The sequence below is a fragment of the Trinickia terrae genome (assembly GCF_005144415.1).
In the GTDB taxonomy this organism is placed as follows: domain Bacteria; phylum Pseudomonadota; class Gammaproteobacteria; order Burkholderiales; family Burkholderiaceae; genus Trinickia_A; species Trinickia_A terrae.
Map to the genome: position 1 here is coordinate 57,114 of NZ_SWJE01000004.1, position 53,893 is coordinate 111,006.

At 65.0% G+C, this 53,893-nt stretch carries 61 protein-coding genes and 2 tRNA genes (2 of these 63 only partly in view); 44 read left to right on the plus strand and 19 right to left on the minus strand.

All coding sequences use genetic code 11. The features are described 5' to 3' along the window. The 5 genes from FAZ69_RS07990 to FAZ69_RS08010 all read right to left on the minus strand — a co-directional run. Nucleotides 1-647, minus strand: partial view of a quinone-dependent dihydroorotate dehydrogenase gene (locus FAZ69_RS07990; RefSeq protein WP_136893414.1) — the 5' portion only. Its footprint begins 388 nt before the window's first position; the window shows 647 of its 1,035 coding nt (coding positions 1-647); its start codon is at nt 645-647; the stop codon falls past the left edge of the window. 159 nt (nt 648-806) lie between these two features. After that, complete coding sequence (locus FAZ69_RS07995) at nt 807-1,637, minus strand: arginyltransferase (RefSeq protein ID WP_136893415.1); 831 nt, start codon at nt 1,635-1,637, stop codon at nt 807-809. 231 nt (nt 1,638-1,868) lie between these two features. Next, complete coding sequence (gene aat, locus FAZ69_RS08000) at nt 1,869-2,618, minus strand: leucyl/phenylalanyl-tRNA--protein transferase (protein WP_136893416.1); 750 nt, start codon at nt 2,616-2,618, stop codon at nt 1,869-1,871. 16 nt (nt 2,619-2,634) lie between these two features. Then, nucleotides 2,635-3,180 carry an NUDIX hydrolase gene (locus FAZ69_RS08005; RefSeq protein WP_136893417.1) on the minus strand — a complete coding sequence of 182 codons (546 nt, stop codon included), beginning with the start codon at nt 3,178-3,180 and terminating at the stop codon, nt 2,635-2,637. A gap of 190 nt (nt 3,181-3,370) precedes the next feature. After that, nucleotides 3,371-3,447: transfer RNA gene (locus FAZ69_RS08010), tRNA-Met, on the minus strand. Nucleotides 3,448-3,708: 261 nt separating this feature from the next. On the opposite strand from FAZ69_RS08010, the gene FAZ69_RS08015 reads away from it, so the two are divergent. Then, nucleotides 3,709-4,206, plus strand: coding sequence for a heme-degrading domain-containing protein (locus FAZ69_RS08015; RefSeq protein WP_136893418.1), 498 nt, complete (start codon nt 3,709-3,711; stop codon nt 4,204-4,206). 4 nt (nt 4,207-4,210) lie between these two features. Then, nucleotides 4,211-4,543 carry a DMT family transporter gene (locus FAZ69_RS08020; RefSeq protein WP_136893419.1) on the plus strand — a complete coding sequence of 111 codons (333 nt, stop codon included), beginning with the start codon at nt 4,211-4,213 and terminating at the stop codon, nt 4,541-4,543. Between the two features lie 37 nt (nt 4,544-4,580). Here FAZ69_RS08020 and FAZ69_RS08025 read toward each other — a convergent pair whose 3' ends face one another. Both FAZ69_RS08025 and FAZ69_RS08030 read right to left on the minus strand, forming a co-directional pair. Continuing rightward, nucleotides 4,581-4,775, minus strand: coding sequence for a hypothetical protein (locus tag FAZ69_RS08025; RefSeq protein ID WP_136893420.1), 195 nt, complete (start codon nt 4,773-4,775; stop codon nt 4,581-4,583). A 105-nt stretch (nt 4,776-4,880) separates the two neighbouring features. Continuing rightward, nucleotides 4,881-5,870 carry an NAD-dependent epimerase/dehydratase family protein gene (locus FAZ69_RS08030; RefSeq protein ID WP_136893421.1) on the minus strand — a complete coding sequence of 330 codons (990 nt, stop codon included), beginning with the start codon at nt 5,868-5,870 and terminating at the stop codon, nt 4,881-4,883. Between the two features lie 122 nt (nt 5,871-5,992). Here FAZ69_RS08030 and FAZ69_RS08035 point away from each other — a divergent pair, with 122 nt between their 5' ends. Next, nucleotides 5,993-6,664 (plus strand): TetR/AcrR family transcriptional regulator, encoded by a 672-nt coding sequence (locus FAZ69_RS08035; RefSeq protein WP_136893422.1) that lies wholly within the window; start codon nt 5,993-5,995, stop codon nt 6,662-6,664. A 43-nt stretch (nt 6,665-6,707) separates the two neighbouring features. Continuing rightward, nucleotides 6,708-7,844, plus strand: coding sequence for an enoyl-CoA hydratase/isomerase family protein (locus tag FAZ69_RS08040; protein WP_136893423.1), 1,137 nt, complete (start codon nt 6,708-6,710; stop codon nt 7,842-7,844). 13 nt (nt 7,845-7,857) lie between these two features. Here the strand turns inward: FAZ69_RS08040 and FAZ69_RS08045 are convergent, their stop codons facing one another. Next, entirely contained in the window at nt 7,858-8,283 is a 426-nt protein-coding gene (locus FAZ69_RS08045; RefSeq protein ID WP_136893424.1) for a hypothetical protein, read from the minus strand. A gap of 232 nt (nt 8,284-8,515) precedes the next feature. Here FAZ69_RS08045 and ssuD point away from each other — a divergent pair, with 232 nt between their 5' ends. The 6 genes from ssuD (at nt 8,516) to FAZ69_RS08075 (ending at nt 12,362) form a co-directional block, all read left to right on the plus strand. Next, complete coding sequence (ssuD, locus tag FAZ69_RS08050; protein ID WP_136893425.1) at nt 8,516-9,673, plus strand: FMNH2-dependent alkanesulfonate monooxygenase; 1,158 nt, start codon at nt 8,516-8,518, stop codon at nt 9,671-9,673. Nucleotides 9,674-9,708: 35 nt separating this feature from the next. After that, nucleotides 9,709-10,509, plus strand: a complete 801-nt coding sequence (gene ssuC, locus FAZ69_RS08055) for an aliphatic sulfonate ABC transporter permease SsuC (protein ID WP_136893426.1) — start codon at nt 9,709-9,711, stop codon at nt 10,507-10,509. Then, nucleotides 10,506-11,459, plus strand: coding sequence for an ATP-binding cassette domain-containing protein (locus FAZ69_RS08060; RefSeq protein WP_136893427.1), 954 nt, complete (start codon nt 10,506-10,508; stop codon nt 11,457-11,459). Before ssuC ends, FAZ69_RS08060 begins: the two co-directional genes overlap by 4 nt. A gap of 54 nt (nt 11,460-11,513) precedes the next feature. Next, a complete protein-coding gene (locus FAZ69_RS08065; RefSeq protein WP_063496361.1) occupies nt 11,514-11,729 on the plus strand; it encodes a TOBE domain-containing protein in 216 nt (71 codons plus the stop codon). A gap of 167 nt (nt 11,730-11,896) precedes the next feature. Further along, a complete protein-coding gene (locus FAZ69_RS08070) occupies nt 11,897-12,094 on the plus strand; it encodes a hypothetical protein (protein ID WP_136893428.1) in 198 nt (65 codons plus the stop codon). Between the two features lie 22 nt (nt 12,095-12,116). Continuing rightward, complete coding sequence (locus tag FAZ69_RS08075) at nt 12,117-12,362, plus strand: DUF6566 family protein (RefSeq protein ID WP_136893429.1); 246 nt, start codon at nt 12,117-12,119, stop codon at nt 12,360-12,362. Between the two features lie 67 nt (nt 12,363-12,429). Here the strand turns inward: FAZ69_RS08075 and FAZ69_RS08080 are convergent, their stop codons facing one another. Continuing rightward, complete coding sequence (locus FAZ69_RS08080) at nt 12,430-13,665, minus strand: MFS transporter (RefSeq protein WP_136893430.1); 1,236 nt, start codon at nt 13,663-13,665, stop codon at nt 12,430-12,432. 9 nt (nt 13,666-13,674) lie between these two features. Continuing rightward, nucleotides 13,675-14,712, minus strand: coding sequence for a PRC-barrel domain-containing protein (locus tag FAZ69_RS08085; protein ID WP_136893431.1), 1,038 nt, complete (start codon nt 14,710-14,712; stop codon nt 13,675-13,677). Between the two features lie 602 nt (nt 14,713-15,314). Between FAZ69_RS08085 and dusA the strand changes: the two genes are divergently transcribed. The 3 genes from dusA (at nt 15,315) to FAZ69_RS08100 (ending at nt 17,116) form a co-directional block, all read left to right on the plus strand. Then, nucleotides 15,315-16,316, plus strand: a complete 1,002-nt coding sequence (gene dusA, locus FAZ69_RS08090) for a tRNA dihydrouridine(20/20a) synthase DusA (RefSeq protein ID WP_136893432.1) — start codon at nt 15,315-15,317, stop codon at nt 16,314-16,316. A 103-nt stretch (nt 16,317-16,419) separates the two neighbouring features. Beyond that, nucleotides 16,420-16,495 (plus strand) — tRNA-His (locus FAZ69_RS08095). A gap of 198 nt (nt 16,496-16,693) precedes the next feature. Beyond that, nucleotides 16,694-17,116 carry a hypothetical protein gene (locus FAZ69_RS08100; RefSeq protein WP_136893433.1) on the plus strand — a complete coding sequence of 141 codons (423 nt, stop codon included), beginning with the start codon at nt 16,694-16,696 and terminating at the stop codon, nt 17,114-17,116. 58 nt (nt 17,117-17,174) lie between these two features. Here the strand turns inward: FAZ69_RS08100 and FAZ69_RS08105 are convergent, their stop codons facing one another. Both FAZ69_RS08105 and nodI read right to left on the minus strand, forming a co-directional pair. Next, a complete protein-coding gene (locus tag FAZ69_RS08105) occupies nt 17,175-18,005 on the minus strand; it encodes an ABC transporter permease (RefSeq protein WP_136893671.1) in 831 nt (276 codons plus the stop codon). Between the two features lie 33 nt (nt 18,006-18,038). After that, nucleotides 18,039-18,953: a nodulation factor ABC transporter ATP-binding protein NodI gene (gene nodI, locus FAZ69_RS08110; protein ID WP_136893434.1), complete on the minus strand. Its 915-nt coding sequence runs from the start codon at nt 18,951-18,953 to the stop codon at nt 18,039-18,041. A gap of 282 nt (nt 18,954-19,235) precedes the next feature. On the opposite strand from nodI, the gene FAZ69_RS08115 reads away from it, so the two are divergent. After that, nucleotides 19,236-19,727: a universal stress protein gene (locus FAZ69_RS08115; protein WP_136893435.1), complete on the plus strand. Its 492-nt coding sequence runs from the start codon at nt 19,236-19,238 to the stop codon at nt 19,725-19,727. Nucleotides 19,728-19,802: 75 nt separating this feature from the next. Here the strand turns inward: FAZ69_RS08115 and FAZ69_RS08120 are convergent, their stop codons facing one another. From FAZ69_RS08120 to lexA, 3 genes are all read right to left on the minus strand, one after another. After that, nucleotides 19,803-20,444 (minus strand): DUF2939 domain-containing protein, encoded by a 642-nt coding sequence (locus FAZ69_RS08120; RefSeq protein WP_136893436.1) that lies wholly within the window; start codon nt 20,442-20,444, stop codon nt 19,803-19,805. 112 nt (nt 20,445-20,556) lie between these two features. Continuing rightward, on the minus strand, nt 20,557-20,907 hold the full coding sequence (locus FAZ69_RS08125; RefSeq protein WP_136893437.1) for a hypothetical protein: 351 nt from the start codon (nt 20,905-20,907) through the stop codon (nt 20,557-20,559). A gap of 19 nt (nt 20,908-20,926) precedes the next feature. Further along, the gene (lexA, locus tag FAZ69_RS08130) at nt 20,927-21,577 is read right to left on the minus strand and encodes a transcriptional repressor LexA (protein ID WP_136893438.1); all 651 of its coding nucleotides are present in this window, start codon (nt 21,575-21,577) and stop codon (nt 20,927-20,929) included. Between the two features lie 278 nt (nt 21,578-21,855). Between lexA and FAZ69_RS08140 the strand changes: the two genes are divergently transcribed. The 6 genes from FAZ69_RS08140 to FAZ69_RS08165 all read left to right on the plus strand — a co-directional run bounded on the left by FAZ69_RS08140 (nt 21,856) and on the right by FAZ69_RS08165 (nt 28,026). Beyond that, nucleotides 21,856-22,911 carry a sulfate ABC transporter substrate-binding protein gene (locus tag FAZ69_RS08140; protein WP_136893439.1) on the plus strand — a complete coding sequence of 352 codons (1,056 nt, stop codon included), beginning with the start codon at nt 21,856-21,858 and terminating at the stop codon, nt 22,909-22,911. Nucleotides 22,912-23,029: 118 nt separating this feature from the next. Next, nucleotides 23,030-23,914, plus strand: coding sequence for a sulfate ABC transporter permease subunit CysT (gene cysT, locus FAZ69_RS08145; RefSeq protein ID WP_136893440.1), 885 nt, complete (start codon nt 23,030-23,032; stop codon nt 23,912-23,914). Continuing rightward, nucleotides 23,911-24,813, plus strand: coding sequence for a sulfate ABC transporter permease subunit CysW (gene cysW, locus FAZ69_RS08150; RefSeq protein ID WP_136893441.1), 903 nt, complete (start codon nt 23,911-23,913; stop codon nt 24,811-24,813). Before cysT ends, cysW begins: the two co-directional genes overlap by 4 nt. 27 nt (nt 24,814-24,840) lie before the next feature. Continuing rightward, nucleotides 24,841-25,926 (plus strand): sulfate/molybdate ABC transporter ATP-binding protein, encoded by a 1,086-nt coding sequence (locus tag FAZ69_RS08155; protein ID WP_136893442.1) that lies wholly within the window; start codon nt 24,841-24,843, stop codon nt 25,924-25,926. Nucleotides 25,927-25,999: 73 nt separating this feature from the next. Then, nucleotides 26,000-26,926, plus strand: a complete 927-nt coding sequence (locus FAZ69_RS08160; protein WP_136893443.1) for a CysB family HTH-type transcriptional regulator — start codon at nt 26,000-26,002, stop codon at nt 26,924-26,926. A gap of 62 nt (nt 26,927-26,988) precedes the next feature. Beyond that, complete coding sequence (locus FAZ69_RS08165; protein ID WP_240702147.1) at nt 26,989-28,026, plus strand: asparaginase; 1,038 nt, start codon at nt 26,989-26,991, stop codon at nt 28,024-28,026. Nucleotides 28,027-28,284: 258 nt separating this feature from the next. On the opposite strand, the gene FAZ69_RS08170 is transcribed toward FAZ69_RS08165, so the two are convergent. From FAZ69_RS08170 to gcl, 3 genes are read right to left on the minus strand one after another with little or no spacing between them, the layout of a single operon-like run. Next, complete coding sequence (locus FAZ69_RS08170; protein WP_136893445.1) at nt 28,285-29,169, minus strand: 2-hydroxy-3-oxopropionate reductase; 885 nt, start codon at nt 29,167-29,169, stop codon at nt 28,285-28,287. A gap of 60 nt (nt 29,170-29,229) precedes the next feature. Next, a complete protein-coding gene (hyi, locus tag FAZ69_RS08175) occupies nt 29,230-30,021 on the minus strand; it encodes a hydroxypyruvate isomerase (protein ID WP_136893446.1) in 792 nt (263 codons plus the stop codon). Nucleotides 30,022-30,066: 45 nt separating this feature from the next. Continuing rightward, entirely contained in the window at nt 30,067-31,842 is a 1,776-nt protein-coding gene (gcl, locus tag FAZ69_RS08180; protein WP_136893447.1) for a glyoxylate carboligase, read from the minus strand. A 208-nt stretch (nt 31,843-32,050) separates the two neighbouring features. Here gcl and FAZ69_RS08185 point away from each other — a divergent pair, with 208 nt between their 5' ends. From FAZ69_RS08185 to pilV, 23 genes are all read left to right on the plus strand, one after another. Beyond that, a complete protein-coding gene (locus FAZ69_RS08185; RefSeq protein WP_136893448.1) occupies nt 32,051-32,962 on the plus strand; it encodes a LysR family transcriptional regulator in 912 nt (303 codons plus the stop codon). Nucleotides 32,963-33,061: 99 nt separating this feature from the next. Beyond that, nucleotides 33,062-33,784 carry an RNA polymerase sigma factor gene (locus FAZ69_RS08190; RefSeq protein ID WP_136893449.1) on the plus strand — a complete coding sequence of 241 codons (723 nt, stop codon included), beginning with the start codon at nt 33,062-33,064 and terminating at the stop codon, nt 33,782-33,784. Between the two features lie 80 nt (nt 33,785-33,864). Beyond that, on the plus strand, nt 33,865-34,794 hold the full coding sequence (locus tag FAZ69_RS08195) for an anti-sigma factor family protein (protein WP_136893450.1): 930 nt from the start codon (nt 33,865-33,867) through the stop codon (nt 34,792-34,794). A 158-nt stretch (nt 34,795-34,952) separates the two neighbouring features. Further along, nucleotides 34,953-35,330, plus strand: a complete 378-nt coding sequence (gene rpsF / locus FAZ69_RS08200; RefSeq protein ID WP_136893451.1) for a 30S ribosomal protein S6 — start codon at nt 34,953-34,955, stop codon at nt 35,328-35,330. A 41-nt stretch (nt 35,331-35,371) separates the two neighbouring features. Next, nucleotides 35,372-35,671: a primosomal replication protein N gene (gene priB, locus FAZ69_RS08205; RefSeq protein WP_136893452.1), complete on the plus strand. Its 300-nt coding sequence runs from the start codon at nt 35,372-35,374 to the stop codon at nt 35,669-35,671. Between the two features lie 2 nt (nt 35,672-35,673). After that, nucleotides 35,674-35,958 carry a 30S ribosomal protein S18 gene (rpsR, locus tag FAZ69_RS08210; protein ID WP_136893453.1) on the plus strand — a complete coding sequence of 95 codons (285 nt, stop codon included), beginning with the start codon at nt 35,674-35,676 and terminating at the stop codon, nt 35,956-35,958. Between the two features lie 27 nt (nt 35,959-35,985). After that, nucleotides 35,986-36,438: a 50S ribosomal protein L9 gene (rplI, locus tag FAZ69_RS08215; protein WP_136893454.1), complete on the plus strand. Its 453-nt coding sequence runs from the start codon at nt 35,986-35,988 to the stop codon at nt 36,436-36,438. 296 nt (nt 36,439-36,734) lie between these two features. Beyond that, the gene (locus FAZ69_RS08220; protein WP_136893455.1) at nt 36,735-38,123 is read left to right on the plus strand and encodes a replicative DNA helicase; all 1,389 of its coding nucleotides are present in this window, start codon (nt 36,735-36,737) and stop codon (nt 38,121-38,123) included. A gap of 298 nt (nt 38,124-38,421) precedes the next feature. Then, nucleotides 38,422-39,165 (plus strand): hypothetical protein, encoded by a 744-nt coding sequence (locus FAZ69_RS08225; RefSeq protein ID WP_136893456.1) that lies wholly within the window; start codon nt 38,422-38,424, stop codon nt 39,163-39,165. Between the two features lie 169 nt (nt 39,166-39,334). After that, a complete protein-coding gene (locus tag FAZ69_RS08230; protein WP_136893457.1) occupies nt 39,335-39,829 on the plus strand; it encodes a DotD/TraH family lipoprotein in 495 nt (164 codons plus the stop codon). Nucleotides 39,830-39,839: 10 nt separating this feature from the next. Continuing rightward, complete coding sequence (locus FAZ69_RS08235) at nt 39,840-40,703, plus strand: type IV secretory system conjugative DNA transfer family protein (RefSeq protein ID WP_136893458.1); 864 nt, start codon at nt 39,840-39,842, stop codon at nt 40,701-40,703. Next, nucleotides 40,703-41,884: an ATPase, T2SS/T4P/T4SS family gene (locus FAZ69_RS08240; RefSeq protein ID WP_136893459.1), complete on the plus strand. Its 1,182-nt coding sequence runs from the start codon at nt 40,703-40,705 to the stop codon at nt 41,882-41,884. The genes FAZ69_RS08235 and FAZ69_RS08240 overlap by 1 nt, the downstream gene beginning before the upstream one ends. Before the next feature lie 17 nt (nt 41,885-41,901). Beyond that, nucleotides 41,902-42,159: an IcmT/TraK family protein gene (gene icmT, locus FAZ69_RS34435; RefSeq protein ID WP_206171180.1), complete on the plus strand. Its 258-nt coding sequence runs from the start codon at nt 41,902-41,904 to the stop codon at nt 42,157-42,159. A gap of 53 nt (nt 42,160-42,212) precedes the next feature. After that, nucleotides 42,213-43,007, plus strand: coding sequence for a TcpQ domain-containing protein (locus FAZ69_RS08245; protein WP_136893460.1), 795 nt, complete (start codon nt 42,213-42,215; stop codon nt 43,005-43,007). Between the two features lie 39 nt (nt 43,008-43,046). After that, entirely contained in the window at nt 43,047-44,732 is a 1,686-nt protein-coding gene (locus tag FAZ69_RS08250; RefSeq protein WP_136893461.1) for a secretin GspD/PilQ domain-containing protein, read from the plus strand. Between the two features lie 15 nt (nt 44,733-44,747). Continuing rightward, on the plus strand, nt 44,748-45,392 hold the full coding sequence (gene pilP, locus FAZ69_RS08255; RefSeq protein ID WP_136893462.1) for a type IV pilus biogenesis protein PilP: 645 nt from the start codon (nt 44,748-44,750) through the stop codon (nt 45,390-45,392). A gap of 27 nt (nt 45,393-45,419) precedes the next feature. Next, the gene (gene pilO2, locus FAZ69_RS08260) at nt 45,420-46,724 is read left to right on the plus strand and encodes a type 4b pilus protein PilO2 (protein WP_136893463.1); all 1,305 of its coding nucleotides are present in this window, start codon (nt 45,420-45,422) and stop codon (nt 46,722-46,724) included. A 16-nt stretch (nt 46,725-46,740) separates the two neighbouring features. Then, nucleotides 46,741-48,369, plus strand: a complete 1,629-nt coding sequence (locus tag FAZ69_RS08265) for an ATPase, T2SS/T4P/T4SS family (RefSeq protein WP_169708592.1) — start codon at nt 46,741-46,743, stop codon at nt 48,367-48,369. Beyond that, nucleotides 48,362-49,552, plus strand: a complete 1,191-nt coding sequence (locus FAZ69_RS08270; protein WP_136893465.1) for a type II secretion system F family protein — start codon at nt 48,362-48,364, stop codon at nt 49,550-49,552. The genes FAZ69_RS08265 and FAZ69_RS08270 overlap by 8 nt, the downstream gene beginning before the upstream one ends. A gap of 57 nt (nt 49,553-49,609) precedes the next feature. Next, nucleotides 49,610-50,095, plus strand: coding sequence for a type 4 pilus major pilin (locus FAZ69_RS08275; protein ID WP_136893466.1), 486 nt, complete (start codon nt 49,610-49,612; stop codon nt 50,093-50,095). A gap of 20 nt (nt 50,096-50,115) precedes the next feature. Then, the gene (locus tag FAZ69_RS08280) at nt 50,116-51,165 is read left to right on the plus strand and encodes an ATPase, T2SS/T4P/T4SS family (RefSeq protein WP_136893467.1); all 1,050 of its coding nucleotides are present in this window, start codon (nt 50,116-50,118) and stop codon (nt 51,163-51,165) included. Between the two features lie 6 nt (nt 51,166-51,171). Beyond that, complete coding sequence (pilM, locus tag FAZ69_RS08285) at nt 51,172-51,657, plus strand: type IV pilus biogenesis protein PilM (RefSeq protein WP_136893468.1); 486 nt, start codon at nt 51,172-51,174, stop codon at nt 51,655-51,657. A 2-nt stretch (nt 51,658-51,659) separates the two neighbouring features. Next, nucleotides 51,660-52,943 (plus strand): shufflon system plasmid conjugative transfer pilus tip adhesin PilV, encoded by a 1,284-nt coding sequence (gene pilV / locus FAZ69_RS08290; RefSeq protein ID WP_136893469.1) that lies wholly within the window; start codon nt 51,660-51,662, stop codon nt 52,941-52,943. 253 nt (nt 52,944-53,196) lie between these two features. On the opposite strand, the gene FAZ69_RS08295 is transcribed toward pilV, so the two are convergent. Continuing rightward, complete coding sequence (locus FAZ69_RS08295) at nt 53,197-53,595, minus strand: prepilin, shufflon protein A (protein ID WP_136893470.1); 399 nt, start codon at nt 53,593-53,595, stop codon at nt 53,197-53,199. A gap of 39 nt (nt 53,596-53,634) precedes the next feature. Here FAZ69_RS08295 and FAZ69_RS08300 point away from each other — a divergent pair, with 39 nt between their 5' ends. After that, nucleotides 53,635-53,893: the 5' end (the start) of a lytic transglycosylase domain-containing protein gene (locus tag FAZ69_RS08300; RefSeq protein ID WP_169708593.1), read on the plus strand. The gene runs 467 nt beyond the window's last position; the window shows 259 of its 726 coding nt (coding positions 1-259); its start codon is at nt 53,635-53,637; its stop codon lies off the right edge, out of view.

Genomic DNA, 53,893 nt, shown 5'->3' on the forward strand with positions numbered 1-53,893 from the left:
GGCACGAGCTTGCCGTGCATGTCGGCGAGGCGCTGCTGTTTGTCCTTGAGCGCCGCGAGCAGCGCGTCGAGCTCGCCCGCGCCTTGCAATTGCCGCAGGTTCTTCGTGTTCGGCGACGAGATGTTGATCGTCACATAGCTCGCGAACGGGTAGACGCGCTCGAGGCAGTAGAGATAGTCCTCGGCGGCGCGCTCGATCGGCGTATCGGCGTTCTTGCCGATGTTCAGGCCCAGCACGCCGCGATAACGCGCCGCCTGCACGTTCTTCACGAACTGGTCGACGCCCTGGTTGTTGAACCCCATCCGGTTGATGATCGCATTGGCTTCGGGCAGCCGGAACATACGCGGGCGCGGATTGCCGGGCTGCGCGCGCGGCGTGACCGTGCCCACTTCGACGAAGCCGAAGCCGAGCGCGGCGAAGCCGTCGATGCAGGCGCCGTCCTTATCGAGCCCGGCGGCAAGGCCGACCGGGTTGCGGAACGTGAGTCCCATCACCGTGCGCGGTGCATCGGGCACACGCGGGCCGAGCATGCCCGCGAGCCCGGAGCGGCCCGCGGCGCCGAGCGCGGCGAGCGTCAGGTGGTGGACTTTTTCCGGGTCGATGCGAAAGAGCAGGCTGCGGACGAGCGGGTAGAGGGAGCTGAGCACGGGAAGGAGCCGGGTGGCGGAATTTTGGTAACCCGCTATTTTAGCGGGTTTGGGGTGCGCTTCCGCCGTGGCATGTGGAACGGTGAGGGCATGGGCCAACGCTCCAATGCCGGCGTCAACGCATCGGCGCCGATGCGCGACGCCGTTGCCGGCAGTCTCTCAGCGTTCGCCCGTGGAGCCCGCCGCATCGACGCCCGGCAGGTTCGCGCCTTCCGTGTCCAGCACTCCCCAGCGGCCCTCGACGAGGCCTTCGAGCGGACGGAAGTTGGACTTGTACGCCATCTTCGCGCTCTCGCGTATCCAGTAGCCGAGATAGACGTGCGGCAGCCGCAGGCTCTTCGCCTGCTCGATCTGCCAGAGGATGTTGTAGGTGCCGTAGCTCGCGTGCGGCTCGTCGGGATCGAAGAACGTATAGACCGACGAGAGGCCGTCGCCGAGGATGTCGATCATGCTCACCATGCGCAGCTTGCCTTGCTCGGCGGCCGTGCGGTGCGTGAGGTCGTGCGCTTCGACGGGCGGCTCGCGGAATTCGACGAGCCGCGAATTGATCCGGCTTTGCAGCAAGAATTGCTCGTATTGATCGCGGCTGTCGCGGTCCATGCCGCCGCCCGCGTGACGCGCGGCCTGGTAGCGCATATAGAGCGCGTAGTGCTCTTCGTCGTAGTGCAGCGGCGCGACCGACGCGATCAGGTCACCGTGCTTTTTCCACACGCGGCGCTGCGTGCGGTTCGGCTTGAACGCATCGACGGGCACGCGCACCGGCACGCACGCGCGGCAGCCGTCGCAATACGGGCGATAGGTGAAGACGCCGGAGCGGCGAAAGCCCGTCTTGACGAGCTCGGTATAGACGTCGGAATTGATCAGGTGGCTTGGCGTAGCGACCTGGGAGCGTGCGATGCGCCCGTCCAGATAGCTGCATGGATAGGGCGCGGTTGCATAGAATTGCAGCGCCGAAAGCGGTGAAAGCGGCAGCTCATTCGGGTGAGTCATTGGCGGCTCTCAAAGCGTCGTCTTTTGGTATCGCAAGCCGAGTCGGCCTATCTGTACAAGGCAGCCGGGACGGGCTCGGTCTTGGGGCAGGCGGCGCGCGGCAAGCGCCGCGGCCAGTGTCGATGACAAGTATATTGCGGACGGCGCGCGTTTGTTTCGTCTCGTGTGCAATGGCGCGCATGTGGCGGCGATGCGATGGATGAAAACGGGCGCCGGGCGAGCGGGGCCGGATCAGCGATCGCTATCGCCGCGCGCAGCGACGAGATCCAGCAGCACCGTCTTGTCGAATCGCCAGGGAATCGGCGCGGCGGCCACGGCGTGGCTCACGTGCGCGACGAAGGCTTTGCGCGCGATCTCCCGCGCCCCGAGCGACGCCAGGTGCGCCGTGTTCTGCTGGCAATCGATCAGTTCGACCTCATGGCGGCGCAGATGCGCGACGAGTGCGGCGAGCGCTATCTTCGAGGCGTCGGTGACTTCGGCGAACATCGATTCGCCGAAGAACATCTTGCCGAACGACACGCCGTAAAGGCCGCCGACGCGTACGCCGTCGAGCCAGGTCTCGATGCTGTGCGCGTCGCCGACCCGATGCAGCGACGAATAGGCGTCGATGATCTCCGCCGTGATCCAGGTGCCGCGCTGGCCGCGCCGCGGCGCCTGCGCGCACGAGCGCATCACGGCCGCGAACTCGCAATCGACGCGCACTTCCCAGCGTGGCTCGCGCAGCACGCGCTTGAGCGTCTTCTTGAGCGACGGCGACACCTTGAACTCGCCGGGCATGAGGATCATGCGCGGATCGGGGCTCCACCACAGCACCGGCTGACCGTCCGAGTACCACGGGAAGATGCCGTGCTGGTAGGCGTCGATGAGGCGCGAGGGAAGGAGGTCGGAGCTGGCGGCGAGCAGCCCCGGCGCGCCGCTCGTGGCGCCCAGCGCGCGCTCGACAGGCGGAAACGGATCGTCGGGACCGAGCCACGGGACCATGCGTCGTCGCGGGGGCTCAGCCGTCGCGCAGCGAGCGGAAGATATCGCCCGTATGCAGCCCGTAGCTGCCCGCCGCGCGGTCGGCGAAGAAGAAGCGCAGCGTCTGGCCGACCGTGGGGAACGCGATGTCGTCCCACGGAATCTCGCGTTCGTCGAAGAGCTTGACTTCGAGGCTTTCCTCGCCGGCCTCGATGTCGAGGTCGAGCAGGCGGGCGAGGTAGAAGAGATGCACTTGATGCACGTGCGGCACGTTCAGGAGGGAGAACAGATGCTGCACTTCGACGCGCGCGCCGGCTTCCTCGAGCGTTTCGCGCGCGGCTGCTTCCGATGTGGTTTCGCCCATTTCCATGAAGCCGGCCGGGAGCGTCCAGTAGCCGTAGCGCGGCTCGATCGCGCGGCGGCACAGCAGCACCTTGTCGTCCCAGACGGGCACGGTGCCGACCACATTGCGGGGATTCTGGTAATGCACGGTGCCGCAGCTCTCGCAGACGAAGCGCTCGCGGTTATCGCCGGCCGGTATGCGCAAGCTCACCGCCTGGCCGCAGGCTGAACAGAATTTCATAGGAAGCGGGCGGAAAAGTGTGGAGAGAGTTTATCACCGGGTAGGGGTTTCTCTTCACTCGGGACTGATGGCGGGTATCGCAATGCGAGCGGGAGCACGCAGAGGCGAGCGGAAAATGACGCTGCAAATGCAAAAAGCCCGATCGCGATGATCGGGCTTTCCTGGAATCTTGCTTGTGTTCTGTGCTGCTTGGTTGCGGGGGTAGGATTTGAACCTACGACCTTCGGGTTATGAGCCCGACGAGCTGCCAGACTGCTCCACCCCGCGTCCGTCGAAGAAAAGATTATAGGGCAAATGGGATGGCGACGCAACACCCTTTGTCGATCGAGTTGAAATTCGGCGCCGCGCAAGCCGCGCGGCAGCATGTCGCCGATTGGCCGAACCACGGCGGCTCGCATCCAAATTCATGAGCAGGGCGTGCGCTAGAATCGTGGCGAACTCGATTCGCATCTCGTGTACTCGCTTCACTGCCGATGTGCGCACGCGATGCGCGTCTCCCCATATTTCATTTGGACCTCGGCTCATTCCATGGATATCGCTCACGATCTGCAAGCGATCGCTGCACAAGAACATGCGCTTGTTTTCCCTCGCTTCGACGCCGCGCGCGCGTGGCAGCTCGGCGCGTATTTGCATGAGATCGCGCTCGCGCGCGGTCACGTGCTCGCGATCGACGTGCGTACTTTCGGTCAGCCGCTCTTTTTCTGCGCGCTCGACGGCGCGACGCCGGACAACGTCGATTGGGTGCGCCGCAAGAGCAACGTCGTCGCGCATTTCCGGCGCAGCTCGTATGCGATCGGCCTGCGGATGCAGCAGGCCGGCACGACGCTCGCCGACAAGCACGGCTTGCCGGTCGCCGAGTATGCGACGCACGGCGGCGCGTTTCCGCTGACCGTGGCGGGCGTGGGCGTGATTGGCTCGGTCACGGTGTCGGGGCTGCCGCAACGCGCCGATCATGAGCTCGTCGTCGAAGCGCTTTGCGCGGAGCTCGGCCAGGACTACAGCAAGCTCGCGCTTGCAAAGGCGTGACGCGATGCCGGGATATGCGTGGCTCGCGATCGCCATCGTCGCCGAAGTGATCGGCACCTCGGCGCTGCGCGCGGCCGAAGGGTTCTCGCGCTTCTGGCCGTCGCTCGTCGTCGTGGCGGGATATGGCGTGGCGTTCTATTGCCTCTCGCTCACGTTGAAGTCGATGCCCGTCGGCATCGTCTATGCGATCTGGTCCGGGGTCGGGATCGTGCTGATCACGCTCGTCGCCGTCGTGCTGTATCGGCAGGTGCCCGATCTGGCGGCGGTCGCGGGGCTCGGCCTGATCGTCGCGGGCGTCGCCGTGCTCAATCTGTTCTCGAAGATGCAGGCGCATTGAAGCGCGCGCACGCGCCGCCGCGCGATCGTGCTCGCTTCTACCGCGCGAACTCGATGCGAATGCCGGCCTCGCCGACCGCGAGCCGGCTTTGGCCGCCATCGATAGTCGCAGCGTCTTCCCAGATGCAGATGGCGCGCGAAATATCGATTCCCTTGCTCGCCGCGTGCTCAAACCATGTCGTTGCGGCGTCGGTTTCCGCGACCTCGCGGCCTGCGAGGAAGTACTTGCCCATCTCGTGCTCCGTCGTTTTTCAAGGTGCGCGCATTTTACGTGCACCACGTGAGCGGAATTTGACGCATCGCCGATGCCGTGAATAAGCGGCCTGACCTCGTTGCGTTCAGGCGCTGACCGCTTGCCGTGCGCCGGCGGCGCTTAGCGCCGCTTCGAGCGATAGCCGGATGCCGTCCTCGTAGGGTGTCTTCTCGATCGGACCGAGCAGCGCGCGCAAGGCGCTGTCGTCGAGCACGACGGGATCGGTCAACAGGTAGTGCATTTCCACGAGCTCGCGCAATAGCGGATTGAATAGACCGAAGAGACGCAGGAGCGGCTTGCCGGCGACCATCAGCTTGGGCGCATGGCCGGCCAGCCGATAGGCCGTCTCGGCAATTTCGCGTTGCGTGATCGTTCCGGCGCCGGCGAGGTGCAGCACGCGGCCATAGGCTTCGGGCGTGCGCGTGAGCTTTTCGACGACCGGGCCGACGTCGGGCATGAATACGAATTCGTGCGCCACGTCGATCGGGCCGATCATCTGCGCACGTGCGCCCTTTGCCGCGCCTTCGAACACGCCATGCAGGAAGCTGCGCTCCACGCCGGGACCGTAGAAATCCGGCAGCCGCAGCACGAGGGTCTGCAAGCCGTCTTTTCCGTGCGATTCGAGAACGAGGTTTTCCTGCGCGAGGCGCATGCGTCCCTTGAACGTGTGCGGCTCGCGCGGATGGGTTTCGTTCACTGGATGGGTTTGCGCGCGCCCGTACGGATAGACGGTGCCGACCAGGATCAGCCGCTCGACGCCGGCGGCGCGGAATCCATCGAGCGCCTTTTGCATCTGCTGCGGATGCAGTGCGAACTGGTGATAGGGCACGCCGACCAGGTACACGGCCGTTTGCAGCCCGCGCGCGGCGGCCGCGACCGAGGCCGGGTCATCGAGGTCCCAAGTCGCAATCTCCGCGCGGGGATCGCCACCGAATTGCGTTTCGAGCGGCTGGCGATGACGGCCGACGACACGGTAGTCCCGGCCTGCCGCCGCGAGCGCGGCGGCAATGCTGCGGCCCGCGGCGCCCGCTGCTCCGAATAGGCCGACTTTCCCTGCCCGCGTGACGTTTTCCATGACGACTCCATAAATGGGGCTGCACCCCGGGCGATGATTGCCGAGTAAAAACTGAACATCGTTCAGTGAGCGGTGTTCAGTTTAATTTGACTTTTCAGTTTGTCAACCCGAAAATGCCTGCCATGGGAATCGCCGAACGAAAAAACCGCCAGAAGCAGGCGCTGCGGGAGCGCATCCTCGACGCGTCGCGCGCGATCGTGATGCGCGAGGGCTTCGCCGCGCTGTCGATGCGCAAGATCGCCGATGCGATCGAGTACTCGCCCGCCACGCTCTACCTTCATTTCGAAAGCCGCGACGACATCGCTCGCGCGCTGTGCGCCGAGGGCTACGAGCAATTGCTCGCGAGCCTTGCGCCGCACGCGCAGATCGCCGAGCCGCGCGAGCGCCTGAGAGCGATCGCCCACGCGTATGTCGCCTTCGGACTCGCAAATCGCGAGACGTATCGTCTGATCTTCATGGAGGATCCGAGCTATGCCGATGCGGCGCTGGGCAGCTCGAACGCCGCCGCGGACGATGCCGGCGACGGCGCATCGGCGGCCGCAAACGGCGATGCGGGCGATGCTGCGTTTCATCTGCTGGCGAATGCGATCGAAGAGCTGAAAGCGGCTGGGTGCGTGCCACCGGCAGCCGACAGCCGCACCTGGGTCGAGGCGTTATGGGCGACGCTGCACGGCATCGTCGCGCTCTCGCTGACTTGCCCGATCTATCCCCAGTCGCCGGTTGAAAAGCTCGTCGATGCCGCAATCGACGCTTGGTTCGGCGCACCGCAAGCGCGACGCGCGAAGCGCGCGTAACGTGATACCGTGGTGGCCGTCATTCACTGTCGCGCCGCCGCTCATGTCCACGCCCGAATCCGTTCCCGTCACCGAGAGCGAAGAGGTTCGCGCTTATGTCGCGAACCGCATCGGCTTCATCGAGCTGAACCGTCCAAAGGCGCTCAACGCGCTGTCCACCTCGATGATCCGCGCGATGCATGCCGCGCTCGACGCGTGGCGCGACGACCCGGACGTGCTCGCCGTGCTTGTCCATAGCCCGCATCCGCGTGCGTTCTGCGCGGGCGGCGACGTGCGCTTCTTCCACGAAGCCTATACGCGCGGCGACCAGGCGGCCGTCGATACCTTCTTCATCGAGGAATACTCGCTCGATCACGCGATCTTCGCCTATCCGAAGCCCTATATCGCGCTGATGAACGGCATCGTGATGGGCGGGGGCATGGGCATCTCGCTGCCCGCGCATCGCACGGGCGGCTTGCGCGTCGTGATGGGCTCGACGCGCATGGCGATGCCCGAGACGCGCATCGGCCTCTTTCCCGACGTCGGCGCCGGCTGGTTTCTCGCGCGCACGCCGGGCGCGATCGGGCGCTATCTCGCGGTGACGGGCGCGACCATCGAAGCGGCCGATGCGCTCTATGCCGGTCTCGCCGACGTTTACGTCGACGACGAGGCCGTGCCCGCGCTGCTCGATGCGCTTGCGCGCGAGCCGTTCGCAAGCGGGGCGGAGGCCGTCGAATGTGTGCGGCGCGCGGCGTCGCTGTGCAAGGTCGTGCCGACGCCCGACACGTCGCGGCTCGCGGCGGCGCGCGCCTGGATCGACCGGCATTTCGCGCAGCCCGACATCGCGGGCATCCTGGCTTCGCTCGATACCGAAGCCGATTGCACGGCGAGCGACTGGGCCGAGGAGGCGGCCGGCGCGATGCGCGAGCGTTCGCCGCTGTCGATGGCGGTGTCGCTGGAAGTCGTGGTGCGCGCGGAAGGCTCGATGGCCGAGCGCTTGCGCAGCGACCTCGACCTGACGCGCTCGACGTTCGCGCACGGCGACGTGATGGAAGGCGTACGGGCGCGCATTGTCGACAAGGACAATCGCCCCGTATGGCGCATTGCGCGCGTCGAGGACGTCACGCGAGAAGAGGTGGAGCGGATGTTCGAGAGCCCGTGGCCCGCGGCCGAGCATCCCTTGCGTCACCTGGCGGGCTGACGCGGCCCGGGAATCATTCTTCTTCCTGCCCCGCCATGAAGGCGCGCATGAACACGAGCGCGCCCCATCCCCACATCGCATTCGCGGCAAAGCCGACCGCCAGGCGGGGCAGCATGTTGCCGCTCGGCCAGATGCCGCGCACCGGGTCGATGACGAAGGTGCTGGCCGCGGTCAGCACGATCCCTCCGAACACGAACGACTGCACCCAAGGCGCGACGCGCTCGGGCGACACGCGCAAAAGCCACCCCATCAGCACGGCCCAAGCCGCGCTCCAGATGGCGTTGGCGATGAATTCGGGGATGCCGAGCGGCATGAACGGTGCGGTCGAAAAACCGTTCGCGTCGATGAGGCCGGCGGCGTGCAAGAGCGCGAGCGTGGCCTCGTGGAAGAACAGGGCGGCGAGAAAGCCGGACACGAAAGGCAGAATGATTTTTTGCATGTAGTGCACCGAGAGGGGCGCGCTTGTCGTTCGTTCCCGCAAGCTGCGCCGCATTTCAGAACGAGCGACATTATAGAGGCCGCGCTGCCGTAGTGCGCCCCGGGTACGCTAAAGCGTCGTCCTAAGCACGAAAGCGGAAAACCAAAGCTCAAATAAATGGTTCTAAACGCCGGGACCGCTCCCTAGACTGGCTGCTCCTCATCCATCACAGGCACCCAGCAGGAGCAGCTAGATGAACGTGTTCTGGTTCATTCCGACCCACGGCGACAGCCGCTACCTCGGCACGACCGAAGGCGCGCGTGCAGCGGACTACAACTACTTCCGGCAGATCGCCGCCGCGGCCGATACGCTCGGCTACGAAGGCGTGCTGCTGCCCACGGGCCGCTCCTGCGAAGACGCGTGGGTCGTTGCTTCGAGCCTGATTCCTGCGACCAAGCGACTGAAATTCCTCGTTGCGATCAGGCCGGGCATCGCGTCGCCGGGGCTCTCGGCGCGGATGGCGTCGACCTTCGACCGGCTCTCGGACGGGCGTCTCTTGATCAACGTGGTGACCGGCGGCGATGCGGCCGAGCTCGAAGGCGATGGCCTGTTCGCCGGCCACGACACGCGCTACGAGATCACCGACGAGTTCCTGCACATCTGGCGCGATCTGCTCGCCGCGTCGCACACGAACGAAGCGATCGAATTTTCCGGCAAGCACCTGAGCTCGAAAGGCGGCAAGGTGCTCTATCCGCCGGTGCAGCGTCCGCATCCGCCGCTGTGGTTCGGCGGCTCGTCGCCGGCGGCGCACACGATCGCGGCCGACCATATCGATACGTATCTGACCTGGGGCGAGCCGCCCGAGGCGGTCGGGAAGAAGATCGCCGACATTCGCCGGCGCGCGGCCGAGCGGGGCCGCGAGATCAAGTTCGGCATCCGGCTGCACGTGATCGTTCGCGAGACCGAAGACGAAGCGTGGGCCGATGCCGAGCGCCTGATCAGCCGTCTCGACGACGACACCATCGCGCGGGCGCAGGCGTCATTCTCGAAGATGGATTCGGAAGGGCAGCGGCGCATGGCGGCGCTGCATGGCGGCAAGCGCGGCGGCCGCGCGGAGCTCGAGGTCTATCCGAACCTGTGGGCGGGCGTCGGGCTCGTGCGCGGCGGCGCCGGCACGGCGCTGGTCGGCAATCCAGAGCAAGTCGCCGCGCGCATGCGCGAGTACGCGGAGCTCGGCATCGAGACGTTCATCCTGTCCGGCTATCCGCATCTCGAGGAATCGTACCGGTTCGCGGAGCTCGTGTTCCCGCTGCTGCCGGGGCGCGGACGGCAGCGCGCGAACGGGCCGCTGTCGGGGCCGTTCGGCGAGATCGTCGGCAACAACTATCTGCCGAAGGTCAGCCAGAGCTGAAGCGCGCATCGTTCGTCCGTCAAAGGCAAACCTCCATGGCTCAGACTTCTTTCAACGCCGCGCGCGGCACGCTCTCGCGCTTCGCGCCGTGGCTCGTGCCGCTCGCGATCCTCGTCGCCTGGGAGCTGGCCGCGAAAAGCGGGACGCTCTCGGCGCGCATCCTTCCCGAACCGCTCGCAGTCGTGAAGGCGGCCTGGTCGCTGATCGAGTCCGGCGAGATGTGGACCGACGTCAAGGTGAGCACGCTGCGCGCGGTGTCGGGCTTTGCGATCGGCGGCGGCATAGGGCTTGCGCTCGGACTCGCGACGGGCCTCTTCAAGCCCGCCGAAACGGCGCTCGACACGACGATCCAGATGATCCGCAACATTCCGGCGCTCGCGATGATCCCGCTCGTGATCCTGTGGTTTGGCATCGACGAGAAAGCGAAGCTGTTCCTCGTCGCCCTCGGCGTGTTCTTCCCGGTCTACGTGAACACGTTCCATGGCATCCGCTCGGTCGACGCGAACCTGATCGAGATGGCGAAGAGCTACGGTCTCAGGGGCTTCGCGCTGTACCGGCATGTGATCCTGCCCGGCGCGCTGCCGTCGATTCTGGTCGGCGTGCGCTTCGCATTCGGCTTGATGTGGGTGACGCTGATCGTCGCCGAGACGATCTCCGCGCAATCGGGCATCGGCTACATGACGATGAATGCGCGCGAATTCCTGCAAACGGACGTGGTGGTGGTCGGCATCCTGCTTTATGCGGCGCTCGGCAAGCTCGCCGACCTGCTCGCCAAGGCGCTCGAGCGCGTGACGCTGCGCTGGCATCCGGCTTATCAACGAGGAGCGAAAGCATGACGGCGACGACACTCGCGACATCCTTCGGCGGCATCGCCGGGGCCGATCTCGAGGCCGAGCTGGTCCAGGCGCATGCGAGCGATCGCGAGCCTGGCGGCGCAGCGGTTGCGGCGGAAAGCTCGGGCGCGCTTGTGCGCACGGCCGGAGGCAATCCGTCCGTCGACGCCGCCGTCGAACTGCGCGGTGTCGGCAAGCGTTACGGCGAGCGCACGATCCTCTCGGACTTCGATCTGTCGATCGAGCGCGGCAGCTTCGTCGCGATCGTCGGGCGCAGCGGCTGCGGGAAATCGACGCTGCTGCGGCTGATTGCCGGGCTCGAGCACGCGGATGCGGGCGTGCTCGCCAAGAACGGTGAAGCCCGCGCGCCGCTCGAGACCCGCATGATGTTCCAGGACGCGCGTCTGCTGCCCTGGAAGACGGTCCTGCAGAACGTGATGCTCGGGCTCGGCCGCGGCGCGCGAGAGACAGCGCGCGCGGTGCTCGCGGAAGTCGGCTTGCTCGAGCGCGCCGGCGATTGGCCAGCGCAGCTTTCGGGCGGGCAGCGGCAGCGGGTGGCGCTCGCTCGCGCGCTCGTGCACCGGCCGCAACTGCTGCTGCTCGACGAGCCGCTAGGCGCGCTCGACGCGCTGACCCGCATCGAGATGCACGCGCTGATCGAGCGGCTCTGGCGCGAGCACCGCTTCACCGCGCTGCTCGTCACGCACGACGTGCAGGAAGCCGTTGCGCTCGGCGACCGGATCCTGCTGATCGAAGACGGACACATCGCGCTCGACCAGTCGGTGCCGCTCGACAGACCGCGTGCGCGCGCGTCGGCGGCGTTCGCGGCGCTCGAGGACGCGGTGCTGCAGCGCGTCCTCGCGAGCACGCCGCGCGGCGAGCCCGCCGTTGCGCCCTACGACCGCGAGCCCGAGCGCATCCTGCGGCCTGGCGACGTGCGCTGGGCGATCTGAAACACGTTCTTCATCGATATCGACATCCACTCATTCAACCTGGAGCAGACTCATATGGGCATTTCGGCGATCAACGTACGCAATCAATTCAAAGGCAAGGTCAAGGAGATCATCCGCGGGCCGGTGGTGTCCGAAGTCGACGTCGATACGCCGTTCGGCATCGTCACGTCGGTGATCACGACGCGCTCGGTCGACGAGCTCGACTTGAAGGTCGGCTCCGAGGTGGTGGCGCTCGTGAAGTCGACGGAGGTGTCGATCGCGCGTCTTTGAACGGTTTTTCCCGCCGGTTTTCTTGGAAGGGTTCATAGAGCCGCCGGCGCGCGTCGCGCCGGCGGCTCTGTCGTTTTCGATGTGCGCGGGCGTCCAAAACGCGTCCGGCGAAATGCGTCGAAAGTGCTAGGATGAATCGGGAGCGCAAGCGCAACGAGGAGCCTGCCATGTCGAAGTCTCTGAGTCCTGATGCAATCGAAGCACTGCGGCGCTTGAACGACGTGGGCGTCGGGCAGGCGCCGCCGCCGCTGTCGAGCGCGGTAGCCGCCGAGCTGATGCAAGCCGGCCTCGCCGGCGAATCCGGCGACGGCGCGGTCGAAATCACCTGCGACGGCCGCAAGTATCTGTCAGGCGATTGCGACTGATTCGATGGACGGGGAGGCCGCCGTGGAAGCAAAAGGCATCGATATGGGCGACTATCAGGAGGCCTATAAGGGCTACGACCTCGAAGTCGCCGTCGAGCAGGTGATGACCGGTGTGAAGTCGCACTTTCGTGTGCTCAGGGGCGACGAGGTGGTGGTGGATTGGCGTCTCGTGCACATCGACGGCTACTGGCCGACCGAGCACAAGGCGGCCGAGGCGGCTCTCGATGCGGCGCGCGAAGCGGTCGATCGCGAACTGCAGCCGGGCTAGGGGCGCTATTTACCGGAACGATCGAACGGATACGCAGTCACGTCGTTTGTGACGCGACTGCGTATCGTCATTGTCCGGTCGCGGACGACTGCTCTCTGTCGCCGGCGGGTTCCGCGGCGGGGGCCGGTTCGGCATCGCGTGTTTCCGGCAGCGCCGCCCAGACGAGGAATACCGCCAGCGCGCCCGCGACAGCCAACACCATGAAGCTGGCCGCGTTGCCGAAGTGATCGGAGATGAAGCCGGCGATGAGCGTGCTCAACGTCGCGCCGATCCCCGCCGTCAGGCCGAAGAGGCCGATACAGAGGTTGTAGTGCCCCTTGCCGCCCGCCACGTCGGCGGCGATCAGCGGCAGCATCACGCCGAACACGGCGGCGCTGATGCCGTCGAACAGCTGCACCGGCACGAGCAGGTACGGGCTACTGACGCCCGCAAACAAAAGCGCGCGCACCGGCAGTGCGGAAAACCCGAGCAGCAGGATCGGCCGTCGGCCCCACCGCTCGGCTGAGCGTCCCACCCACGGCGAGAGCGCCGCCACCACCATTTGCGGGACGATGATGCACGCCGCGATCACGAGCTGGACGTTGTCGCTCATATGCGTCGTGACTTCGCCCGCGGCAAGGTTGAGCATCGCCGCGTTCGACAGGTGAAAGAGCGCGATGCAGGCCGCGAAGATCAGCATGCGCTTGTCGCGCAGCAGCACCGACATGCTTTCGCGTTCCTCGGGCGGCGGCGGGGCGCCGTAGGGCGCGGCCCCGGTGTTCTCGATCATCGAAAGCGCCACCAGGGCCGGGATCGTGAGCGCCGCGGTCAGCCAGAACACGGCGCGCGCGGAATAGTACTCCCCGAAGAGTCCCATCAGGCCCGCTGCGACCGCGCTGCCGATCGAGGCCCAGCGCGCATTGCGCCCCAGCCGGTTGCCGAGCCCATGGCGGCCGACGAGCGCAATCGAGATCGCCGCGATCGCCGGCGTCAGCATGCAGCTCGCGAAGCCGTGGAAGACCTCGGCGGCCAGCACCGGCAAGAGCGTCGGGCTCGCCGCCAGCAACAGCGCGCAGGCGGCGATCGCGAGAATCGCCGCGGCGCCCGCGAAGCGCTTGTTGCGCATCACGTCGATCAAGGCGCCGGCCGGGACCTGACTGATCATCGCCGTGGCCGTGCCGACCGAGAGCGCCACGCCGATCTCGCCCTGCGTCCACCGGTTCGACGTCAGGTAGGAGGCGATGAACGGCCCGAAGCCGGTCTGCACGTTGGCGAGGAAGAAGTTCAGCCAGTCGAGCGCGCGAAGGCTACGTACGAGTGCCATGTGCGGTCGTCACCGTTGAGGGCGTGCGGCGGACGCGAGACCCGGCGATGAACTGCCCGGCGCCGTCGGCCCGGCTTGCCCGGTGGTGTGCGGCGGGGCAGGCGGTGCGGGTGTGACCGCGCGCACCGGCTGATCGGCGGAATAGGGCGGCGCGGCTTCGATCTGCGCATCCGACAGATCCATTTGCAGCTCGATCTCGTCGTCCTTCGTCACGAAATGGAGGGCCGACCAATCGGCCGCGATGCTGCGTCGATCGTGGCTGATGAGGTTGCCCACGTCCAGCACCGCGGCCTGTGGTTGGGCGTTGCCGTCGATCAGCACGTCGATCACGCGGCCCACGCGCTCGCCGTTGTGGCGCTCGACGGTGGCGTCGATGACGGGCAGCAGCAGCTCGCGCGCGCCGCTTGCCTTGTTCGCGGCGCGCTTGTCCTTGGCACGCGAGCGCGACTCTTCCGCCGCGGGCGACTCGTTCGGACCGATATCGAGCGTGATCGGCGTTCTCCGCTGCGCGGGACCGAAGCGGAACGCGTTCCACGGGAAGCGCACCTTGCGGTCGCCGACGCCCATGAAACCGGCCAGATTGACGAGCATGCTCTGCGGCTTGCCGCTCGCGTCGGCGAACATGTCGATCGCGCGGCCGATGATCTTGCCGTCGGGACGCTGGACCTTGGTGTCGAGCAGGCCACGTGTCTGCTCTTGCGACAGGAGCCGCGTCACGATGAGCGGGGGCGGCGGGGGTGGCGGAGGAGCGGGCGGCGCGACGGGCTCGCGCGCGCGTTGCGGCGGCCGGTAGACGGGTTTCTTCGGCGGCGGACGTTTCGCCTCGGCGGCTTCGTGCTTCTGCTCCACGGCCGGCGCGGACGCTGCCTCGGTGGCCGAGGCGGACGCTTCGGCCTCGGAGGCAGCTTCCTCGGGCGGCGCGGCGGGCTGCTCGGCTTCCGGCGCTGGCTTCGGGCCGAACAGCACGCTGCAGCCCGCCAGCGTCGACAGCAGGAGGAAGATCGGGATCAACCGGGTTACGTATTGACGGGAGAAACCGCCGCTCATCAATGAAGCTCCTGATTGGTGGGCGCGTCGGGGGCTGATCCGGCCGGCGCTGTCGAGCCGGTCCGGCCAAGCCCCTGCGCTGGCGCGGGCTCCATTCTAGCCGCTGGCCATTCGTTTCGGCGCGGCGGTGGTTTGCCTTCGGTGTGCGCGGATATCGGCGCACGCGAGCGCGCGGTGTCGAGGGCGGGCGATGGTCGTCTCGCGGAGCAAGCCGCGAGGCTGTCGTCATCCGCCAAAATCAAGTGGATTGCGCCGGTTCTTGCGCCTGATGCTAGTTCCGCCCGGGAGCGGGTCCTACAGTGCAACTGCGCGATCCTCGCGCATGCGATCGTGTTTCGGCCGCTCGGTTTATCCGGCGGCCTTTTTGTTAGCGGGGAGCGGAATAGAACGGAACGGCGGACTGTCGCGGCAGCGCTTGGCAGGCCGCCATCGCCCGATCGCGATGCGGAGGGCGAAGGTGAGCGGGCATGTCAGGCGGAGTGCTGCGACGATGCGGTAAAATCGGCGCCTGACTAATGGCTAATGGCGCGCCGCCCCTCGCATTTGCCGCCGCGCCCACGCGCTTCCCGCTTGCTCCCGCTTCTCACCGCAGATTTCGCCCCATGTCGTTATTGCCCCGTCCCAGTCCCCGCCGCGTGTCCGTTGCCCCGATGATGGATTGGACCGACCGTCATTGCCGTTCCCTGCATCGGCTCATCTCGCGCCACACGTGGCTCTATACGGAGATGGTGACGACGGGCGCGCTGCTTTTCGGCGATGTCGCCCGCCACCTCGCATTTTCCGCCGAGGAGGCGCCGGTCGCGCTGCAGCTGGGCGGCAGCGAGCCGGACGATCTCGCGCGCTCCGCGAAGCTCGGCGAGCAATGGGGCTACGACGAGATCAACCTCAATTGCGGCTGCCCGTCCGAGCGCGTGCAGCGCGGCGCGTTCGGCGCGTGCCTGATGAACGAGCCTCGGCTCGTCGCCGATTGCGTGAAGGCGATGCGCGACGCGGTGTCGATTCCGGTGACGGTCAAGCACCGAATCGGCGTCGACGCCGTGGAAGAGTATGCGTTTGTGCGCGACTTCGTCGGCACGATCGCGGAGGCGGGCTGCGAAGTGTTCATCGTGCATTCGCGCAACGCGATCCTGAAGGGCCTTTCGCCAAAGGAAAACCGCGAGATTCCGCCGCTCAAGTACGACTACGCCTATCGCCTGAAGCGCGATTTCCCCGCGCTCGAGATCATCATCAACGGCGGAATCAAGACGCTCGACGAAGTCGAGGCGCACTTGCAGCACGTCGATGGCGTGATGCTCGGACGCGAGGCGTATCACAACCCGTATGTGCTGGCCGAGGTCGATACGCGCTTCTACGGCGCGACCGAGCCGGCGCGAACGCGCGAGCAAATCGAGGCGGACCTGATCCGCTACTGCGCCGACGAGCTCGCGGGCGGCACCTTCCTCGGCGCGATCACGCGCCATGCGCTGGGCCTTTACCGCGGCGTAGCGGGCTCGCGTGGCTGGCGGCGCGTCCTGTCCGACAACAAAAAGCTCGCCGCCGGCGACCTCGCGATCTTCGACGAGGCGCGCAATTATTTGCGCGAGCCGATCGAATTTATCGATTGAGGGGCTTGGCAAGCTGGATCGATATTCGTATAATCTCGCTTCTTGATTGGCGGCCGGTCGGTCTCGGCAACGGTCTCGGCAAGTCAAGCAGCAAGTTTCAGTGGTGGCTGTAGCTCAGTTGGTAGAGTCCAGGATTGTGATTCCTGTCGTCGTGGGTTCGAGTCCCATCAGCCACCCCAACGAATTCAAGCAAAAAGCCCAGTTCTCGCGACTGGGCTTTTTGCTTTCCGGCGTTGCTTTCCGACGAAGCGATCTACACTTTCAGCATGACCGGCCGGCGACGCGGCTTGATGCGCGTCGATGGTAGGATTCGCCCGGCATGAAACTTCCGGCGGCGAACGCCGGCGGACAATGATTCTTTGGACTCAGGAAATCGAATGGCGCAACAGAAAGCCAATCCCAAACTCGAGCAAGCGCTGACCCGCGGCGATCTTGCGATGCGGCAGGCCAATTCCGCGCGGGCGACCGCGCTCTTGCGCGCGCTCGGCAAGATGATCGCCGACGCGTCGGCGACGATCGGCGTCGAGGCCTTCACGTCGCTCCCCGACGGCGATCGCATCTACGATCCGGCCAACGGCGTGTGGCCGCAGAAACTGCTGGTGTCGCTCGACGGCCCGGTCGAGGAGGCCGATCCCGACGAGCTGCGCACCATCTGGCTGCTCGCCGATACGCCGAACACGGTGTTTCGCGTCGAATGGCACCGCGCGGACGGCAAGATCGGCCGACAGGAAGGGCGGCCGCTCGCGACCGTCGCGTTCGTCACTGATGTCGAGATTCCGTGGAGCGACGACGAGGATTGAGCGTCGCGTCCCGGTTCAGCGATCCGCGCGGCAGGGCAAGACCCGCTTGCGCTGAATGTCAGCGCATCATCCTGCGCCTGAACAGCACAGCGCAGATGAAGAACGACACCAGCGCATAGCCGGCCAGCACGTAGATATGCAGCGCGGCGTCCGGCATCGGGCGCCCGAGCATCGCGGGCCGGATCAGCTCCACTGCATGCAGCAGCGGCAGCGCTTGAGCGGCGCGCTGCGCAAGCGCCGGCAACTGCGTGATCGGGAAGAACACGCCGGAGAGCAGCAGCATCGGCGTGAGCACGAGCGTCTGGTAAAACATGAAGAAGTCGTACGACGGTGCGAGCGCCGTCACGATCATCGCGAGGCTCGCGAACGCCAACCCCGCCAGCACGATCGCCGGGAGCGCGAGCAGCATCGACGGAAAGCTCCCATAGCCGAGCAGCCCAGCCACCAGCATGATCGCTACGCCCGAGAGCATCGCCTTGCTCGCGGCCCAGACGATCTCGCCCAGCACGATGTCGCCGAGCGTAAGCGGCGTGTGCATGATGGCTTCCCAGGTGCGCTGCACGTGCATGCGCGAAAAACCCGAATACATCGACTCGAAGCTCGCCGACATCATCACGCTAGAGGCCACCGTGCCCGCCGCGAGAAACGCGATATACGACACGCCTTCGACGCGTCCCACCATCAGCCCGAGCCCGAGGCCCAGGCCGAACAAGTAGATCATCGGGTCGGCGAGGTTGCCGATCATCGACGCCAGCGCGAGCTTCTTCCACACCAGATAGTTGCGCCGCCATACCGCGATCCAGTGAGTCGCGTTGGCGGGCAGCGCGCCGCGTACGCGCGAGACGGTCGTGGGCGGCGCGTCGGGAAGGTCGTAGCGGCGGGCATCCATTGTCATTCGGTCCTGTTCTTGCGTGTTGGATCGTCAGTCCTGCATCTCGCGGCCCGTGAGCCGCAGGAACACGTCTTCGAGATTTGCCGGCCGATGCAGGTAACGCAGGCCGGCGCGGCCATCGAGACGCGCATGCACCGGCTGTGGATCGCGTACGTAGCAAAAGAGCGTCTCGCCGCTGATCTCGGTGCGCACGGCGAAGGGCGCGAGCTCGTCGCGCAGGGCGGCGGGGGCGGCGCCGTAGATCTCGATGACCTCGCAGCCGATCTCCGTTTCGATCAGCTCCTTGGGCGCGCCTTCGGCGATCTTTTGCCCCTCCTCGATGACGCACAGGCGATGGCAGAGCCGCTCGGCCTCCTCCATGAAGTGAGTCGTGAGCAGGATCGTCTTGCCGCGCGCGAGCAGAGAGCGCAGGCGCTCCCAGATCAGGTGCCGCGCCTGCGGATCGAGACCGGTGGTCGGCTCGTCCATGATCAGCACGTCCGGATCGTTGATGAGCGCGCGCGCCAGCGTGAGACGCCGCTTCATGCCGCCCGACAATTCGCCCACGCGCGCATCGGCCTTGTTTTCGAGGCGTGCGAATTCGAGCAGCGTCGGCACCATCGCGCGCGCCTGCGCCGCCGACAGCCCGAAGTAGCGGCCGAATACCAATAGGTTTTCGCGGACGGTGAAGTCTGGGTCGAGATTGTCGAACTGCGGCACGACGCCGACGCGCTGCCGCGCAAAACGCGCCCGCGCCGGAATCGGCTCGCCGCACAGGCGGATCGTGCCGGCGTCAGGCTCGCTCATCCCGAGCAGCATCTTGATCGAGGTGGTCTTGCCTGCGCCGTTCGGTCCGAGCAGGCCAAAGCACTCGCCGACGCGCACATGAAACGACAGGCCATTGACGACGGCTTTGTCGCCGAAATGTTTTTCGACTTCTACAAACTCGATGGCGGCTTCTGACATGAGCGCTTGAGGTCCGTTGGGAGAGCGGTGAGGGGCTTGGGCCATTCTAGTGCATTGGCGAAAACGGCTCTGTGCAGCGCTTGCGCTGATTGTGTGCCGGCCAGGCGCTGAACTGGTGCGGCGCAGCGGGTTTGGCGCGGATTGGCATGTTGCTCTCACTTGCCTTGCATTTGGATCACGAATCTGTCCCCGGCTTATAAGCGTTTTCCATCCCTTGCAAGCGGATTTGCGGCGCACCATGATTAGGGCGAAAGTGCGCACAAGCGCGAATGGGAGGCCATGATGGCAAGCTACAAGAAAATTCTGTTGTGCTACGACGGCACACGCGAAGGACGCAAGGCGCTGCGTTGCGGCGCCGATCTGGCGCTCGACTTGAAGGCGGAGACTCATCTGCTGTCGGTTGTCGACATGCGCACGAGCATCGCCCAGAGCGCGGGGCTCCTGACCGACGTGGCGTGCGGCCGTTTCGAGGAAGCCGCGCGCGAGATTCTCCAGGAAGGCGTGAACTGGCTGACCGAGCGGGGCGTGCAGGCGCACGGCCATTTCGCATTCGGTCATCCGATTGACGAGATCGCCAACCTCGCCGAAGAACTCAAGGTCGATCTCGTCGTGGTGGGCCACCGTTGCCGCAGCGGCTTATCACGCTGGTGGATGGGCTCGGGCAATACGCAGTTGCTCGACCGTGTCTCGTGCAGCATTCTCGTTGCATGCTCGACGCCGCAAGAGCAAAGAAAAGAAGCGGAACTCGAGGCTGCTGCGAGCTCCGGGCGTTGACCCGCGCGGCTGCTGCGGCCGATCGGTCAGATCGGCCGCGGGGCATTGCGCTTGATGGCATCTGCGCGCGCTGAATCAACCGTTCAGGTCGATCGCCGCGAGCTTCCAGGAAAACAACCCGTAGCGATGCAGAATCGCCGAGTAGCGCGCGTTGTTGGCGCCATGCCGATACGTGACGGCGAAATCGTTGACGCCGCGATAGCCGGTCGTCGTTTTGGGCTCGGCAGGGGGCGATGAGGCCGGGTTTGAAGCCGGTGCCGCAGGCGCTTGCGCAGGTTGCGGCGAGGCTTCATTCGACGCGGCGCTATCTGCCGTAAGCTCCGGCGGCCGTTCACCGGGATTGCCGCGCGGCGGCATGCCGCGCAATATCGCGGCCACGCCGTCGGGCGTCGCGTAGGCATCCACGAGCGGATCGATCAGGGCGACCCCGATCATTGCGCCGAGCGCAGCAAACGGGTGGTTGTACTTTTGTTCGTCGATGCGCCGCGTCAGCATTTGCGACACCTGTTCCTTGAGGCTTCCGCGCAAGGCCGGATAGTCGACATACTCGTTGAGCGTTTGCGCATCGCGTGCGTCTGCCGCGTGTTTCATCTGAGCGAGCGCAACGTACGGCGACACATAGGCATAGCCCAACACGAAGATCGCCGCGATGGCGGCAACAACCGCAAACGCAACAACAAACGGATTGCGCCGCGTGGAACGAACGGGATCGGACATGACGAGAAGGTCTCCGCAAAACGACTACGAGCTAGGGTGGACCGTCATCGTACAAAAATGATCCTGTTGCAGTTGTGAGCTAATGCAACTGCAACGAGCCAATGCACGCAGATCAATCGAAAAGCCCCGGCTGCGCGCCCGAACGCTCGGCGGCGATGCAGCGGTCGATCATCCGGCAAACGGCATCGATGGTGCCGACCATGATGAAGCGCGAAGTGCCGTGATAGACCCGCACGGGCCCGCGCCGCGCCGGCTCCGCGTTCGTGAGCGTGCTGTTCAGCGAAACTCGCGCGAACGCGGGCAGCGCCGACGGCAGCGCCGGCTCCTGCGCCGTCTGCTCCTCTAACCGCGCCGCGCGGGTCAGCGCGGCGGGCGCTTCGAGCGGCGCACACGGCACGACGCCGCGCAGATGACGCAGGCGGCCGAATTGGCGGAAGGGCAAGAGGCGGGCGAGGCGGTCCATGGCGTTCTCCAGGCAGTGTTCAGAATTCGGTCGGGCGAATCAGCCCCACCGCGATGCCTTCGAGCGCGAACTCCGCGCTGCCGGCCTGAACGAAGATGTTTTCGTAATCGGGGTTCTCGGCGATCAGTTCGATGCCGTCCTTGCGGCGCTTCAGGCGCTTGACGGTAACGTCGTCCCCGAGCCGCGCGACGATGATCTGGCCGTCTTTCGCCTCGCTGCGCTTTTGCACGGCGAGCAGGTCGCCGTCGAGGATGCCGGCGTCGCGCATCGACAGCCCGCGCACCTTCAGCAGGTAATCGGGCTTGCTGGAGAAGAGAGCCGGATCGCAGGCGTAGTGCTGCGAAATGTGTTCCTGCGCGAGGATCGGGCTACCCGCCGCAACACGCCCGACGAGCGGCAGCGACAGCTGCATCAGGCCCGGATGCGGCAGCGTGAACTGGTGGGGCGCGTCGTCCACGCCCATCAGCAGGCGGATGCCGCGCGACGCGCCGGGCGCGAGCTCGATCACGCCCTTGCGCGCGAGCGCCCGCAGGTGCTCTTCCGCCGAGTTGGCCGAGCTGAAGCCGAGCTCAGCGGCAATTTCGGCGCGCGTGGGGGGAAAGCCGCTGCGTTCGATCGTCTGGCGGATCAAGTCGTAAACCTGCTGCTGCCTTGCGGTGAGTTTGGTCATGGAGCACTGTATGGATAGACAGGTGGCTGTATTTTTATACAGTATTCGTCGTATTTCAAGCGTTACTTGAAGTGTCTCCGTGCGAACCCGCCACAGAGCCTGATCCAGGTCATTTCCGTACGTCACAGCAGCCAAACGGCATCGATAGCGCCGGTTCCGGCTGTCGCTATCCACTTTTTGGCATTAAAGAATGAAGATTTATTATTTTTGAGTATGTAGGCCGTTCGATAGACTGCCCCAATCGATCAGCAAGCGTCTTGAAAACGGAGAACAAACGCATGGCGAAAAGAATGACGGGGCAGGCGGGCGGCGCCCGCCGATGGGCGGCGGCGCTGGCTTTCGGCGCGCTGACGGCGGCGGCAGGCGTCCTGGCGCTCGGAGCGAGCGCGCCCGCGAAGGCGGATACGACGCTCCTGAACGTGTCGTACGACCCGACGCGCGAGCTGTACCAGGACATCAACCAGGCGTTCGGCAAGGAGTGGAAGGCCAAGACCGGCGAGACGGTGACCTTCAAGCAGTCGCACGGCGGCTCGGGCGCGCAGGCGCGCTCGGTGCTGGACGGCCTGCAGGCCGACGTGGTGACGCTCGCGCTCGCCTACGACATCGACGCGCTTGCCAACAAAGGCCTGATCGACAAGAACTGGCAGAAGCGCCTGCCCGACAACGCCTCGCCCTACACCTCGACGATCGTGTTTCTCGTGCGCAAGGGCAATCCCAAGCACATCAAGGATTGGGACGACCTCGTGAAGCCGGGCGTCGCGATCGTGACGCCGAACCCGAAGACCTCCGGCGGCGCGCGCTGGAACTACCTCGCGGCGTGGGCCTACGCGCAGCACCTGCCCGGCGGCAGCCCGGAGACGGCGAAGGCCTTCATCATCAAGCTCTACAAGAACGCCGGCGTGCTCGATTCGGGCGCGCGCGGCGCGACCACGAGCTTCGTGCAGCGCGGCATCGGCGACGTGCTGATCGCGTGGGAGAACGAGGCGTTCCTGTCGCAGAAGGAATTCGGCGCGGACAAGTTCGAGATCGTCGTGCCGTCGGCGAGCATTCTGGCCGAGCCGCCCGTGGCGGTGGTCGACAAGGTCGTCGACAAGCGCGGCACGCGCAAGGTCGCCGAGGCGTATCTGAACTTCCTCTATAGCGACGAAGGGCAGGAGATCGCCGCGAAGAATTTCTACCGGCCGCGTTCGAGCAAGGTGCCGGCCGCGCTGACCGACAAGTTTCCGAAGCTGAAGCTGTACACGGTCGACGACACGTTCGGCGGCTGGACGAACGCCCAGAAGACGCACTTCGCCGACGGCGGCGTGTTCGATTCGATCTATCAGCCGCAGTGACGCCGTCCGCCACGGCAACGGCACCATAACTACAGACAGCGGGCGGCCGTGCATGTCGCGAAGACGCGCACGGCCGCCCGAACGGCTCCCCCGAGCCGCACCCGAGAAGAGCATCCGCATGACGACGTTCACCTTCAAGAAGCCGAGCGCCTTGCCCGGCTTTGGCGTGACGCTCGGCATCACGGTGGCGTATTTGAGCCTCGTGGTGTTGATTCCGCTTGCCGCCACGTTCCTCAAGACCGCCACGCTCCAGTGGGACCAGTTCGTGCGCGCGGTCGCGTCGCCGCGCGTGCTGGCGTCGTACCGGCTCACGTTTTCCGCGGCGCTGGGCGGCGCGCTCCTGAACGCCGTGTTTGGTTTTCTGGTCGCCTGGGTGCTCGTGCGCTACCGGTTTCCGGGCAAGCGTATCGTCGATGCGGTCGTCGACTTGCCGTTCGCGCTGCCGACTTCGGTCGCGGGTATCTCGCTTGCCGCCGTCTATTCGGGCAATGGCTGGATCGGCCAGTTCCTCGAGCCGCTCGGTCTCAAGATCGCGTTCACGCCGTTGGGCGTGCTGGTCGCGCTGACGTTCATCGGCCTGCCGTTCGTCGTGCGCACGGTGCAGCCGGTGCTCGAGGACTTCGAGCGTGAGCAGGAGGAGGCCGCTGCGTGCCTCGGCGCGTCGCGCTGGCTGACGTTTCGCCGGGTCGTGCTGCCGGCGGTCGCGCCCGCGCTCCTGACCGGCTTCGCGCTCGCCTTCGCGCGCGCGCTCGGCGAGTACGGCTCGGTGATCTTCATCGCGGGCAACGTGCCGATGAAGTCGGAGATCACGTCGCTGCTCATCATCACCAAGCTCGAGCAGTACGACTACGCGGGCGCGACGGCGCTGGCTGTGGTGATGCTGGCCGTGTCGTTCGCGATGCTGCTCCTGATCAATACGCTGCAGTGGTACTTGCAGCGCCGCACGAGCCGGGGGGCGAGCGGGGCGGTGAGCGTCCCGGCGATTGAAGGAGGTGCGCAATGAGCCAGGCATCCGCTGTCCTTGATCAAACCCCGCGCGTGCGGGCAGCCGGCAAGCAGGACCCCGTCACCGAGCCGCGCATTGTGCGCTGGGTGCTGACCAGCATCGCGCTCGTGTTCCTCATGCTGTTCCTCGCCGTGCCGCTCGCGGCCGTGTTCTACGAGGCGTTCCGGAAAGGCGTCGGCTACTACTTCGAGTCGCTCGCCGATCCGGACGCATGGGCCGCGATCAAGCTCACGCTGCTCGTCGCGGCCATCGCCGTGCCGCTGAACCTGGCGTTCGGCCTCGCGGCGTCGTGGGCGATCGCCAAGTTCGAGTTCAAGGGCCGCGCGCTGCTGACGACGCTGATCGACCTGCCGTTCTCGGTGTCGCCGGTGATCTCAGGGCTCATCTACGTGCTGATGTTCGGCGCGCAGGGCTGGTTCGGCCCATGGCTCGCCGAGCACGACACGCAGATCATCTTCGCCGTGCCCGGCATCGTGCTCGCGACGGTCTTCGTCACGTTCCCGTTCGTCGCGCGCGAGCTGATTCCGCTGATGCAGGCGCAGGGCAACGACGAAGAAGAGGCCGCGCACGTGCTCGGCGCGTCGGGCTGGCAGATCTTCCGGCGCGTCACGCTGCCCAACGTCAAATGGGGGCTGCTGTACGGCGTGATTCTCTGCAATGCGCGCGCGATGGGCGAGTTCGGCGCGGTGTCGGTGGTGTCGGGGCACATCCGCGGGCAGACCGACACGATGCCGCTGCACGTCGAGATTCTCTACAACGAGTACAACTTCTCGGCCGCGTTCGCGGTGGCGTCGCTGCTCGCCTTGCTCGCGCTCGTGACGCTCGGCTTGAAGCTCATCGCCGAGCGCGGGATGGCCGTGGCGAGCTCGAGTCGATCGGCCGAGTCGATCAAGTAAGAAACACAGTCAAGAGGCGTATCAGACATGGGCATCACCGTTCACAATCTGCACAAGCGCTTTGGCGATTTCGCCGCGCTCGACGACGTCTCGCTCGATTTCCCGCCGGGCGAGCTCGTCGCGCTGCTCGGGCCGTCCGGCTGCGGCAAGACCACACTGTTGCGCGTGATCGCCGGCCTCGAGCATGCCGATGCTGGGCAGGTCGTGCTGCAAGGGCAGGACGTCGGCGGTGTCGGCGCGCGCGAGCGGCAGGTCGGCTTCGTGTTCCAGCACTACGCGCTTTTCAGGCACATGACCGTGTTCGAGAATGTCGCGTTCGGACTGCGTGTGAAGCCGCGCAAGGAGCGCCCGTCCGAGTCCGTGATTCGCGAGAAGGTGCACGAGCTCCTGAAGCTCGTGCAGCTCGACTGGCTCGCGCAGCGCTATCCGTCGGAGCTCTCGGGCGGCCAGCGGCAGCGCATCGCGCTGGCGCGGGCGCTGGCCGTCGAGCCGAAGGTGCTGCTGCTCGACGAGCCGTTCGGCGCGCTCGATGCGAAAGTCCGCAAGGAGTTGCGCAGCTGGCTGCGCCGCCTGCACGACGACCTGCACATCTCGACGATCTTCGTCACGCACGATCAGGAGGAAGCGCTCGAAGTGGCCGACCGCATCGTCGTGCTGAACCGCGGACGCGTCGAGCAGGTCGGCAATCCGCAGGACGTCTACGACCATCCGCAGACCTCGTTCGTCTACGAATTCCTGGGCGCGGCGAACCGCTTGAGCGGCAGCGTCGAGGCGGGCGGCTTCGTCGCGGACGGCGCCGCCAGGCCGATCGCGGTGACGGCCGGCTTCGCGGGACCGGCGCTGGCTTACGTGCGGCCGCACGACCTGACGCTCTATCCGCGCGGCAGCGGGCAAGACGCAGGCGCAGGGCACGATGCCGCGCGCGACGGCATCGTCGTCGACGTGCGGCGCGTCGTGACGCTCGGCGGCTCGGTGCGCGTCGAGCTCGAAGGACGCGGCGGCAGCGTGCTCGAAGCCGAGCTCGACCGCGAAACGTGGCGCGATCTGCGCCTCGCCGTCGGCGACGGCGCGACCGCGGTGCCGCGCGCGCTGCGCGTGTTTCCCGCGCGCTGAACGCGGCGCCGGCAAAGCGCCGATCCAAGCATTCATAAATAGACAACGACAACACCTGTCCGGAGAAGCACACATGAATTTCCAGCAATTGCGCTTCGTACGCGAAGCCGTGCGCCAGAACATGAACCTGACCGAGGTCGCCAACGTCCTCTACACGTCGCAATCGGGCGTTTCCAAGCAGATCAAGGATCTCGAGGACGAGCTCGGCGTCGACATCTTCATCCGCCGCGGCAAGCGGCTCACGGGCCTCACCGAGCCGGGCAAGGCCGTGCACCAGTTGATCGAGCGGATGCTGCTCGACGCGGAGAACCTGCGCCGCGTCGCGCGCCAGTTCGCGGACCAGGACAGCGGCCACCTCGTCGTCGCGACGACGCACACGCAGGCCCGCTACGCGCTGCCGAAGGTGATCCGCCAGTTCACCGAGGTGTTCCCGAAGGTGCATCTCGCGCTGCGCCAGGGCAGCCCGCAGCAGATTGCGCAGATGATCATCAACGGCGAGGCCGACATCGGCATTTCGACCGAGGCGCTCGACCGCTTTCCCGATATCGTCACGTTCCCGTGCTACTCGTGGCATCACGTCGTCGTCGTGCCGAAGAACCATCCGCTCGTCGGCCGCGAGAACCTGACGCTCGAGGAGATCGCCGAGTATCCGATCGTCACCTACGACCAGGACTTCACGGGCCGCTCGCACGTCGACCAGGCGTTCGCGCAGGCGGGCGCGCTGCCCGACGTGGTGTTGACCGCGATCGACGCGGACGTGATCAAGACCTATGTCGAGCTGGGGATGGGGATCGGCGTGGTCGCGGCGATGGCGTTCGATCCGAAGCGCGATACCGAGCTCGTCGCGCTCGATACGGAGCATCTGTTCGAGGCGAACACGACGCGCGTCGGCTTGCGCAAGGGCGCGTTCCTGCGCGCGTACGCGTACAGGCTGATCGAGATGTTCGCGCCGCATCTGTCCGAGCCGGAGATCGTCGCGCAGTTGAAGGAAGTGGATTAGGACGGAAAAACGGACGAAAAAACGCCGCGCGGGGGGTGTCCGGCGCGTCTACAATGGCGCCCATGACTACCTCGACCACCCCAGCTTCCTCCTCCCCGCGCGTGCTGCCGCGCATCGCCGTGCTCGCGACCGGCGGCACGATCGCCGGCTCGGCGGCCGATTCCGCGCAGACGGCGGGCTATCAGGCCGGCGTCGTCGGCGTCGACAAGCTGCTCGCCGCGGTGCCCGGGATTGCCCATGTCGCGCGCATCGACGCGGAGCAAGTCGCGAGCATCGACAGCAAGGACATGCCGCTCACGCTGTGGGCGACGCTCGCCGAGCGCGTCAACGCGTTGCTCGCGAGTGACGATGTCGATGGCCTCGTCATCACGCACGGCACCGATACGCTCGAAGAAACCGCGTACCTGCTGCACCTGGTTGTCAAGAGCGCGAAGCCCGTCGTGCTGACGGCGGCCATGCGGCCGTCGTCGGCGCTGTCGGCCGACGGTCCGCTGAACCTGCTCGGCGCGGTCACGGTCGCGGCGAGCCCGGCTGCGCGCGGGCAGGGCGTCCTCGTCGCATTCAACAACCGGATTCACAGCGCGCGCGACATCGTCAAGACCAGCACCTATGCGGTCGATGCGTTCCAGTCGCCCGAGATCGGCGCGCTCGGCTGGGTGCAGGATGGGCGCGTGGAGTTCCAACGCGGCGTCGTGCGGCCGCATACGAGCGGTGCGCCGTTCGTGATCGGCGAAGTGGCGAACGGGTGGCCGGGCGTCGAGATCATCACGAGCTATGCAGGCGCCACGCGGACGATGGTCGATGCGCTCGTGGCGGCGGGCGTGCGCGGCATCGTCGTCGCCGGCACCGGCAACGGTTCGATCCATTCTGCGCTGCAAGCCGCGCTCGCCGATGCGGTGAACAAGGGCGTTGCCGTGGTGCGCTCGTCGCGCGTGGGCTCGGGCCACGTGATGCGCAACGGCGCGGCGAGCGACGATGCGCTCGGCTTCGTCAGCGCCGGGACGCTGAACCCATACAAGGCGCGCGTGCTGTTGATGCTCGCGCTGGCGGCGGGCAAGGCCGATGCTGCGCAGCTGCAGCAGATCTTCGACACGTACTGACGACACAGTGCGAATGAAGCGGTAGCAATCCGACAGCAGGACACCCGACGGCGACCGTCTGACCGACCAAGGCTTCCCCGGCGCCGCCGGGTGCCGCTGCGGACCCCACCTGCCGCTCTCAGCCCAGAGCGGCTCGTTTTGCCTGTCCGGCGCGCGTGGCTCGATGACACGTGAGCCGCGCGCGCCGGACAAGGCGCCCCACATTCCGGCCGCCATGCTCGAAGCACGGCTGCCGATGTTCCTGCATCCCTTGCGCGCTTACGCCCCGGCGATCTGGAAGTTCGCCATGATCTCGAGCGCGCGAATCATCGCCGAGTGGTCCCACGCCTTGCCGCCGTTCGCGGCGCAGACGCTGAAGAGCTGCTGCGCGCTCGCCGTATGCGGCAGGGCGATGCCGAGCTTGCGCGCGCCCTCGAGCGCGAGATTCAGATCCTTCTGGTGCAGCTCGATCCGGAAGCCCGGATTGAACGTGCGCTTCGTCATGCGTTCGCCGTGCAGCTCGAGAATGCGCGACGACGCGAAGCCGCCCATCAGCGCTTTGCGCACGCGCTCCGGATCGGCGCCGGCGCGCGCTGCGAACAGCAGCGCCTCGGCCACGGCTTCGATGTTCAGCGCGACGATGATCTGGTTGGCGACCTTGGTGGTCTGGCCCGCGCCGTTTTCGCCGACGAGCGAGATGTTCTTGCCCATCAGGTCGAAGAGCGGCTTCGCGCGCTCGAACGCCTTTTCCGGGCCGCCGACCATGATCGTCAGCGTTGCGTCGCGTGCGCCGACTTCGCCGCCCGACACCGGCGCGTCGAGGTAGTCGCAGCCGAGCGCGTTGATCTTCCTGGCGAACTCCTGCGTATCGAGCGGAGAGATCGAGCTCATGTCGATCACGAGCTTGCCGGCCGTGAGGCCCTTCGCGACGCCGTCGTCGGCGAACAGCACGTTCGCGACGTCGGGCGTGTCCGGCACGATCGAGATGATGATGTCCGCGGCTTGCGCGACCGCCGTCGAGTTGGCGACGACCGTGGTCTGCGGACGCAGGTCGTCCGGCACCGGATAGGCGCCGTTCACGAACAGCGTGTGGCCGCCCTTGATGAGATTGCGCGCCATGTGCGCGCCCATGATGCCGAGGCCGATGAAACCGATCTTTGCCATTGGGTTGTCTTCCTATGTTTGATCTTGGAATGAATGCGCCATTGCCGGGGCGCCGCCGGATCAAGCCGCCTGCTGTCCCGCGACGCTCCGCAGCCAGCCGAGGCCTTCGGCGGTCGTCGTGCGCGGCTTGTACTCGCAGCCGATGTAGCCGTCGTAGCCGAGCGAATCGAGCAGGGCGAACAGGAACGCGTAGTTGATCTCGCCCGTGCCCGGTTCGTTGCGGCCCGGGTTGTCGGCGAGCTGGATGTGCGCGATCGATGCGAGGTTCTTCTTGATCGTCGCGGCCAGTTCGCCCTCCATCCGCTGCATGTGATAGATGTCGTACTGCAGGAACAGGTTGTCCGAGCCGACCGCGCGGATCACGTCGAGCCCTTCGCTGGAGCGGTTCAGCGCGAAGCCGGGAATGTCGTGCGAGTTGCACGGCTCGACCAGCAGCTTGATGCCTTCCTTCTTCAGCTCGCCCGCGGCGAAGCGCAGGTTGTCGACGATCGTCGCGCGGGCTTTGTCCTTGTCGACGCCGGCCGTGGGAATGCCGGCGAGGCAGTTCAACTGCGGCGCCTTCAGCGCCTTCGCATACTGGATTGCGCGGCCGACGCCTTCCTGGAACTCGCCGACGCGATCGGGCAGGCAGGCGATCCCGCGCTCGCCCGCTTCCCAATTGCCCGCTGGCAGGTTGTGCAGCACGAGGCGCAGCTCGTTCGCATCGAGCCGCTCGGCGAGCTCCGCCGTCGAGTACGGGTACGGAAACAGGAATTCGACGGCATTGAAGCCCGCTTCGGCGGCCGCCTTGAAGCGGTCGAGGAACGGCACTTCGTTGAAGAGCATCGTCAGGTTGGCTGCGAATTTCGGCATGTCGGTATGTCTCGCTGGTCGGTCAAGTATTTATCGATCGAGGGATTAGTCGAGCATCGAGATCGCGGTCGGCGCGTCCTGCTTCTTTTCGGCCAGTTCCTCGAACTCGTTGATCGCGTCGATCTCGGTGCCCATCGAAATGTTCGTCACGCGCTCGAGAATCACCTCGACGACGACCGGCACGCTGAACTCGGAGAGCATCGCCTTCGCCTTTTCGAGCGCTGGCTTGATGTCTTCCGGCTTGAACACGCGCAGCGCCTTGCAGCCGAGGCCTTCGGCCACCGACACGTGATCGACGCCATAGCCGTTCACTTCCGGCGCGTTGATGTTCTCGAACGCGAGCTGCACGCAGTAGTCCATGTCGAACGCGCGCTGCGCCTGGCGGATCAGGCCGAGGTACGAGTTGTTCACGACGACGTGCACGTAGGGCAGCTTGAACTGCGCGCCCACGGCCAGCTCTTCGATCATGAACTGGAAGTCGTAGTCGCCCGAAAGCGCGACGATCGGGCGCTGCGGGTCCGCAGCGCGCACGCCGAGCGCGGCCGGAATCGTCCAGCCGAGCGGGCCGGCCTGGCCGCAGTTGATCCAGTTGCGCGCCTTGTAGACGTGCAGGAATTGCGCGGCGGCGATCTGCGAGAGTCCGATCGTGCTCACGTAGCAGGTGTCGCGGCCGAACACGCGGTTCATCTCTTCGTAGACGCGCTGCGGCTTGACCGGCACGTTGTCGAAGTGCGTCTTGCGCAGCATCGTGCGCTTGCGCTCCTGGCACTCGGCGACCCATGCGCCGCGGTCCTTCAGCTTGCCGGCCGCCTTCCATTCGAGCGCGACTTCAATGAACAGCTCGAGCGCGGCCTTCGCATCGGAGACGATGCCGAGATCCGGCCCGAACACGCGGCCGATCTGCGTCGGCTCGATATCGACGTGGACGAACTTGCGGCCCTTCGTATAGACGTCGACGCTGCCCGTGTGGCGGTTCGCCCACCGGTTGCCGATGCCGAGCACGAAGTCGGAGGCGAGCAGCGTCGCGTTGCCGTAGCGGTGCGAGGTCTGCAGGCCGACCATGCCGACCATCAGCGGGTGGTCGTCGGGAATCGCACCCCATGACATCAGCGTCGGGATCACGGGCACGCCGAGCGTCTCGGCGAACTGTACGAGCAGGTCTTCGGCCGCCGCGTTGAGCACGCCGCCGCCGGAGACGATCAGCGGCTTGTCCGCGTTGTTGAGCAGCGTGAGCGCGGCTTCGATCTGCTTCCTGGCCGCCTTCGGCTTGTAGACCGGCAGCGGCTCGTAGGTGTCGATGTCGAACTCGATCTCGGCGAGCTGCACGTCGATCGGCAGGTCGATCAGCACGGGGCCGGGACGGCCCGAGCGCATCAGGTGGAACGCCTGCTGGAACGCGCGCGGCACGAGCGCCGGCTCGCGCACGGTGACGGCCCACTTCGTGACGGGCTTGGCGATCGATTCGATGTCGACGGCCTGGAAGTCTTCCTTGTAGAGACGTGCGCGTGGCGCCTGGCCCGTGATGGCGAGAATAGGAATCGAGTCAGCCTGAGCCGAGTAGAGACCGGTGATCATATCGGTGCCGGCCGGGCCCGAGGTGCCGATGCACACGCCGATGTTGCCGGGCGCGGCGCGCGTATAGCCTTCGGCCATGTGCGAGGCGCCCTCGACGTGGCGCGCCAGCACGTGGCTGATGCCGCCGGCCTTCTTCATCGCCGAGTAGAGCGGGTTGATCGCGGCGCCGGGGACGCCGAACGCGGTGTCGATGCCTTCTTTTTCGAGCACGAGCACGGCTGCGTCTACGGCTCTCATCTTGGCCATGGGATGTCTCCTTAATGTCGGCGAATGGGTGTTGAAGAGCACTGTAAGGCGGCGTCCAAGGTTTGATAAGATCAGTCCGGGTCGCTTATTTCGAAACAAAAAGTATGGAATGGGTGGCGGGCCAGGCGGTGCGGGCGCAAGGCGCTTGGCCATATCCAGCCTGGCAATCAGGCCTAAGCGCAAACCCTAGGTAGTGGGAGACGAGACCATGGACCGTTTCAAGCAAATCGAAACTTTCGTGCGCGTGGCCGACGCCGGCAGCCTCGCGGCGGCGGCGCTGGAGGAGGGGGTGTCGCCGGTGATCCTCGGGCGGCGCATCGACGCGCTCGAGAAGCGCCTCGGCGTCAAGCTGATGTACCGCTCGACGCGGCGTCTCGTCGTCAGCGAAGACGGCGCGTCGTTTCTCGAACGCTGCCGGGGCCTGCTCACCGAATGGGGTCAGGCCGAGAACGAGCTCACGGCGGGGCGGCGCTCGGTGAGCGGGCACCTGATCGTATCGGCGCCCGCGGCCTACGGCCGCAAGCACGTCGCGCCGCTCGCGCCGGCGTTCCTCAAGGACAAGCCCGGCTTGCAGATGTCGTTCAACCTGACCGACCGCGTCGTCGATCTCGTGCGCGAGGGCTACGACCTGTCGATCCGGATCGGCGGCGCGGTCGATCCGAACTTCGTCGCGGTGAAGCTCGCGTCGAACCGGCGCGTGGTGTGCGGCACGCCGGGCTACTTCGAGAAGCACGGCCGGCCAAAGACGCTGGAAGACCTGCCCGGGCACAACTGTCTCGCGTTCAATCTGCAAGGCGGGCAGAACCGCGGCTGGTATTTCCGGCGCAACGGCAAGATCGTGACGGTGCGCGTCGGCGGCGCGCTCGATTGCAACGACGGCGAGCTGCTGCATCGCTGGGTGTCCGAAGGGCTCGGGCTCGGCTGGCGCTCGACCTGGGAGGTTCAGCAGCAGATCGCGCGCGGCGAGCTCGAGACCGTGCTCGACGACTACGCACTGCCCGATTACGACATCCTCGCCGTCTATCCGCAGCAGCGCTATGTGCCCGCCAAGGTGCGCTACTTCATCGACTATCTGAAAGAGGTCTATTCGCGCCCGGGGTATTGGAGCGAGAACGAGTAAGCGCGCGAATCGGCTTGATTTTTTCAGGCGCTTGACGGCGGCGGGAATAAACTCGATTCGGCATCGGTATTCAACGCGTGAGCCTTATGGGGACCCAGGGTGGACGACACCAATCAATGCGCGGCGGATCAGCGGGCTTCGGACGAACGCAACCGCCGCTTCCAGCAGATGGCGCTGCCGCATCTCGACGCGGCCTACAACCTGGCGCGCTGGCTGTGCGGCAACGCGAGCGACGCGGAGGACGTCGTGCAGGACGCCTACCTGCGTGCGTTCCGCTTCTTCGACACGTTCCGCGGCGACAGCATGCGGCCGTGGCTCTTCGCGATCGTGCGGCGCACGTGGTACACGGAATGGCGGCGGCGCGCGTCGTCGCATGAGGTTCAGGCCTTCGAGGACGCCGAGCCGGGCGACGAGTCCGCCGCCGAGACCTTCGAGGGCTGGTCGCGCGCCATCGAAGATCCCCAGGCGACGCTGATCCGCGAGGAAGACGTGCGGCTCGTTCACGCGGCGCTTGAAAAACTGCCGGTCGAGTTTCGCGAGGTGCTGATCCTGCGGGAGCTGGAGGACATGAGCTACCGCGACATCGCGGCGATCGCCGACCTGCCGGTCGGCACGGTGATGTCGCGGCTCGCACGCGGGCGGCGCAAGCTGGCCGCCGTGCTGCAGGCTGCGGGGGCCGGGGCTGGCGGCGTAGTCGACCAAGGCGCGCAGGCCGGGTTTCCGGCCGCGGCTCGCGACGCCCGGCGCGACAGCGCCTCCGAAGCCCCGCCGTCCGGGCCTATTTCCGCCACGCGCGCAGCATGGGACCGCGGTAAGCGCTGAAGCGCTAACTCCAGGCAACCACCGCATGGGATGGGAGTAGGCGCTAAAGCGCCAACTCCCATCGACACAGGAGAATCCAGATGGACTGTAAAGAAGCGCGGCCGCTGATCGACGCGAATGCCGACCGCGAACTCTCCGCGCCCGACGCCCGCCGCGTCGAGGCGCACCTGGCCGAGTGCCCTGAATGCCGGCGCGAAAGCGAGAACGTGCGCGCGCTCGGCGACACGCTGCGCGCGGCCGGCTACTATCGCGCCCCGGAGTCGCTGCGCACGCGCATCCTGGCCGAGCTGCCGCCGCTGGAGGAGCCCGCACAGGAGGCGGCCGTGCTGCCCGAGGCGCCGTTTCGCCCCGAATCCGCAGCACCGGCCGAGCCGCCGCGCGCCAAGGGGCGCGAGCGCAAGCCGTCCGCCGGCTGGCGTGACTGGTTCGGCATCCGCTGGCCGTCGTCCGGGCCGCAGGCGGCGGGCGGCGGCGCGGGGGCAGTGGGCTGGGGCGGGGCGCTTGTCATCGCGCTCGCGGCCGCGGCGGCGGGGGTGACGTTCGCGCTGCATCGCCCGGCGGGCGACGGAATGCTTGCCGACGAGCTGGTCTCGAGCCACGTCCGCGCGCTGCTCTCGGACCGCGACATCGACGTGATCTCGACCGATCAGCACACGGTCAAGCCCTGGTTCAACGGCAGGATCGACTACTCGCCGCCGGTCGAAGACCTGGCGGGAAGCGGCTTCCCGCTCGTAGGCGGGCGCCTGGATTACGTCGCGCACCGGCGCGTGGCGGTGCTGATCTATCGCTACAAGAAGCATCCGCTCGACGTCTACGTGTTCCCGGAATCGTCCGGCAGCGCGGGCCGCCCGCCGGAGACGCTCGTGAGCGAAGGCTATTCGCTCTCGCGCTGGCATGAGAGCGGGATGACCTACTGGGCGATCACCGATGCGACGCCGGACACGCTCGTGGCATTCAAGGCCGCGCTGCAGTCGAAGCTGCATGGCCCGGGTGGGGCCAAGGAGGATTGACCCGTCCCCTTCGATAAATCCTTGAAAACACGACCGATTCCGTCCGGGAAAGCGGTTTTTATCTTGCATGCGGTTCGAAAGCCGGGCTATAATCTTCGGCTTCTCACTTGCCACACCGGTTCCGACGCCCGGGTGGCTTTAATCCACAAGGAGTGTGTATGCGTCATTACGAAATCGTCTTCATCGTGCACCCCGATCAAAGCGAGCAAGTGCCCGCGATGATCGAGCGTTACAAGTCCACGATCACCACGCACGGCGGCCAAGTCCACCGTATCGAAGACTGGGGCCGTCGCCAACTGGCCTACATGATCGAGAAACTCGCGAAGGCTCACTACGTTTGCATGAACATCGAATGCGACCAAACCACGCTCGACGAGCTCGAGCACGCATTCAAGTTCAACGACGCCGTGCTGCGTCACCTCATCGTCAAGATGAAGAAGGCCGAAACCGGCCCGTCGCCGATGATGAAGGAAGTGCAGCGCGAAGAAGCCAAGAAGGCGGCTGCATCGTCGCAACCGTCCGAAGCGCAGGCTTAAGGACTCTGGTTTATTAAGCCACCAAGGCTCACTCTGCTCTCGTGAACCGGCTGCAACTCACGGCCAGCGTCGTCGAACGCGAACCGGTGCGGTACACCCCCGCCGGCGTTCCGATCGCAAGCTGCACGCTGCAGCACCGCACGGAAGTCGTCGAAGCGGGCATTGCCCGGCAAATCGAACTGACGATGCCGGCGGTTGCCGCGGGAGCCGCGAGCGGCAAGCTGGAGGCCTGCGAGATGGGCGTCGAAACGCTCTTCACGGGTTTCCTGGCGAAGAAAAACCGCAACGCGCGAACCTTGGTGTTTCACATCACTGAATTGCAGGACATTGGAAAGGACTGAACATGCCCCGCCCGACTGGTAAGACTGGTAAGAAATTCGACAAGCGTCGTCAGCAACAAAACCCGCTCTTCAAGCGCAAGAAGTTCTGCCGCTTCACGGCTGCTGGCGTCGAGAGCATCGACTACAAGGATACCGAAACGCTGAAGGACTTCATCGGCGAAAACGGCAAGATCACGCCGGCTCGTCTGACGGGTACGAAGTCCCACTATCAGCGCCAGCTCGATACGGCCATCAAGCGCGCACGTTTCCTCGCGCTCCTGCCGTACACCGATCTGCACAAGGCCTAATCAGACGACGCAATAAGGAGAATCCGAATGCAAATCATTCTTTTGGAAAAAGTCGTCAACCTGGGCAACCTCGGCGACATCGTCAAGGTGAAGGACGGCTACGCACGTAACTTCCTGATCCCGAAAAAGCAAGCTCGCCGCGCAACGAAGGAAGCGATCGCCGAATTCGAAGTCCGCCGTGCGGAACTCGAAAAGGTTGCGGCTGAAAAGCTGGCAACTGCTCAAGCTCAAGGCGAAAAGCTGGCTGGCCTGACCGTGCAGATCGCGCAGAAGGCTGGCGTCGACGGCCGTCTGTTCGGCTCGGTGACCAACGCCGACATCGCCGATGCGCTGAAGGCACAAGGCTTCGACGTGGAAAAGGCGCAAGTGCGCCTGCCGGAAGGTCCGCTGAAGATCGTCGGCGACCATCCGGTCAGCGTTTCGCTGCACACGGACGTCCTCGTCGACGTCACGGTGTCGGTGCTGGGCGAGCACGCTTAAGGCGGCGGCAGGTTTCGCACTGCGCACTGCGCGCCGCGCTCTGCTTGACGCAGCACGAGTAGTATTCGCCGAACTGGCAGGCAGGCGGTTCGGCGCGCAGGAAGCGTTGCATGGGACCCGAGTAATGCTCTGCATGGGGCCGGAGTAAGTGCTGAAGCACTAACTCCGGCCGGCACGCTAAAGCACTAGCTCGGGTCGACAAAAGACAGGGGCCGGGAAACCGGCCTCTGTCTTTTTATTTGTGCCGTAGCCGCCGGGCTGGCACTAAAACGGCCATTTCGCGATAATTCCTCCCCATGAACGCACCGCCGAAAGATCCCCAACTCGAATCTCTGAAAGTCCCGCCGCATTCGATCGAGGCCGAGCAGTCGGTGCTCGGCGGGCTGCTGCTCGACAACGCGGCATGGGACCGGATCGCCGACTTCCTGTCGCAGAGCGATTTCTACCGCTACGACCACCGGATCATCTTCGAGCACATCGGCAAGCTGATCGCGGCGACACGGCCGGCCGACGTGATCACCGTCTACGAAGCGCTCGGCACCTCGGGCAAGGCCGAGGAGGTGGGCGGCCTCGCGTACCTGAACGCGCTGGCGCAGAACACGCCGAGCGCGGCCAATATCCGTCGCTATGCCGAAATCGTGCGCGACCGCGCTGTGCTGCGGCGTCTCGTGTCGGTGGCCGACGAGATCTCCGCCGACGCCTTCAATCCACAAGGCAAGGAAGTCCGCCAATTGCTCGACGAGGCGGAATCGAAGGTGTTCTCGATCGCCGAAGACGGCGCGCGCGGCACGCAAGGCTTCCTCGAAATCGGCCCGCTGCTCACGCAAGTGGTCGAGCGGATCGATACGCTCTATCACACCGCCAACCCGAGCGACGTGACCGGCACGCCGACGGGCTTCGTCGACCTCGACCGGATGACGTCGGGCATGCATGGCGGGGAGCTCATCATTGTGGCTGGGCGGCCCTCAATGGGGAAAACGGCCTTCAGCATGAACGTCGGCGAATACGTCGCCGTGGAGTACGGCTTGCCGGTGGCGGTGTTCTCGATGGAAATGCCGGGCACGCAGCTCGTCATGCGTATGCTCGGCTCGGTCGGGCGGCTCGACCAGCATCGCATGCGTACCGGGCGGCTGACCGACGAAGACTGGCCGAAGCTCACGCACGCGGTGCAGAAGATGAGCGAGGCGCAACTCTTCATCGACGAAACCGGTGGCCTGAACCCGATGGAATTGCGCTCGCGCGCGCGGCGGCTCGCGCGCCAATGCGGCAAGCTCGGCCTCATCATCGTCGACTACCTGCAGCTGATGTCGGGCTCGTCGCAGGGCGAGAACCGCGCCACCGAAATCTCCGAAATCTCGCGCTCGCTGAAGGGGCTTGCCAAGGAGCTCGACGTGCCGGTGATCGCGCTTTCGCAGCTGAACCGCGGCCTCGAGCAGCGGCCCAACAAGCGTCCGGTGATGTCGGACTTGCGTGAATCGGGCGCCATCGAGCAGGACGCGGACGTGATCCTCTTCATCTATCGCGACGAGGTTTACAACCCCGACAGTCCCGACAAGGGCACGGCCGAGATCATCATCGGCAAGCAGCGTAACGGTCCGATCGGGCCGGTGCGACTCACGTTCCTCGGCCAATACACGAAGTTCGACAACTTCGCGGGCGCGCAGACCTTCTACGGCGGCGAGTAGCAAGAGTCGGAACGCAGGCCGGTCGCAATGTAAAGCGCCGCGTTGGGTGGGGCGTCCTGGCAGTGTCTTCCGCTGTGAAGAATTGATTTCTGGGCTCGTGACATGCCCGTTGTGTCGCGCTATGATGGAGAAAAATCAAAAACAAAGATTTTTTTGCTTCAAATAAGACTGATATTCTTCAAAAACAAGCGAAAAGGTACAAAATATGAGCATTGAAACGCCGCTTACGAGGCGCCAACTGGCGCGAATTCAAATCGCGCGAGGTATTCCTGCCGAAGAAATCCAGCTGCGCACAGGGATGCCTCGGGCCTCCTATGAAGTGCTCTTCAGCGCGTCGCACACGGACCAGGACAAGGAAGTGACCAAGATGCTGTCGAAGACCTCCTTCGACCGTCTGATCGCGCTCCTGGGCATCGAGGCGGATTTTTGCGGGCTGCGCCCGAGCGGCGTGCTCGAATGGCGCGCCGAAGGCACGCCGAAGAAGGTCACCCAGTGCTGGGCCGATGCGGCCTCGGGGCTCATCAAGGAGTTGCTGTCCGAGCATCTGACGATCGCCGAAGTCGTGCTGCGCGGTTCCGATCGCTGGATTTCGCGCTTTGTCGATCAAGAGCGCATGCTGCTCGTTTTCGACCGCGCACGCGGCATCCGTATCGCGGTGACGCGCGCCCCGGCGGACCTGCTCGGCAAGTTCGAGGCGTTGACCGGCGTGACGTGCCAGCGCAAGGTCACCTTGAATCCCGCCGAATTTCGCGACAACCGCGAAATGATCCACCACGAGGTGCTTCGTTCCGTGCAATTCGACCATCTGACCGGCGTGGTTGCGCCCACCTACAACTGGAAGGACGTGCAGGCCGCTGCGCGCGAGTTCGGTTTCTCGACTGACGATCTCGTCAACATGATGCACGAGCATGCCGAGCGCCGTTCGAGCCGCCAGGAAGTGCCGGATGCGGATGTGTCCGACAGCAGCGCGGCCGACGAATTCGCCGATCGCCGCAATACCGATTTCCAGGTTGCCCGCCTGCGTGTGGTCGGTGGTTCGTGATTCTCTCGCATCCCTAGCGCTGCGCCGATGAAGCGGCTGCCTCATCCACCACACTCGCAACAATAAGAATCAAAAAAATAAATGTTTTTGTATTTAAACTAGTTCATAATGGCTCGTATGGGGATGGCATGGCTAGAATCTGCGGCGCTCGAGTGTTGGACTACGGGGAATGACTGTGAACAGTTGTGTGAAATGGTGCCTGCGCGGGGGGGCGGTACTGGCGGCGTTGGTCGCCGTATCGGGGTGCGCGAACCAGAACCAGGTCAAGGCGACGCCCGACGAGCAACGCCGCACGGAAATCGAGGCCCAGATTTCGGATTCGCTGTCGCTCGCGGTGAACGCGCAGCGCGAGCTTGCGATGACTCGCGATGCAGACGTGCAGCAGCGCGCGGTGTCGCGCACCCGGCTGCTGACCGATCGCGTGAGCTACGACTTCTACGGCGACGTCGAGCAGATCGTCGGCGATATCGCGAGCAAGTACGGCTACGAATTGAAGGTCTATGGCCAGCGTCCGCCCGAGCACGTGAACGTCAACGTCTATGTGAACAAGATGCCCGTGCTCGAAGTGCTGCGCTACGTCGGGCAGACCGCGGGCGATTGGCTCGACCTTCGCGTCTCGGCCGGCGTGATCGAGCTGACCTACAAGAAGCCGTCGCACGCTTGAAGGGTGTTGCATGCCGATCGATACCGTTTCCCTTGACGCGCTGCAGAGCCTGAATCAGCCCGCCATCGTCCAGAGCGCGGCCGCAGGCCCCGGGACCCATTCGCTCGGCAACATCCGGCTCGACGCCGTGCGCGATGCGGCTTTCGGGTTGGGCGCGCGCGGCGGCCTCATCGACGAAACGCGCATGATCCAGTCCGAACTCAAGACGCGCGCGAGAGAGTACGACACCGTGTACGACTTTGCGCATCTGATGATCCAGGGGCGCGTCGTGCCCCCGGTCCTCACGCAGGAGAGGGATCTGTACACCCTGAAGGGCATGGATACGATCCGCATTGCGCAGCAGGATTGGACAATCTTCTCGCAGGCGCGCTTCACGTCGCGCCCGCCGACCTGGCGGGAGTACCTGATGGCTGACCCCGGCCCGCTGGCGATGCCCGCTGCGGAACTGCTGCCGACCAGCGACAACGAGCGCGAGATCTGGAAAAAGGCGGTGGCCGCCGGTTGGCAGGCCGGGATTCAACAGGCCGACGAGAGCTTCAAGATCAATGCGAACCGGCTGACGCGCGACTATCGCGGGATGGTGAACTACCACATCCTCGCGCTGAAGAAGATGGTCACGCTGCCGATCGTGGCCCAGATGGACATGCCGCTCAATTCTCGCGGGGACTCGATGAGCATGGGTGAAACAGTGCTGCGCCTGACGGCCCTGCCGTCTTTCGACACCAATATGAAGAAGTGGCAGCCGCTTTCCGGGGAGGTCGACCGCCTGCAGGCCCCGGGCGATGGGTCGCCGGCGCCTTCGCCGAGCCCGGATGGCGTGACGCTCACGCCTGTGCTGAACGCCGGCGACGCCGGCTCGGCGGGGGGGAACTGATGGTATGGCGTAGCGATGCCGAGCTCATCGTGCCTCGGACGGCATGGCGCGAGCCGATCATCTTCGGGCACCGGGATCATCTGCAGGACATGATGCGCGAGGTGGTTGCGCAGGGGGCCAGCGAAACGATCCTGCAGCCCGGCGAGCCGGTGATCCTGGAAATCGACGGCGAATTCCGTCAGCTGACCGAGCGGCAGCTGGATCAGGGCGAGGTCCAGCAAATCATCAACTGGGCGACCGACAACGACAAGGCGTCCAGCCTGCTCATCCAGGGGCAGGAGATCAAGGCCTCGTACGTGGTCAAGGACCCGGTCGAGCGCGATGCGCGCGGCGAGAAGAAGAAGACGCGCTTTCGGGTGGCCGCCGGCCGGGGCGAGGTCAACGGGGAGATGGCCTACCAGATCCTCATGCGGAAGATCGATTCGGAGCCTGCGCGCCTTACCGAAGGCGAGCTGCCGGTCGAGCTGCTCGAAGCGGTCACGCCGCGCAACGGGATCATCTGGCTTTCGGGCCCGACGGGCTCGGGCAAGACCACTTTCTTCTCCGCGATCTGCCGGCACATCCTCGAGCAGCGCACGCCGATTCGCGGAAACATCGTCTTTATCGAAGAGCCGATCGAGCAGACCTACGACGGCATTCCGTGCTCGCACAGCATCGTGTTCCAGATGGAGGTCGGCCGCGACGTGCCGACGTGGGAGCAGGGCGTGCGGCAGCTGATGCGCCGTCGTCCCAAGCTGATCGTGATCGGCGAAACGCAGAGCCGGGTGACGGCGGAAGCGGCGATGGCCGCTGCGCTGACCGGCCACCCGGTCTTCACGACGCTGCACTGTAACGACGTCGCGTCCATGCCGTCGCGGATCCTGTCGTTCTTCGACGACTCCGTCAAGCAGCAGATGCTCTACGACTGGGTGACCACGGCGCGCGTGCTCTTCAATCAGATGCTGGTTCCGCGCAAAGGCGGCGGCCGCCGCGTCGTCTTGCGCGAGTTCCTGATCATGACGGAAGAGCTGCGCCAGGAGCTCCTGGATATCGCCGACCCGGGCGCGCTCACGCTGCGCCTGAAGCGCGCGGTGGAAGAGGAGGGTTGCTCGATGGCGCAGGCCGCTGTGAGTGCGCATTCCGCGGGGCTGATCGACGACGAAACCCTGGCGCGCTACACGCGCGCCCGCACGACGCACTGATCGATTCCGGGGGAGTCATGGCCGATAGCCACTGGCGGCATACCGCCAACGTTACCAGCATCAGTATTTTCGGTTTCACGAAGCTGGATGCGCGCGCATTTGTACCATTTCCATTTTTGCTCGTAGTGAAGTCGTGGTATTTGGTCATCTTAGGAATCATTTTTTTAGTTTTTTTTGGTATTATTTCGCGCAAAGGCTATCCGTTCTCCACGTTTCGGCGAAAGATCCGAACGATGTTGACGGGCCCGACCAAAACCGTTCGGCGAATTCGCTAGAAAGGCGCGGCCCAGTGCGGCGGCGACTGGCACAACAGGCAGAAAGGGAAAACATGAAGAGAGGATTTCTCAAGGCTGCAGCGGTCACGTTCGCCGCGCAGTGCGCGAACCTGCCCGCGGCGCATGCCGGGTTCGAAATCGATCCGTCGTTGCAGGTTGCGCTCAACAACGCGAGGCATCAGGCATCCGGCAGCGCGTCGTCGCAAAGCGCCTCTTCTTCTGCTGCTCCGGTTGCGGCGTCCGCCATGGTCGGCGGGGCAATTCCCGGCGATGCCGTCATGAGCACGCCGCTTGCCGCGCCCTCGGAGGCATGGAACACGAAGCTGCAAGGGTTTGCGCGCAACGAACCGTTGCGGCAGGCCCTTTCCCATACGGTCCCCGCAGGCGGTCAACTGGTCGTGAACGGCACGCTGCCGGACAAGCGCGTCTCCTGGGATGGCGGGTCGGCCGATTCGCGCATGACGGTCGCCCGCAAGATGCTGGCCGACGCGGATATCGAAGGCCGATTCGACGGCAGCAACCTGATCGTCGGCAGCCTCCCCGCTGTTTCCCAGGCGTCGGGGGAGGCGGCGCCCGTCGCGCCGACGAAGGAGATCTGGATCATCCGCCAGGGCTACCCGATCGGGCAGGAGCTCAAGGGCTGGGCCAAGCGCGCGGGCTGGAACGTGGTCTGGGGTCTGCAGCGCGACGTGATTGCGCCGACGACGACCACGTTCACGGGAGATTTCGCGAGCGCTGCGGCCGAAGTCGTGCGCACGCTTGCGGAAAACGGTGCGCTGATCCATGCGCAACTCTTCGACGGCAATCACACCCTGGTCGTGCAAGGGCCGGGCGTCGCGCCGCAATAGCGGCCAGTGCGAACGAGCACATACGGGAAGGAGCTACACGTGAAAATCTTCAACGGCCTTGCGCGCCTGGACGCGCATCGATATCGATTGCCGGGCCGACTGATGCTTGCCGCTCTGGCTGCAGTGGCCGTGGCCGGATGCGCGCAAATCAAGGATGCGGACGATACCGTCTCGCACGCAAGGCATACCGTGGAGTCCGAGCAAGCGAAGGCGCAGGTTGCGCAGCCGGTCGTTTCGCGCACGTCCGCGTCGTGGCTGCTCGGCGAGTCGGTCCAGGTGGACCCGGAGCTGTCGCCGATTCTCCTGAGACAGCTCGCATGGCAACCGCAGCATAAGGTCTCGCTCGCCGAGCTGGTTGCGTACATCACGCAGCAAGTCGGCTTGCCGGTCGATATCTCCGAAGTGCAGCACGTCGGCGGGACCAGCGTTGCGGACCTGGTCGGCGCGCCGTCGACGAGCCCATCGACGGGCGCGCAGCTGCCGTTGCCTCCGGCGACGCTGACCGCCGCGCTGTCGAATGCCCACGAGGGAGCCAAGACGCTGCCGCTGATGGACGTGTCGTATCAGGGGAACGTCAAGGGGCTGCTCGATTTCGCGGCGAACGAGGAAGGCCTGTGGTGGAAGATGGACGATGGCGCCGTGGAGTTCTACCGCACCATCACCAAGACGTTCTACATCCCCGCGATCAACCGCAAGTCGAACGGCTCCAACACGATCGTCGCGCAATCCGGCCCGGGCAGCCTGAACAGCAGCTCGGGCACGGGAACGAGCAGCAGCTCGAGCGGCTCGACGACCGGCAGCTCGAATGCCGCCGACACCTATGAAGTCGATGTCTGGAAGACGATCGCGGCCACGGCCAAGACGGTTGCCGGTTCGAGCGGCGGCGGCGCCGCGGAAGTCTCGGCCGAACCTTCGCTCGGAAGCATCACCGTCACGGGTTCGCCGACGCAGGTCAAGAACGTGGAAGCATGGGCCAAGGGTCTCGCCGACAAGCTGAGCCAGCAGGTGATGATCTCGGTTTCCTTGTACTCGGTGGATCTCTCGAACGAAGACAACTACTCGTGGAATCCCAGCGTCATCTACAACAAGTTGTCGAACATGTACGGCCTGTCGCTCGCGGGTCCGGGCGTTCCGGTGATCACGGGCAGCCTGAGCCCGATGGTCATCTCGGCGACGGCAGGCACATCGTCGAGCTTGGACGGATCGAAACTCGCGGTGAATGCGCTGTCGACGCTCGGCCACGTCGCTGAGACCGTGACGCAATCGGTCGTGACCTTGAACGGTCAGCCCGCGCCGATGCAGATCGCCAACGAAGTCACCTATCTGGCGTCGAGCGGATCGACGATTTCCGCGAACGTGGGCTCCACGTCGACGCTGACGCCCGGCGTCGTCACGACCGGCTTCACGGCGACCTTCCTCCCGCAAGTCGTGAACGGCCGGATTCTGCTTTCCATGGACATGACGAACTCCGTCCTCAACCGCATCGATACGGCGACGAGCAACGGCTCGAGCATCCAGACGCCGAACGTCTCGAGCACCACGTTCCAGCAAAGCGTATCGCTGACGCCCGGCTCGGCGCTGATGCTGGCCGGCCTCCAACAGGACAACGCCAGCGTCAATCACAGCGGCGTGGGCTCGCCCAGCAACTTCCTGCTGGGCGGCGGTGTCGACGGCTCGCGTCAGAAGAAGCTGATCGCCATCGTCATCACGGCACGCGTGCTTTAAAGGAGACGATCGTTCATGAAAATCCGTTTCAGCATGGGGCGTGTCCGGGCGGCGGCATGCGCTGTCGCTGCGCTCTCGATGTCGGCGGGCGCCGCTTTCGCGGCGACTGCGGCGGGCATCGACACGGCGTCGAGCGCGCCGGCGGTTGCCTCGGGCGCGAGCGCCTATCAAGCGCCGACCTGGTCGACCTACTACGGCTCGGTGGACGCGATTCGAGCCGATACCCAAAAGGCGCAGGCCGAGCTCGAAAACCTGCAGATACACCATCAGCTCGACGAAGCGCGCCGCGGCAATTTCCAGCAGAACGGCGGCGCCGCCGCGCCGAGCACCCCGGCAATTCCGGCGTTGACCGTGGGCCAGCAGCCGGCGCCGGCGGCGCGTGATCCCCTGGTCCAGCAGGTGAGCATGGTCGACGGCCGCTGGACCGCCGTCATCCAGCTTTCATCGGGCGCGCGCGTGACCGTTCATCAGGGGGAGTCCGTCCGGGGACTCGGGAAGATCGCGAGTATCGCGCTCGGCCAGGTGATGGTCAGCCAAGGCGACAAGGTGACGGCCCTGCAGTTCGCGGGTGATGGCGCGCAAGACGCTGCGCCGCAGACGAACCCTTCGCTGGCTCGCCCGATGGCGGGGCCGATGTCCATGCCGATGGGCATGCACTGAGTCCACGGGCTCCCAGACAAGACAATCATGGTTGAACCGACTTTTTCCGGTGAATACTACGGCGCGTCGAGCGCCGGCGATCTGCCGTCCGTAGGACGAACGGAAATCGTGACGATCGGCCGCAGGAAATGGCTGATCGGCATGCGTTGGCGCTCGTACGAAGTGTTGCCGGAGCGTGCCGAACTCGTCGAAGAAGCGGAAACCATGCACACGGACTGGATTGCGCGCCGCGTGGGCGACGAGGCGATCCAGGTCGGTTTCTGCGCAGCGGTCAGCAATGGCTGGCCGAACAAGATCTACAGCCTGGCCGCTCTGCTTGCGGACTCTCACAAGGTGCCGTGGGCCGGGGCATTCGAGCTCGGCAATGGGCTGTGGTGGTATGTCGCCGTTCGCGACAACTACGGGATGATGCCCGACGGCGATGTCGTCGGCACCTACGACGACATTCAGCGTGCTCGCCAGGAGCACTCGTCGCTAGAGGACTTCAACCACGTCAACGGCACGCGCGAGCAGCTGGAGGATCTGGTTGCGCGTGCGAAGGCCAAGCGCACGCCGGTGGAGTCGCTGAGCACGTCGCGATTTTCTCCCTCGGTGATGCTTGGCTGCGCGGGGGTCATGGTATGTGCCGCCGGCGCCTATTTCGGCTACCAGTACTACGAACACGTTCAAGAGTTGAAGCGCCAGGCGCTGGTGCGTCTGCAAATTCAGGTGAACGCGCGCAAGGCGCAGGAAGCCGCCGCTCCGAGCGCCGGCAAGATTCTTCGCTCGCTGCCGGACCCGGCCGTCTGGCTCGATGCCTGCCGCAACGCGGTCTACGGCCAGCCGCTCTGGCTGCATGGGTGGCAGCTCGCCGCGCAACACTGCGTCGGTCCGCAGCTCATGGTGACGTGGAAGCGCGGTCCCGGCGCGACGATTGCGTACGCGCCTCCGGGGGCCGTTTCCGAAGACGGGAACGGCGTGACGCAGGTGATTCCGCTGCCGCTGCCGCAAGGGGTGCCGGGCACCGACGACGCGGTGCCGATCCGCGAAGCGCGCACCAGGCTGATTCTATGGGCTCAGGAACACGGCATCGAGGTCAGGATGAGCGGTGTTCCCGTTGCGCCGAAGCAAAGCGAGGTGGCGACGGTGGCGGCCGCCGCGTTGGGTACGAGTACGCCCGAGCCGGTGCCATCGATTCAACTTTCCTTCTCCGTTCCCGCCGCGCCGTTCGCACTGGACTTCAGCAGCGTGCCGGGTCTCCGTTTGAACGAAGTGAGCATCGACGACGTCACCGCAAGGGCGAGCGACACGTCGAGCGGATGGAAAATTTCGGGGGTAGTGTATGGACGCTAGAGGTGAATCGAGCAGCGTGCGCAACAAACTCATTGCGCCGCCGGAAAAGATCGCGACGCAGATCGCCTTCGATATCGTGGCGATGACGGTGTACGTCGCGAAGCAGACATCCATGAGTCCGCTGTACCTGACATGGTTGGAGCGCAACAGAAGCGCAGGCATACGGCTCAAGCAGGAGATCGTCGACCTGGCCCAGGTCATGGAAATGCGTGACAAACAGGGGCTTCGCTACGCCGAGCGCGAAACGCATCAGGAAGGCTTCGAGAATCGAGCCGAAGCGCTTGAATTGCTCGAGTGCGCGGCCTACTACCGCGCCTCCGACATCCACTTCCTTCTGCGCGGCCATCACGCGGTCGTGCAGTTGACCGTCAACAACGACCTTCGGCACTTCCGCGAGTATCACCAGGACAAGGCGCTGCTGCTCGTGCGCGCGATCTGGCAGGGCCTCGTGACGACGGGCGATTCGCAGTGGCGCGATCACGAGCGCCAGAACGCGCAGGTCACGGGCGAGAAGCTCAATCCGGACACGGGCGTGACGTCGATTCGTATCGTGCGCGGCCCGATGTTCCCGGCCGCGCAGGGCGGCCAGTTCATGGTGCTGCGCTTGCAGTATTCGAATACCGTTCGGGCCGAGCGGCGCGCGGGCCTGCCGGTGCTGAAGTTTCCGTCTGCGCCGCGCGGTGAATTTCTGCTCCCGAAAATGGGCTTTACCGAGCAGAACGTCGCCAAGCTCAAGCACATCATGTCGATGCCGGACGGCATCCTGATCGTCACCGGCCCGACGGGGGCCGGCAAGTCGACCACCGACTACGAATTGCGCAAGGAAGAGGCGCGCGTGCGTCCCTACCTCAAGCAAATCATGATCGCGGACCCGATCGAGTTTCCGGAGGATTGGTCCACGCAGCTTCCGGTGACGAACGCGCTGGACAAGGCTGCCACCGCAGAGCAGTTCGCGGAGGCGATGGCGGCCGCGCTGCGGATGGCGCCCAAGATCATTTCCCCCGGTGAAATCCGCGGCGCCGAAGTCGCCCTGATGGCATTCGAAGCCTCGACGACGGGCCACAAGGTCACGACGACCTTGCACGTATCCGACGCATTCCTGTGGCCGGACCGTCTCGAACTGATGGACATCATGAAGCTCAAGCGCACGATGTTCTGCGATCCGAAGATCGTGCGCGGCGTGGTTGCGCAGCGCCTCTTGAGCCCGCTGTGCCCGCATTGCCGCGTGCGCTCGGAAGATGCGCCGGGGCGCGTGAGCGACTCGGTCATGGCTGCGCTGGCAACGTGGTCGAAGGATGGCGACCTGGGTCAGATCTACGTGCGGGGCGAGGGCTGCGAGCACTGCAACCAGGAAGGCATCGGAAGCCGGTTCGGGATCATGGAAGTGGTCGTGACCGATGCCAAGCTCATGGCCGACTTCATTCACCGGGGAACCGCGATTGCGCGGCGCAACTACCACCGTCGCCCCGATGCGGACCCGCCGCTTCTGGAAACAGCCATCCGGCATGTCCTCGCGGGCCGCGTGGATCCGAACCATGTCCAGGAAATGGTGGATGTGATCGTGCCGAAGGACATGTTCCACGACGTCGTGGATATCAGCCAATACGGAATCGACCGGCCGGCCCTGGAGGTGGTCAATGGCTAACGAAGGCGGTTTGCTCGCCCGCGTGCTGAGCGCCATGGGGCGGCGCGCCGCGGCGCCTCAGAAAAAACAGACGCTGACCCGAAAGCGCACCGGATGGTGGGGAAAGCTCTCGGACGCGGCCGACCGCAAGGCGTTCGACTGGAAGACGCGTGAAGCGCTGTATATGCACCTGTCGACGCAGGTGGAAAACGGCGTGTCGGTCGAAGCCGCGCTGGACGGCTTTGCCGACATCCTGCGCAAGCGCAGGCGCAGGAGCAGCCAGGCGCTCGTCGAGAACGTCTCCCGCCGCATGCGCGAAGGCCTGCCGCTGCGCCGCGCGATCGCGATCGCGATTCCGCGCGAAGAGGCCGCGGTGATCGCGGGCGGTGAAATGTCCGGGAAGCTGGGTATCGCGCTCGACTTGATCGTCGAATCGCATGATCGAGTCGAATCGGTCATGCGTGCCTACAAGGGGGCCGCTGTCCGGCCGATCATGTATCTCGCCATGACGTACGGCGTGATGTGGGCCGTGGGCGCCTACGTGATGCCGAGCATCGTCCAGGGCCTGCCGGAAAGCAAGGTGCAGGGCATCGGCATCGTCATGTACAAGGCGGCTGATTTCTCGCAGTCCTGGTTGTCGATCGTGCCGCCTCTTCTCTGCGTGGCGATTTTCTATGCGGTGCGCTGGTCGTTTCCGCGTTGGATCGGGCCGAGCCGGATCAAGGCGGAGAAGTATTTCCCGTACTCGTTCTATCGCGACATCGAGGGGTACAAGTGGCTCGCATCGTTTTCCGGCTTGATCGAGGCGGGCATCCCGGATGTGCATGCGCTGGCCCGGCAGATGGAGACGGCGAACCCCTGGCTGCGCGAACGGTTGTGGCATGTCCGCTTCCGGATGACCGAAGGCGGCATGAATCTCGCCGAGGCGCTGGAATCTCGCGGCGCGGGCGGCAAGATGCCGCCCTTCGAGTTCCCCAACCCGGCCATCATCGATCGCATTCGGTCGATCGCGGCCTTCAAGGATTTCCACGACAAAGTAGGAAACCTGACGAGACGCTGGTCGGCTGAAATCGAACGCAATGCGTTGGGGCAAGCCAAGAGAGCGGGCTTTTACGCCGAGATCGCCATGTACGCGCTGATGGGTTTTCTGATGTATGCGATCAACGGTGTCACGACGCAGCTGGGCGCGATCGGCGGCGGCTAAGAACTTTTCCCGAACCCGGGATTTTCTTCAATGCAGCACACAAGACGGAGGTGAGAGATGGATGAAATTATGGGCTCCTGGTTTAAATACCTGGTGCGACTGTTGGGCATTGCCTCTGTGGTGATCATCCTGGTGGCGATCTTCCACAAGAACAAGGCTGAAACCGAGGTGGCGAACCTCACGCAGCTCGCCACCAACATCGCGAACACCTATACGGGCCAGACGGCGTTCTCGAGTATCACGACTGCGATTGCGGCGCAGCTGGCGCCGAGCAACATGGTGACGGGCGCTACGCTGATCAACCAGTGGGGCGGGACGGTGACGGTGGCCGTCAACGCGGCGAATCCGTCGCAGTTCAACATCGTCGAAAACAGCGTGCCGAGCGACGGCTGCGTGGACATGGCGAACAAGGCGACGAACTACGTGACGATGACGCTCAACGGCACGACATACAGCCAGACGAGCCCGCTGGACGCCGGCACGGCCGTGACGGCCTGCAACAGCGCGACGACGCAGACCATCACGTACGTGTACGGCCACTAACCGCGAATCGACACGCCAACGTGAATAGACTGAAGGACATCATCTGGTCGGATCTTTGCGTGTGCGAGGACCCGGCGAATGGCTGGTTCAAGGAAACCCCGGACTCGATGGTGGCATCGCTGCTGCCATTCGACGCGTGGGCTGAAGCGAAGCAGCTTTTTCTCGAGCTCAATCGAGTGTGGGATGAGCGCGGGGCGGGGGCGTCCCGATATGGCTTCCCGATCGTGTGGCCTCCGCAGGACGGCATGCGCTTGCGTGCGAAACGCATTCCGCTTGCGAGCGGCGGACACGTTTTCGTGTGCCGCGCGTTCCGGTTCAAGCCGCGCCGGTTTCACGACATCGGCATGGCGCAGCCGCTTGCCATGAAGCTGTTGTCGCCCGAGATCCGCGGCGGGATCGGCATCTTCCTGGGACGGCCGGGCGCGGGAAAGACGACGACGGCGTGCGCGTATCTGCAAGAGCGCGCGACGCGTCTCGGGGGCGTGGCGTGGACGATCGAGAGTCCCGTCGAGATGGATCTCGAAGGCCGGTACGAAAACGGCTACATCCACCAGCGCGAGGTGGATACGCCCGAGCTGATGGCCGAGGCGGTCAGGGATCTTGCGCGTGCAACGCCGAACGTGCTGTTTGTCGGCGAAGTGCTCGATGACCAGACCGCCGAGATGGTGACGCAGGCCTCGAAAATGGGCTTCCTCGTCTTGTGCACCTATCACGGCGGCGACCTGATCAACGGCATCGAGCGCTTCGCGCGCGCGGCGGGGCGCGGCAGCGTGTCGGCCCAGTTCGTGGAGGCCTTCCGGTTTGCCATCCATATCGATCTGCGTCTCGTGGACACGGGCGGGCGGCCCAAGGCGATCAACGACAGCCTGATCGGATCGCTCTCGACAGGGAGTCCGCCTCGCGTGCTGTCCGCTCGGTCTCTGTTTTGCATGCAAGACGACCATCCGGTTCGAGGCTTCATGAAGAAGGGCGAGTTCGCGCAGCTGTCGAGCGAGATCGATCGGCAGAAACACGATCTCATGAAGCAGCTGGCGGATATGAGGCTCAACCAGGCAGGCCAGACGAGGTGAGATGCGATGCGCTACATGGCCCTTCTCGTGCTGGCATTGCTGACGTCGACGCTGGCCTATCAGAAGGCCACGTTGCAGGCGATTCAGCCAAGCGCGCAGACAGTCTCGGTGAATGCCGCGGCGGCGCAGTTCTTGAGCTACCGCTCGGCTGTGATGGCGTACATGACGGCCAATCCGACCTTCACCGGGACGATTCAGCCGAATCAGTTGAGCGCTTACTCGCCGCAGTATTCCTCGGCATTCGTTTCGACGTACGCCGCGGGCAACGCTGTGACCGTGTCGGGAACGGGGCGCCTCATTACCGCTTACGCGGCTTTGCCGACGGGCGCATTGCAAGCGGTGTTGCTGCAGTCCGGCAATGACGCATCGATTGGCCTGTCGTCGGGCACCACGTGGACGACGGACGCGAATGGCGTGAACACGACACCTGAACCGCTCAATGTCGCCGTCACGGCAGGGGATGTGGTCTCGGTCGTTAAAACAGGAAACTGATCATGAGTGAAGTCCTTGGAGCCCTGTTCGCGATATTGGTCGGGCTGATGTACTACCCGAAGATCGCCAATGGCGTTGCTACGGAGCGCCATACGCAGACGGACGTCACGACGGCGATTCAACAGCAGCAGTGGGTGGCGGCCGTTTCGAATTACGTCACTCAGAATATGACGTCGCTCGAATCGTCAGTGACGACCACACCGACGGTGATACCGGTTGCCACCGTGAAGGCGGCCAACGTGGGTCTGCCGGTTGGATTCACCGGGACGAATCCATTCAACCAGACTTGGACGGCCGCCGTCACTCAGCCCACTGCAGGCAATCTGCAGGTGCTCATCTATACGGTTGGCGGCACGCAGATCAACGACCAGGAGCTCGGGTCGATCGCGCGCTCGGCGAATGGGGTGGGCGGCATGATTCCGACGAACAACTCCGGCGTGTACTCGGGCGGCGCCGCGACCGCCTATGGCGCCTTTGGCGCGTGGCAGGTCTCGACCGCCGCCTATGGCGTCACGGGGGGCAGCCCGGCATCTCTGCTGACCTTCAGCAACGGCGCGTTGACCAGCAACTACCTGTATCGCAACGCCGTGCCAGGGCAGCCGCAGCTCAACACGATGAGCACGAACTTGAACATGGGCGGCAACACGATTACGAATGCGCAACAGATCCAGTTGGCGGCGGGCAATGGCGTGCAGATTGGGAATTCTTACGTGTACGGGGACAGCGCGAATACGGCGCTTCGCCAGAATGGCGCTGTCTATCTCCAGAACACGGCGGGCACAGCAAACGCGGATCTTATTGCTGGAAATATCACCGCTGGGGGGAACGTTTGGGCGGCCGGCTACCTGCATGCACAAGGAGACGTGAGTGCAAACGGGAACGTGTCGGCATCCGGGAACGTGAGTGCAAACGGAAATCTCTGGACAAATCAACAGGTTATCGCCAACGGGACCATCATTTCTTACGCAGGCGCGTCAGCCGGTTCGGGCTGCTCCCAGAATGGGGCGATCGCTAATTCTGGGTCGGGGCCACTATTTTGCCAATCCGGTGTGTGGACGGCGGGTGGAGTTTCCAGCGTGGTCCAAGTGGATTCGGGCGGGTGGAGCGCGACGGGGTATGCCGGCTGTCCCGGCGGATACACGCTGACCGGCGGCAGTTGTGACATGAACCGAGGCGGCGACGGCCGAGAAATTTCCCCACGAATCTGTCAGCCATCAGGAAATGGCTTTTCTTGTGCGGAAAATAACAGCGGAAGTTGTATTGCCCACGCGATTTGCGTCCAATAGCATCGCTTTAGCTTTTAGATGCCAGCGTGGGGCAAATAAGACAACAACGCTGCAGGTTTTACCCGCCAATTTGTGATTCCTCAGTGTTGAGCTATTGAAAGCCTCCTTCAGACCCGCCGCTGAACTGACCGAAACTACAACCGCAATTACGCGCACATCGAGGCGCTGTCCTCACGCGTTAATCGGCACCACATAGCCGACATCGGAAGCACGCCGCCTGCGCACACTCCAAACACCGGATCTATTGGCAAGGTCATTGAAATACGGTAGCCATCACATAAAACGTGCTGTTTGCAGCACCGCAAGCATAAATGTCGGAGAAAATGGTATAGCCGGTATAGGCAGGGACCCAAAACTCGATGGTGGAGACTTTCGCATAGTCCATGTTGTTGTTGATTTCCTGAGCAACCACGCCAAAACCATTGACGCTTCCGACAAGGAAGGTGCCATTATTGCCCGGGCACCCTCCTCCCCAAGCGGTGATCAATTCTGCATTGCTATTGTCATTAGCACCGTTCATACCACCGGTAAAGTTCCCAATGGACTGATAGCTGACATTCCCGACTCCACCTACGGTTTTCCACACACCGGATTGGCAAAGCAGTCCTCTGCGCCGATTTCGCAGCTTTATAATTGCGATTCCTAGTGACATGACTGGATGCGCCTAAAGCGCACCGACAAACCGGAGAGAATGGTCCCAGCCACAGCGTGCATTGCCGAAGCCAGCGATGCATATCACGTCAAGACCGCCGCTATCGAGGCGGTTATTGCCCATGGCCTTCCAGCCGGAGCAGTTAGCGCGGGGCGCGTTGGGCCGATGGCGATCCCGGTGCAATGGCTTCCAGTCTTCGAATTGATGGGGATCAAGAGCGAAGACGTCGTCAACGACGAGTGCCAAAACATCCTTGCGGGCACCTGGATCATGGCCTATATGCAGGCCATCCAGTCGA

What these genes read in the sequence shown, in the direction of transcription:
- FAZ69_RS07995 (WP_136893415.1), bottom strand. Translation starts at nt 1,637, where the DNA reads ATGACTCACCCGAATGAGCTGCCGCTTTCACCGCTTTCGGCGCTGCAA.
- aat (WP_136893416.1), bottom strand. Translation starts at nt 2,618, where the DNA reads ATGGTCCCGTGGCTCGGTCCCGACGATCCGTTTCCGCCTGTCGAGCGC.
- FAZ69_RS08005 (WP_136893417.1), bottom strand. Translation starts at nt 3,180, where the DNA reads ATGAAATTCTGTTCAGCCTGCGGCCAGGCGGTGAGCTTGCGCATACCG.
- FAZ69_RS08015 (WP_136893418.1), top strand. Translation starts at nt 3,709, where the DNA reads ATGGATATCGCTCACGATCTGCAAGCGATCGCTGCACAAGAACATGCG.
- FAZ69_RS08020 (WP_136893419.1), top strand. Translation starts at nt 4,211, where the DNA reads ATGCCGGGATATGCGTGGCTCGCGATCGCCATCGTCGCCGAAGTGATC.
- FAZ69_RS08025 (WP_136893420.1), bottom strand. Translation starts at nt 4,775, where the DNA reads ATGGGCAAGTACTTCCTCGCAGGCCGCGAGGTCGCGGAAACCGACGCC.
- FAZ69_RS08030 (WP_136893421.1), bottom strand. Translation starts at nt 5,870, where the DNA reads ATGGAAAACGTCACGCGGGCAGGGAAAGTCGGCCTATTCGGAGCAGCG.
- FAZ69_RS08035 (WP_136893422.1), top strand. Translation starts at nt 5,993, where the DNA reads ATGGGAATCGCCGAACGAAAAAACCGCCAGAAGCAGGCGCTGCGGGAG.
- FAZ69_RS08040 (WP_136893423.1), top strand. Translation starts at nt 6,708, where the DNA reads ATGTCCACGCCCGAATCCGTTCCCGTCACCGAGAGCGAAGAGGTTCGC.
- FAZ69_RS08045 (WP_136893424.1), bottom strand. Translation starts at nt 8,283, where the DNA reads ATGCAAAAAATCATTCTGCCTTTCGTGTCCGGCTTTCTCGCCGCCCTG.
- ssuD (WP_136893425.1), top strand. Translation starts at nt 8,516, where the DNA reads ATGAACGTGTTCTGGTTCATTCCGACCCACGGCGACAGCCGCTACCTC.
- ssuC (WP_136893426.1), top strand. Translation starts at nt 9,709, where the DNA reads ATGGCTCAGACTTCTTTCAACGCCGCGCGCGGCACGCTCTCGCGCTTC.
- FAZ69_RS08060 (WP_136893427.1), top strand. Translation starts at nt 10,506, where the DNA reads ATGACGGCGACGACACTCGCGACATCCTTCGGCGGCATCGCCGGGGCC.
- FAZ69_RS08065 (WP_063496361.1), top strand. Translation starts at nt 11,514, where the DNA reads ATGGGCATTTCGGCGATCAACGTACGCAATCAATTCAAAGGCAAGGTC.
- FAZ69_RS08070 (WP_136893428.1), top strand. Translation starts at nt 11,897, where the DNA reads ATGTCGAAGTCTCTGAGTCCTGATGCAATCGAAGCACTGCGGCGCTTG.
- FAZ69_RS08080 (WP_136893430.1), bottom strand. Translation starts at nt 13,665, where the DNA reads ATGGCACTCGTACGTAGCCTTCGCGCGCTCGACTGGCTGAACTTCTTC.
- FAZ69_RS08085 (WP_136893431.1), bottom strand. Translation starts at nt 14,712, where the DNA reads ATGAGCGGCGGTTTCTCCCGTCAATACGTAACCCGGTTGATCCCGATC.
- dusA (WP_136893432.1), top strand. Translation starts at nt 15,315, where the DNA reads ATGTCGTTATTGCCCCGTCCCAGTCCCCGCCGCGTGTCCGTTGCCCCG.
- FAZ69_RS08100 (WP_136893433.1), top strand. Translation starts at nt 16,694, where the DNA reads ATGGCGCAACAGAAAGCCAATCCCAAACTCGAGCAAGCGCTGACCCGC.
- FAZ69_RS08105 (WP_136893671.1), bottom strand. Translation starts at nt 18,005, where the DNA reads ATGGATGCCCGCCGCTACGACCTTCCCGACGCGCCGCCCACGACCGTC.
- nodI (WP_136893434.1), bottom strand. Translation starts at nt 18,953, where the DNA reads ATGTCAGAAGCCGCCATCGAGTTTGTAGAAGTCGAAAAACATTTCGGC.
- FAZ69_RS08115 (WP_136893435.1), top strand. Translation starts at nt 19,236, where the DNA reads ATGGCAAGCTACAAGAAAATTCTGTTGTGCTACGACGGCACACGCGAA.
- FAZ69_RS08120 (WP_136893436.1), bottom strand. Translation starts at nt 20,444, where the DNA reads ATGTCCGATCCCGTTCGTTCCACGCGGCGCAATCCGTTTGTTGTTGCG.
- FAZ69_RS08125 (WP_136893437.1), bottom strand. Translation starts at nt 20,907, where the DNA reads ATGGACCGCCTCGCCCGCCTCTTGCCCTTCCGCCAATTCGGCCGCCTG.
- lexA (WP_136893438.1), bottom strand. Translation starts at nt 21,577, where the DNA reads ATGACCAAACTCACCGCAAGGCAGCAGCAGGTTTACGACTTGATCCGC.
- FAZ69_RS08140 (WP_136893439.1), top strand. Translation starts at nt 21,856, where the DNA reads ATGGCGAAAAGAATGACGGGGCAGGCGGGCGGCGCCCGCCGATGGGCG.
- cysT (WP_136893440.1), top strand. Translation starts at nt 23,030, where the DNA reads ATGACGACGTTCACCTTCAAGAAGCCGAGCGCCTTGCCCGGCTTTGGC.
- cysW (WP_136893441.1), top strand. Translation starts at nt 23,911, where the DNA reads ATGAGCCAGGCATCCGCTGTCCTTGATCAAACCCCGCGCGTGCGGGCA.
- FAZ69_RS08155 (WP_136893442.1), top strand. Translation starts at nt 24,841, where the DNA reads ATGGGCATCACCGTTCACAATCTGCACAAGCGCTTTGGCGATTTCGCC.
- FAZ69_RS08160 (WP_136893443.1), top strand. Translation starts at nt 26,000, where the DNA reads ATGAATTTCCAGCAATTGCGCTTCGTACGCGAAGCCGTGCGCCAGAAC.
- FAZ69_RS08165 (WP_240702147.1), top strand. Translation starts at nt 26,989, where the DNA reads ATGACTACCTCGACCACCCCAGCTTCCTCCTCCCCGCGCGTGCTGCCG.
- FAZ69_RS08170 (WP_136893445.1), bottom strand. Translation starts at nt 29,169, where the DNA reads ATGGCAAAGATCGGTTTCATCGGCCTCGGCATCATGGGCGCGCACATG.
- hyi (WP_136893446.1), bottom strand. Translation starts at nt 30,021, where the DNA reads ATGCCGAAATTCGCAGCCAACCTGACGATGCTCTTCAACGAAGTGCCG.
- gcl (WP_136893447.1), bottom strand. Translation starts at nt 31,842, where the DNA reads ATGGCCAAGATGAGAGCCGTAGACGCAGCCGTGCTCGTGCTCGAAAAA.
- FAZ69_RS08185 (WP_136893448.1), top strand. Translation starts at nt 32,051, where the DNA reads ATGGACCGTTTCAAGCAAATCGAAACTTTCGTGCGCGTGGCCGACGCC.
- FAZ69_RS08195 (WP_136893450.1), top strand. Translation starts at nt 33,865, where the DNA reads ATGGACTGTAAAGAAGCGCGGCCGCTGATCGACGCGAATGCCGACCGC.
- rpsF (WP_136893451.1), top strand. Translation starts at nt 34,953, where the DNA reads ATGCGTCATTACGAAATCGTCTTCATCGTGCACCCCGATCAAAGCGAG.
- rpsR (WP_136893453.1), top strand. Translation starts at nt 35,674, where the DNA reads ATGCCCCGCCCGACTGGTAAGACTGGTAAGAAATTCGACAAGCGTCGT.
- rplI (WP_136893454.1), top strand. Translation starts at nt 35,986, where the DNA reads ATGCAAATCATTCTTTTGGAAAAAGTCGTCAACCTGGGCAACCTCGGC.
- FAZ69_RS08220 (WP_136893455.1), top strand. Translation starts at nt 36,735, where the DNA reads ATGAACGCACCGCCGAAAGATCCCCAACTCGAATCTCTGAAAGTCCCG.
- FAZ69_RS08225 (WP_136893456.1), top strand. Translation starts at nt 38,422, where the DNA reads ATGCCTCGGGCCTCCTATGAAGTGCTCTTCAGCGCGTCGCACACGGAC.
- FAZ69_RS08230 (WP_136893457.1), top strand. Translation starts at nt 39,335, where the DNA reads ATGACTGTGAACAGTTGTGTGAAATGGTGCCTGCGCGGGGGGGCGGTA.
- FAZ69_RS08235 (WP_136893458.1), top strand. Translation starts at nt 39,840, where the DNA reads ATGCCGATCGATACCGTTTCCCTTGACGCGCTGCAGAGCCTGAATCAG.
- FAZ69_RS08240 (WP_136893459.1), top strand. Translation starts at nt 40,703, where the DNA reads ATGGTATGGCGTAGCGATGCCGAGCTCATCGTGCCTCGGACGGCATGG.
- icmT (WP_206171180.1), top strand. Translation starts at nt 41,902, where the DNA reads ATGGCCGATAGCCACTGGCGGCATACCGCCAACGTTACCAGCATCAGT.
- FAZ69_RS08245 (WP_136893460.1), top strand. Translation starts at nt 42,213, where the DNA reads ATGAAGAGAGGATTTCTCAAGGCTGCAGCGGTCACGTTCGCCGCGCAG.
- pilP (WP_136893462.1), top strand. Translation starts at nt 44,748, where the DNA reads ATGAAAATCCGTTTCAGCATGGGGCGTGTCCGGGCGGCGGCATGCGCT.
- pilO2 (WP_136893463.1), top strand. Translation starts at nt 45,420, where the DNA reads ATGGTTGAACCGACTTTTTCCGGTGAATACTACGGCGCGTCGAGCGCC.
- FAZ69_RS08270 (WP_136893465.1), top strand. Translation starts at nt 48,362, where the DNA reads ATGGCTAACGAAGGCGGTTTGCTCGCCCGCGTGCTGAGCGCCATGGGG.
- FAZ69_RS08275 (WP_136893466.1), top strand. Translation starts at nt 49,610, where the DNA reads ATGGATGAAATTATGGGCTCCTGGTTTAAATACCTGGTGCGACTGTTG.
- pilM (WP_136893468.1), top strand. Translation starts at nt 51,172, where the DNA reads ATGCGCTACATGGCCCTTCTCGTGCTGGCATTGCTGACGTCGACGCTG.
- pilV (WP_136893469.1), top strand. Translation starts at nt 51,660, where the DNA reads ATGAGTGAAGTCCTTGGAGCCCTGTTCGCGATATTGGTCGGGCTGATG.
- FAZ69_RS08295 (WP_136893470.1), bottom strand. Translation starts at nt 53,595, where the DNA reads ATGTCACTAGGAATCGCAATTATAAAGCTGCGAAATCGGCGCAGAGGA.